Source organism: Microbacterium pumilum (genome assembly GCF_039530225.1).
GTDB lineage: Bacteria > Actinomycetota > Actinomycetes > Actinomycetales > Microbacteriaceae > Microbacterium > Microbacterium pumilum.
The window spans coordinates 1659095-1716765 of record NZ_BAAAOH010000001.1; the positions used below are offsets into that span (position 1 = coordinate 1659095).

Sequence of the window (57671 nt, forward strand, 5' to 3'; positions counted from 1 at the left end):
TCCTTGTCTCCTGTCCACGTGGTCTGGGTGATGGCCGCTCTTACCGTCGTCATCGTGTCTCCGTCCGCTTCGGCAGGCCCTCGGGCTCGGCCGACGGGGGTGGGGCCGCGGAAGCAGCCCTGCTCCACATCCTGTCGATGTGACGTTTCCCGCCGGTTTCGGCCTGTCACGCGACAGTAAAGCCTTCCGCGGGTGCGGTGCAATGGTCGGTTGAGCAGACCTTAAAAATCGTCGGTCCCGCCGAGAGGGATACATCGCATGGCGGATGCCGCGGCATCCGGTCTCACGTAGCGTGAAGCTGTGTTCCGCCCCCTCCAGCGCTACCAGATCGTCGTCGACGCGTCGGTCGCGGCGGTGTTCTTCCTGATCGCTGCGTCGGTCGAGCTCGACGTGATCAGGGGGACGATCGGCTCGACGACCGTGCTCGGGGCGCCGCTGGTGATTCTGCTGTCGGTGCTCATCGCCCTGATGTTCAGCGTCGCGCTCGCGATCCGGCGGTTGTCGCCAGGGCTGGCGCTCGCCCTCGCGTGGGCGGCGGCCGCGATGCAGATGTCGCTCGGCAGGCCGCCGTCCTTCGCGGACCTCGCGATCTTCGGGGTGCTCTACGCGACCGCCGCGTATGGCACAACGCGCGTCTACCGGGCGGGCCTGGCATCGGCGCTGGCCGGCGCGATCGTGATCACGCTGTACCTGTTCCTCGGCCCCACGTTCGCCGCCGGCGGGCTGACCTGGCGGTCACTGCCGATCGCGTTCGTCATGCTGATCGCGGCGGCATTCGCGCTGGGGCTCTCGTGGACGCTGGGAGCGCTCGTGCGCACGGCCGTCCGCGCACGCGAGAATCGGCGCGCTCAGCAGCGCGCCGAGCAGGAGGCCGCGGTCGAGCAGGAGCGCGTGCGCATCGCCCGCGACATGCACGACGTGGTCGCGCACTCGCTGGCGGTCGTGATCGCGCAGGCCGACGGTGCGCGCTACGCCGCCGCGTCGGATCCCGCGGTGGCCGCAGACGCCCTCACCACGATCTCGGCGACCGCTCGGTCGGCACTCGCGGACGTGCGACAGCTGCTGGGCCGGCTTCGTCACAGCCAGGACGACGCTCCGCAGCCGGGCCTCGCCGACCTCGAAGCGCTCTACGCGCAGGTGCGCCGGTCGGGCGTAGACCTGCGAGTGACGGTCGACCCGGCACCGTCGTCCCCTCCGGCCGCGGGTGCGCAGCTCGCCGTGTACCGGATCCTCCAGGAGGCGCTGACCAACGCCCTGCGCCACGGCGCCGGACCTGTCGAGGTGCAGCTCGCGTGGCATCCGGATCGCGTCGAACTGGCCGTGCGCAACGCGCTCCTCCCGTCGTCAGGCGTCGCTGCGCCGGGTCACGGCCTCATCGGGATGCGCGAACGCGCGCAGCTTGCCGGCGGAACGCTGACGGCCGAGGCACATGACGGAGTCTTCGTCGTCAGCGCGACTCTGCCCGTCGGAGACGCCCGGTGAGCGTCTCCGGCCCGATCCGGGTGGCTCTGGTCGACGACCAGGCGCTGTTCCGCGCCGGCATCCGCATGCTCGTCGACTCGCAGCCCGATCTTCAGGTGGTCGCCGAGGCGGCGGACGGGCGTGAGGCGCTCGCCGCCGTGCGCGAGTCGCGCCCCGACGTGGTGCTCATGGACATCCGGATGCCGGTGATGGATGGGCTCACGGCGACGGCCGAGCTGCTGCGCGACGAGCATCCGCCGCGCATCGTGATGCTGACCACGTTCGACCTCGACGAGGCCGCAGCGCGGGCGATCCGCCAGGGTGCGAGCGGGTTCCTCCTGAAGGACGCCGACCCGGAGTTCCTCCTCGCCGCCATCCGCACGGTGCATGCCGGGTCGGCCGTGATCGCGGCATCCGCCACCCGAGACCTGTTCGCCCACTTCGCGCAGGCGGCACCGGCGCCGGTCCCCGCGGCGTACGGCGACCTCACCGAGCGGGAGCGCGAGATCTTCGCGCTCGCCGCGCGTGGCCTCTCGAACGCCGAGATCGCCGCGCGGGAATTCTTGAGCGAGGCGACCGTGAAGACGCACATCAGTCGCATCCTCACGAAGCTCGCCCTGCGAGATCGGGTGCAACTGGTGGTCTTCGCCTTCGAGCACGGCCTGGCCTGACCGACTTCTACCGGTTACGGACGCGACACGCCGTCTGCGGCGGCCCGGACGCGGCGTGTCGCGTCCGTAAACGGTGGGGATGGGAGGGCGAGTGATCAGGCGCGCTCGAGAGCGGCGCGGTGCTTGGCGTACTTCGGCTTGCCGACCCAGCGCCACAGCAGACGTGCCGGTGCGGGCATGTGCTTGTGCAGCCACTCATCGCCGCCGTCCGGCTGCGATGCCAGGATCTCGCCCAGCTGCTGCCACGTCTGCCCCTTCGGGATGGATTTGCGGCCGTGCTCCGAGAACCAGTCCACCTCCGGCTTCGTGATGGTGTACTCCATCACCGGCACGATGTTCGTCTCCTCGTCGGGCAAGTGCACGGCGATCGCGGCGTTCACGCCGACGAGCGCCGCGAGGACCGGCGCAGCATCCGATTCCTTGGCCGATGCCCGCCATGCCGGAAGCGCGCGATCCATCGCCGCGAGGTGCACGAGCAGTTCGGCATGCTGCTGCTTCATGCGCTCCACGTGCGGGGTGCAGGACGGGGCGCGCTCTTCGAGGGCGCCCCACAGCCTCGCATCCTCGCCCTCGTGGTGGGCATGGAGTCCGAGCGACAGGGTCGCGAGCTGGGTCGCCACGGCTGCCGCATGCTCGCTGTCGCCTTCTCGGACGCGGTTCACCAGTTCTGGTGCCTCGCCGAATCCGCGACGGAAAACCCGGTGGATCTCGATCATCCCGCTGGCATCGCAGGTCTTCGGAGTACCGGCCGGGAAATCACCGCTGGCGGGGAGGGGGGTGGCGGGCATCTATCGGCTCCTCACTGCTCCGGCAGTTCTTCGACGGCGATCCGAACGTAGCCACTTCTCCGGGCATCGAGCAAGGCCCCGGCGGCGACTGGGTGCGCAGCTAGCCTCGGGAGCATGCGCCTGACCACCCCACGGCATTCGGCCTCCACGCGCCGGCGAGCACGGACGATGCCGCGATGGATGCGTCGCATCGATCGCGCCGCGAACCGGCGCATCAACGCGTCACGCTCCTGGCACGCCCACGATCGCGGCTACAGCGGCCTCAGCCGCGCCGCCGACCAGGGCGTGCTCTGGTACGCGATAGCGGCGCTGCTGTTCGTGCTCGGCCGCCGACGCGCAGCGCTGCGCGGAATCGGATCGATGATCATCGCGGGCGTCGTATCGGACGTCATCGTCAAGAGCCTGTTCGATGGGCGACGGCCCCCCTTCAGCGAGGTTCCCGTCGCCCGGCGGCTGCGCGCCTACCCGACCACGCCGTCGTTCCCGTCGGGCCACTCGGCGAGCGCGGCCGGTTTCGCAACCGGCGTCGCCCTCGAGTCCGGCGTCGCGGGGCTCGTCGTCGCCCCACTCGCCGCCGCAGTGGCCTACTCGCGGATGCACGTCGGTGCGCATTGGCTCTCGGACGTGATCGGCGGCGTCGGTGTCGGGGTCGGGGTCGCGGTGCTCGGCCGGCTCATCGCATCCGCGGCGGGGTTCGTTCGCGGCCTTGTCGCGGACCGCCGCGCGCATCCCTCCCCGGTACAGGTCGACCGCGACTAAGCTGCACACGGATCATCCTTGCGATGTACGCGGATGCCTCTCCCGGCCGACGCGGCAGGACTGCCGCCGTTCGTACCGTCGAAGCATGGAACTCACATCGACAGACCTGGGCCTCTCTGCCCGGGTGCAGCAACTCACCAAGACCTACGGCTCCGGCGGCAGCGAGGTGCGAGCGCTCGACGGCGTGAGCGTCGGCATCCGTCGCGGCGAGTTCACCGCGATCATGGGCCCGTCCGGGTCGGGCAAGTCGACGCTCATGCACATCATGGCGGGACTGGATGCTCCGACCTCCGGCAGGGCGTGGATCGGCGACACCGACATCACCGGACTCTCCGACCTCGAGCTCACGATCCTCCGGCGCCGTCGCGTCGGATTCGTCTTCCAGGCGTTCAACCTGGTGCCGACGCTCGACGCGGGCGGCAACATCCTGCTGCCGTTCGATCTCGACGGGCGGCGCCCGAGCGCTCTCGAGCGCGCACGTATCGACGGACTGATCGAGACGCTCGGACTCTCCGCGCGACTGCGGCACCGCCCCCACCAGCTCTCGGGTGGGCAGCAGCAGCGCGTCGCGATCGCCCGTGCCCTGGCGACCTCGCCCGACCTCGTCTTCGCCGACGAGCCGACCGGCAACCTCGATTCGCGCAGCGGCCGCGAAGTGCTGGGACTGCTCGCGGCCGCAAGCCGTGATCACGGCCAGTCCATCGCGATGGTCACGCACGACCCCATCGCGGCGAGCCACGCAGATCGCGTGATCTTCCTCGCCGACGGCAAGGTCGTCGCCGACAAGCCCCGCCAGAGCGCCGAGGAGATCTCGGCCTACATGCTCGCATCCGAGCTCGGCGCCCATGCGGGTCTCGGCGCCCACGCGGGTCTCGGCGCCCACGCGGGTGCCGGCGTCCACGCAGGTGCCGGCATCGGCGCGGAGGTGCGGTCATGACCGCGGCAGCGCTCGAAGCGCCGGCCGCTCCTCAACCACGACCGCTGAGCTCGGCATCCGCACGCCTGTCGTGGCTCCGCGAACGCGGCATGGGCGCGAGCGTGCTGGTCGCTGCGATCTCGACGGCATTCGGGGTGGTGCTCATCTCGGCCACCGCTTTCATCGGTGCGATGCTGAGCGCCGACCCCTACATCGGCAACAGCGGAACGCTCGGGTTCGTCCTGAGCTTCATGACCGTCCTGCTCGTCGGGGTCGCCGTGTACGTCGCTTCGATCGTGACGGCCAACACGTTCGCGACCGTTGTCGCCGGGCGCACGCACCGCATCGCCCTGCTGCGACTCATCGGTGCCTCGGCGCGCTCGCAGCGGTCCGAGATCGCCCGGCAAGGGCTCGGGGTCGGCGTGATCGGAGCCTTCCTGGGGCTCGTCGGCGGGACGGCGCTCGCCGCCGGCGGTGTCTGGCTTGCGGGCCGGATGCTGGGGCTCGATGACGTGCCCTTCACCCTCGTCCGCGCCGATCTGCTGCTGCCCGCAGCGATCGTCGCGCTCACCACGTGGGCTGCCGCATGGGCGGGATCGCGGCGGGTGCTCACCGTGACCCCCCTGCAGGCGCTCGGCGGATCGGTCGAGGCGTCGCATGAATCGGTCTCGCGACGCTCAGGTCGCAACATCACGGCGCTCGTGCTCTTCATCATCGGCGGTGCGCTGCTGGCACTCGGCGTGCTCGCGGGGCTCGTCAGTCCACTGGGCGTCGTCATCGCATTCGTCGGCGGCATCCTGTCATTCACGGGCCTTGCGCTCGGCGCCACGCTCGTGATGCCACCCGTGCTGCGCCTGGTCGGCCGGCTGTTCGGACGTTCGGCCACCGCTCGGCTCGCGGCCGAGAATGCACTGCGCTACCCGGAGCGCTCCAGCCGGATGGCGATCGGCGTCGTCATGGGCGTGACACTCGTGACGATGTTCGCGGTCGCGATCGAGTCGACGAAGGCGGTGATGACCGCGTCGGCCGGCGGCGAGCTGCCGAGCGAGCTCGGGGCCGTACTCGACTCGTTCGCTGCGATCATGATGGGCCTCGTCGCCGTCTCGGCGGTGATCGCCGGTGTCGGACTCGTCAACCTCCTGACGCTGGGGGTGGTGCAGCGCCGGCGCGAGCTGGGGCTGCTGCGGGCGCTCGGCGTCTCCAACGGGCAGGTGCGGCGGATGGTGCTGCTCGAGGCCGCGCACATCACGATCGCCGCGACGGCGAGCGGGCTCGTGCTGGGCGTCGTGTACGGCTGGGCCGGGCCGCAGTCGCTGCTCGGATCGGTGCCCACCAACCCCGATGCCCCGGTCACAGGAACGTTCGTGTGGCCGGCGGTGCCCCTCTGGCCGGTGGTGGCGATCGTCGTGGCAACCGCGGTGCTGACGCTCGTCGCAGCGGTCGTGCCGACGCGGCTTGCGACGCGTGTCGCGCCGGTGGAGGCGCTGGCGGAGTAGCCGACAGCTGCCGCGATCGGTCGCTTCGGCACACGGGAGCGGCCGATCGCGGTGCTCAGTCGGGGCTGCCCGAGCCCGACAGCTCCGGCTGCTCCGGCCGCACCATTCGCACTTCGCGCACCGGGTCGCCCCATTGGTCGTCGTCCTTCACGATGCCGTCGGGGCGGAAGCCGTTGCGGACGTAGAACGCCCGTGCTCGCGGGTTGTCCTCCAAGATCCAGAGGGTTGCCGCGGCCGTGCCGATCGCGGCATCCAGCAGCATCTGTCCGGCACCGGAGCCGTAGTGCTCGGCGAGGACGTAGAGCGCGTACAGGTGGGGCCGCCCTGCCACAGCGCCTTCGTCGGCCGACGGCCCGCTCGATGCGAACCCGCCTATCGCGCCGTCGACCTCGGCCACCCAGGTTTCGCCCTCATCGTACGGCGGGTCGCCGGCGATCACGGACCGCCAGAACTCCGTGGCTTGCTCGACATCCATGCCGTCCAGGATGGACTGCGGCATCCGGCCGGTGTACGCCTCGCGCCATGCCTCGACGCGCACGCGACCGATGCCCGACGCGTCGGCCGGCACCGCCCGGCGGACGACGACCTCGGGCATGGAATTACGCCGCCGCCGCCGGCTCGGGATCGTATGCCCACGACGGAGCGACGGCGCGGATGCGCGCGGCGCGCCACTGCCAGACCGTCCAGAGCAACGGCCACAGCGCGGGCGCGGTCGATCCGCCGATCACGAGCCGATCGCGCCAGAGCGTGCGCGACGGGTCGCCGGGCGCCGGCGAGATCGCCATCTGGTGGTCCCACACGTCGAGGCTCGAGAGCGGTCCGGTGAGCGGGATGCCGCTGTCGCGGAAGATCCGCACACGGCCGGCGGGCTCATCGGCGAACCGTTCGCTCGCGTGGATCAGCTGCCGGCCCATCGGCACCTTGCCGACGGCACTCAGCTGCACCGGGATGTCGTCACCCGCGGACCACGCAGTGGGGAGCCCGCCGGGGTCGAGCGGAGCCATGTCGAGCAGTGGACCGTACAGTTCTGCGACCGCGCGCGGCGAGTGCACGGCCCGCCACGCGGCATCCGCGTCGCAGTCGATGACGAGCTTGAGCAGGATGCGCATGCTCCAGTGTCGCACCAGATCCGGAGCAGGCTCGCGGGCCGGTCGCACCGGGACGCGCTCACCGGTCGGCCGCGCCGCTCCGTCGTACGCTGGACGGATGCCCGGACAGCAGCATCCGTTCGACCAGTCCACCTACCAGGTTCGCCTGGAATGCGGCCTCGAGGGACTCGCCAGACTGGCGCCGAGCGACGTCGTCGTCGTGGTCGACGTGCTCCGGTTCTCGACGACGGTGACGGATGCGGCCTCCCGCGGCGAGGCGGTTGCCCTCGACGCCGGTGCACACGCCGTGTCGATCAACGGCGCCCCGGTCGCGGTCGCGGCTGCCGCATCCGATGCCCTCGTCCTGCTCGGGTGCCTTCGGAACGCGGGAGCGGTCGCGGCGGCGATCCTCGCGGAGCAGGAGCGGCGGGCCAGGCGGACGAGCATCGCCGTCGTGGCGGCGGGGGAGCGGTCGGCCGATGGCGCGGTGCGAGCCGCCGTCGAAGATCAGCTTGGCGCAGGCGCCGTCATCGATGCGCTCGGCGCTCTCGGCATCGACCACACGTCGCCCGAGGCTGCGATGGCGGGCGAGGGCTTCCACGGACTCCGCCGCGCAGTGCGCCACCTGCTCACCGCGAGCGGGTCGGGTCGTGAGCTCATCGAGCGGGGTCTTCGCGACGAGGTGCTGAATGCCGCGGAGATCGACGCCTCGATCGCCGTGCCGGTGCTGCGGGACGGGGTCTTCCGCGCGCTCTGATGTCGCGCGCGGGGTGGGTGTCCTCGGACGCGGCTAGCGCGGTGGGCGCCCTTGGAAACCGCTAGCGCGGAGTCATGGCGGCCAGCCGCGTCGCGGGTGTGATGTCACGCCGTCGCCACGAGAACACGAACCGCTCATCGAAACGGGGAGCGCATTTCGCGCATGACGTCGGCCGGGTCACGCGCCGATGCCGGTACGCGACGTGTCCCGCGGGACACGTCCCGATCCACGGGGCGAGCTCGGTGGCCGTCTCGCCGCGATGCGTCGTTCCGCCGACATAGCCCAGCTCGCGTGCCACGGCCTTCCAGCGCGCTCCGTGGCCCGCAGCCGGACCGGCAAGGGCATGCGCGACCTCGTGCAGCAGGGTCTGGTGATTCGTGTCGTCGTCGTATCGCGCCGTGAGGTACCGCGAGACGCTGATCCGCTTGCGCGTGTAGTCGCAGAGGCCCGCGCGGCGCTTCGCGTTGTCGAACCCGAACGACCACGAGTCGTCGAGGTGAGTGGTGATGAGCGCCTCCGCCCAATGGCGCACGCGATGCAATTCGGTCATGAAGGGAAGTTAGAACGTACCTACGACAGTCAGCTGGCGACGGATGCCGCACGGCGCCGATCGACGGCGTCGATCGCGAGCAGCGTCGGTTCGAGCTGTTCGTCCGGTGTCCCGGATTCCTGGCGCAGGAAGAGGGCGCGCTTGAAGTCACGGCGGGCGTCGTCGAAGTCTCCGGCGTCGAAGTGCACCTTGCCACGGTGCTGGTAGGCGAACGCCGCGATTCCCGCCCACTCCTGGCCCTCGGCCTCGTCGGCGCACATCGTCAGCTCCTGCTCGGCCGCAGCGAACGCGCCGCGAACCTGCTGCACCGACGCATGCAGGATGCGCGCCCGGAGGAGGTCCTTCCGGGTGCCGGCCATGCGCGCGAGCCGGACCGACTGCTCCGAGAGCACGAGCGCGTCGTCGGGTCGGCCCAGCACCTTCAAGAGCCACACGCGCTCGAGCAGTGCGGGAAGACTGCGCTGCTCGCCGATCTCATCGAGGCGCTCCTTGCACTGTCGGGGATCGACCTTCTCCCGCAACGTCTCGGGGTCGTACCCGCGTATGTAGCTCATCAAGGACTCCCTTCGGCGCCGCCCGTCGGATCGCCTTTCAAGTGTGCATCGGGCGCGTCGTCGTCGAGGCGGGGCACGCCGGGTTATCGACTGCCCGTGTCGGGAATGCACGCGATATCGCGAACCTGTCTGCGTGCGCGCGTGGCTGTGCCGCGAGCGCGTGTGTCCCTCAGCGTGTCGAAGGGCGTGCGGGTCAGCGGTCGAAGACGGATGCCGCGGGCTTGGGCGACGGGGTGGCATCCGCATCCGTCGCGATCCGGGCGCTGCGGGCGAACTCGTCGATCTCGGCGCCCTGGGCGACTTTGGCCGGATGCGGCCCCGCCGCCATCAGCCGCGGCAGCCATGCGGTGGGGAGCGGTGAGGGGGACGCCGCGATCACGAGGTTGCCGAACCGCCGCCCCTTGAGCGTCTGCACCTCGGCGAGCACGATGACGTGCTCGAGCACAGCGCGCACCGTGGCGACCTGGCGACGCGCGAACGCGAGGCCCGCGCCGTCGGCGACATTGACCAGGATCACGCCCTCCGGGGCGAGGAGGCGCGCCGCCGCGGTGTAGAACTCCACCGTGGTCAGGTGCGCCGGAGTCTGCGCCCCCGAGTACACGTCCGACACGAGCAGATCCACGTTGCCGACGAGCCCGCCGGGCAGCCGGCCGAGCCCCTCGCGCGCATCGCCGATCCGCACGCGGAGGGATCCGCCGCGAGGGAGCGGCAGCCGCTCGCGGACGAGGTCCACGAGCGCGGGCTCGAGCTCGATCACCTGCTGGCGCGACCCAGGGCGGGTCGCCTCGACGTAGCGAGGGATCGTGAGAGCGCCGGCACCCAGGTGCACCGCGGTCAGCGGCTGCCCCGGCATCCGCAGCTGGTCGATCACCGCACCCATGCGCGCGACGTATTCGAAGTGCAGGTGGGTGGGATCGTCGAGGTCGACGTGGGACTGCGGCGTGCCGTCGACGACGAGCTCCCACCCGCCGCCGAAGGCCGAGGGCGTCACCTGGGCGAAGGTTCCGTCGGACAGCCGCACCGACGGCGAGGGCTCGTCGTTGCGCGCTCGGGCCATGCCTCAACCGTATCGCCCGACTTCCCCGCCCACCCCACCGCGGTTACGGACGCGACACGCCGAGCCCGCTCGGGGCCACACGGCGTGTCGCGTCCGTAACCGGTGGGATGGGGTGAGTGGGCGGGACGAGGCGGCCGGGCTAGCGTGGGGGCATGGTCGCCATCGATCTCAACGCCGACCTCGGCGAGACGGTCGACGGCGTGCCCACCGCCGACGACGAGGCGATGTTCGCGGTCATCTCCAGCGCCAGCATCGCCTGCGGGGGCCACGCCGGGGATGCCGCTTCGATGCGCGAGGCCGTCGCCCGCGCCGCCCGGTTCGGGGTGGCGGTGGGGGCGCATCCGTCGTTCCCGGATGCAGCGAACTTCGGGCGTCGGGAATGGACCGGGGACTCCAGCGAATTGCGACGGAGCCTCGAAGCGCAGCTGCGCGCCCTCGCCGACGCGGGCGCCGACATCCGGTACGTCAAGCCGCACGGTGCGCTCTACCACGTCGTCCGTCGCGATGCCGACACCGCCCGCGTCGTCGTGGCGGCGATCGCCGAGGTGATTGTGCGTCCGGTTCCCGTGCTCGGTCTCGAGGGCGCCATCACGTCCGCCGCCGCCACTGCCGGGCTGCCGTTCGTGCGTGAGGCGTTCCTCGATCGCGGGTACCTCGCCGACGGATCCCTCGTGCCCCGGGGCGATCCGGGTGCCCTCCTCCACGATCCGGCCGTGGTCGCGGCTCGCGCCGTGCGCCTCGCCCGCGACGGAGTGGTCGAAGCGGTCGACGGGTCGCTCGTCGATGCGGATGCGGCCTCGCTGTGCCTGCACGGAGACTCGGCCGCCGCGGTGGCCATGGCTCGCGCCGTCCGTGCGGCCCTGGACGCCGCGGCGATCGAGGTGCGCCCGCCGTGGTGAGGGCGCGCGTGCTGCCGATGGGCGACAGTGCGATCCTCGTCGAGGTCGACTCGCTCGACCACGTGCTGGCGCTGCACGCGCAGCTCGGCGCCTCGCTGCGGAACGGCGTGGTCGACATCGTGCCCGCCGCGCGCACGGTGCTGGTGCGCATCGACCCTCGGGAGCTGTCGCTCGCGGACGCCCGGGCCTGGGTGCAGACCGCGGCCGCTCAGGCGTCACCCGAAGCGCGTGTGGCTTCGGATGAGGTCGTGCTCGACATCGCGTACGACGGTCCTGATCTGGCCGAGACGGCGGACATGCTCGGCCTGTCGGCGGCGGAAGTGGCCGATCGGCACGCGAGCGCCCGCTGGACGGTGGCCTTCACCGGCTTCGCGCCCGGATTCGCGTATCTCGTGAGCCCCGACTGGCCGTTCGATGTGCCGCGGCTCGCATCGCCGCGCACACGGGTGCCGCCGGGTGCCGTCGGTCTCGCGGCGGGCTTCACCGGCGCCTACCCGCGCGAGACACCCGGCGGGTGGCGGCTGATCGGGACGACCCGGGCACGGCTTTTCGACCCGGATGCCGCATCCCCGGCGCTGCTGGTCCCCGGGGCGAGCGTGCGCTTCCGGCGCGTGCCCGACCCCATTCGTGCACCCGCCGACCCGATGGAGCCAGGGCCGGGGCCGGAGCCGGAGCCGCGCCGGCAGCCGAAGCCGCAGCCGGCGACCGAGCCGCAGCCGGCGCTCGGGCCGGACCCGTCAGGTGTCCGCATCGTCGAGCCCGGGCTGCTCGCGACGCTGCAGGATCTCGGCCGGCCGGGCGCGGCATCCCTCGGTGTCTCATCCTCGGGGGCGCTGGATCGCTCCGCCCTGCGCACCGCCAACCGCCTGCTCGGCAACCGCGAGGGAGCCGCGGCGATCGAGGTGACGATGGGCGGCCTCCGCGCGATCCCGGCGACGGACCAGTGGTTCGCGGTGACCGGCGCGTGGGGGAGGATCCTGCTGGCAGGCCGAGAGGTCGACCCGTACGAGGCCCACCGATGGGGAGCCGGAGAGGAGCTCCACGTCGACTGGGTCTCGCATGGCGCCCGCGTCTACCTCGCCGTTCGCGGCGGATTCGACGGCCGCGTGGTGCTGGGCTCGCGAGCGACCGATCGACTCGCCGGACTCGGACCCGTCGCGCTCACCGCGGGCGATGTCCTTCCCATCGCGGGTGACGCCGTCGCACCGATACCGGTCGCCGGCATCGCACCGTGGGGGGCGCCGCACGACGACGAGCTCGAGGTCGATCTCGCTCCCGGTCCGAGAGGCGACTGGTTCACGGCCTCCGCGCACCGGACGCTGTTCGAGACGCTGTGGACGGTCTCGAACGACGCCGACCGCATCGGCGTGCGACTGGACGGCCCGGCGCTGGAGCGGATGGCCCCGGGCGAACTGCCGAGCGAGGGCATGGTGCCGGGGGCGATCCAGGTGCCGCCGACCGGAAGGCCTACGATCCTGCTCGCCGACGGACCGGTGACGGGCGGCTACCCCGTCATCGCCGTGGTGACGGATGCCGCGCTCGACCTGCTCGCCCAGGCCCGGCCGGGCACCCGCATCCGGTTCCGGCACGCGCGCTGAGCGGATGTCGCTCCCCCACCCCCGGGTCGATCGCGGTTCAGCCGTGGCTGACGGCCACGTGCGCGAAGGCGAACTCGGCCGCCTCGGCCGCCGACATCTCGCGACCGCGTTCCGTCGCGCGGCGGACGTCGTCGATGTTCGCGGCCGTCGTCGCGGCGTCCAGAAACCGGGTGTGATAGACGAACTGCGGGGCGTCGTACATCGTGATCCGCTGCCTGGTCGTCTCCGCCGCCCCGGCGAGCGTGGCGGCGACCTCCGCGTCTCCTCGTGACGCGGCGACGGCGCACAGCCCCTCGATGGCGTACGCGATGCCCTCTTCGTGATCGAGGCTGAGAGACACGCGCATCGCCTCGGAGAATCCTCGGGCGGCGGTCTCCATGTCTCCGGAGAGCAGGCGCACGCGCGCCAGGTGGTGCCGCGCGACGGTCTGCGTGAACGGATCGCCACCCGCCTCGGCCGCCGCGAGAGCCGCGCCGAACTGCCGGTTCGCCTCATCCGTCTGCGAACGCGACCACGCGACGCGACCGAGCGCGATGTGCGCGAGCGTCTCGCCCCAGCGCAGCCCCTCGCGGTGGAAGCTCTCCGCACTCTTCTCGAGCAGCGGGAGAGTGTCGTCGTCGGGCTGTCCGAGCGTCACCTGCGCGAGTCCACGCGTCGCCTGAGCCATGGTCACGCCGAGGTCGTCGCCGCTCGCCGCGAACAGGTCTGCCGTCTCGTCGAAGGCGGCGATCACCTGTGCGCCTTCGTTCGTGGTCCACATCTCGGACCACAGGTGATAGAACTCTGCGACGGCTCGTGCGTGGTCGGACGCGTCGGGCACGCGCTCCATGAGTTCGTCCATCCAGCGGCGCACCTCGTAGAAGAGCCCCCGTAACCACCAGTAGAGGTACAGGCGCCAGGCGATGTCGGTCGCGAGATCCGCGTTTCCGATGTCGGCGAGATGGCGCACCGCGGTGCGGAGGTTGCCGCGCTCGAGGTCGAGTCGGCCGGCGGCCTCGCGTTGCGACGGACCGCCGAGTTCAGGGGCGACGCGTCGGGTCAGCGCGTCGATGTATGCGGCGTGAGCGTCTCGCATGACGCGTTCCTCGCCGAGCTCGCCCAACTGCTCGACGGCGTACTCCCGCACGGTCGCGAGCATGCCGAAGACCGGCTCGCCGCTCACGTCGGACTGCGACACGAGCGAACCGTCGACCAGTGCCTCGAGGCCCTCGATCATCCGCGGTTCCCACGGACGTCCGGCGCCGATCGACTCGAGCGCCTCGAAAGTGAAGCCCGCCGAGAAGACGCCGAGATCCCACAGCAGTCGCCGCTCGTCTTCGGCGAGGAGTCCCGTGGACCACTCGATCGTCGCGCGGAGCGTTCGCTGCCGCTGCGGGACGTCGCGGCTCGAATCGACGAGCAGGCGCAGTCGGGTGTCGAGCCGCTGGAGCACCGCGGCCGGGGTCAGCAGGCGCATCCGCGCCGCCGCGAGCTCGATCGCGAGCGGCAGGCCGTCCAGCGCTTGGCAGATCGCGACGACGGCAGGTGTGTTGAGCTGGGTGAGCGAGAAGTCCGGCTTCACCGCGCGGGCTCGTTCGACGAACAGCTCCACGGCCGGCGAGCCGGCGGCCCTCGTGACCGAGTCGGGGGCGGCGGAGTCCATCGCCGAGAGCGGCGGCACCTCGTACACGCGCTCGCCGCGGATCCGCAGCACGATCCGACTCGTGACGAGGAAGACGGCATCGGGAGCAAGGTCGTAGAGCCGGACGATCTCGGGTGCGGCATCCACCAACTGCTCGAAGTTGTCGAGGATGATGAGCACGCGCCGGCCGTGCAGCGCGAGCGCCAGTCTCTCCTCGAGGGGGCGCTCGCTCGAGTCCCGGATGCCGAGACCGTAGGCGATCGTCGGCAGCACCAGGTCGGGCTCGAGGACGTTCTCGAGGGCGATGAAGGCGGTGCCGTCGGGGAACCGCGACCCGGCGGCCGCCGCCGTCTCGATCGCCAGGCGGCTCTTGCCGATCCCTCCGGGGCCGAGGAGCGTGACCACCCGGTCGCGTCCGCTGCTGACGAGCTCCACCACCTCTGCCACCTCGCGGTCACGGCCGATGATCCGTGAGTAGGCCGCGGGAACGCGGGCAGCGTGGGCGGGCTCAGTCTGCGGAGCCGCAGGCGGCGTCGCGCTCGCGGCATCGAACCGCTCGGCGAGCAGCGTCGCGAGATCGCCGACGAGCTGCTCCTCGAGCTGTCCGGACGTCTCGAACGGCAGGTATGCCGCGGTGTCGTCGGAGCGGATGCGCGCGATCAGCTCGGTGAGGCGCTCATCACGACGCTCGGTGCTCTTGATGTAGATGAGCTTGGGCATCGTCGCCGGCGCCAGGTTGTACTCGTCCTCGAGCCCCGAGACCTCTTCGTCGGGAGCGACCCATCCGTAGCTCTCGGCGTAGATGCCCACGAAGACGTCGGACTGCGCGAGGTAGGAGCGATAGAGCGCGCGGGGAGGGTGGGGGCGGGCGCCCAGCTCGAACATCACGGGGGCGAGGTGGATGCGCTCGATCGCAGCGCGGGCTGCCCGCCGCTCGTCGGCGAGCTCGCGCAGGGTCGAACTCACGAAGACGCGCAACCGCTGATCCGGGGTGCGGATCCCTGGCCCCGGCAGCGCGCTCATCCGGCCCTCACCACTCGGTCAGGGACTGCTGCACGGCGGCGGCTTCGGCTTCCGGAAGCGCGAGCGCCACCGCTTCGGCGACCGTCAGCTCGGCACCGCGGCGTTCGCCGGCGGCGACGGAATCCGGAGCGACGGCACGGATCGCGTCGAGCTGCGGCGTGTGGACGCGGAAGGCCTCCGCGTCGAACACGCCGATGCGATGACGGATGGCGGCGGCCACCGCCGACAGTGTGCCGGCGCGTGCGCCCTCGCCGCGTGCGGCTGCGACGGCGCAGAGTCCCTCGAGTCCGTACGCGATGCCCTCCTCGTGGTGCAGCCGGATCGAGACGAGGAGCGTCCGGATGCAGCCGTCCTCGGCGGCATCCACCTCACCGCGAAGCAGCAGCAGCCGGGCTTGATGGTTGCCGGCGACCGACAGGGTGAACAGGTCGCCGCTCGCCTCTGCGATCTCGGTCGCGCGGTTGAAGCGGGCCAGCGCCTCGTCGGGCTGGCCGACCAGCCACGCGAGGCGCCCACGAGAGACCTCGGTGATGCCCTCCGCCCACGTGTTGCCGAGCGCGTGCAGTCGTTGCACGGCCTCGGTGAGCTCGAGGTCCGCCGTCTTCACATCGGGCATCGGCAGGGTCAGGCGTGCCGTCGCCCGCGCCGCCAGGGCCATCGTCGAGGCATCCTCGTCGCCGCTCTCGGCGAACAGTCGGACGCACTCGCCGATCCCGGCGACCACCCCGTCCGACGGGCGCTGCCACATCTCGCCCCACAGCGCGAAGAACCAGGCGACCGCCCTGGTGTGCTGCGTGATCGGGCGCTCCTTGCCGAGCAGCTCGAGCATCCACACCCGCACCTCGGCGAAGAACCCGGCGATCCACCAGTAGATCAGCAGGCTCCAGGCGAAGTCGCCCGCGTCATCGAGCCGGTCGGTGTAAACGAGGTGCCGCACCGCGGCCCGCAGGTTCGGCAGCTCGAGACCCAGCTGGGCGACGGCATCCGCCTGGCCGGCCCCTCTCAACCCGGGCGCGACGCGCGCCACGAAGCCGCGATAGTAGTCCGCATGCGCGGCGCGGACGACGTCGGCGTCGCCGCGGGCCCGAAGCCGTCCGATCGCGTACTCGCGCACGATCGCGAGCAGCGAGAACACCGACCTGCCGTCGATCTCGGCCTGCTTGACCAGCGAGGCATCGACGAGGGCGGCGAGGCTCTCGAGCCCTGTGCCGTCCCACGATCTGCCGACCCCGACGGCTTCGACCGCCTCGAGGGTGAAGCGGGTCGCGAAGACGCCCAGGTCGTCGAGCAGATCGCGATGGATGTCGGGGAGCAGGCTCACGCTCCAGTCGATCGCCGCCCGGATCGTCCGATGCCGCTCGGGCAGGTCGCGCGCGGCCGCCGTCAGCAGCGGCAGGGTCTGCTCGAGACGGTCGGCGATTCCGCGCGGGTTCAGCAGGCGCACTTTGGCCGCGGCGAGCTCGATCGCGAGCGGCAGTCCCTCGAGCCGCCGGCAGATGTCCGCGATGTCGGCGGCGTTCTCTTCGTTGATGGTGAAGCCGGGCTTCACCGCGCTGGCGCGATCGACGAACAGCATGCACGCCGACGACCGCAGGGTGCGGTCCAGACTCGGTGACGCGGTGGCATCGGGGGTCGGCAGACTCACGACGTCGTAGACCTGCTCGCCGCGGATCCGCAGCACGACCCGGCTCGTGACGAGGAACTTTGCGAGCGGCGCCGCGGTGGACAGGCGCACCAGGACGGGCGCCGATTCGACGATCTGCTCGAAGTTGTCGAGCACGACGAGCACGCGGCGCCCCGCGAGGGCATGCGCGATGCGCCCTTCGAGAGCGGCTTCTCCGTTGTCGCGGATGCCGAGCGTGTACGCGATCGTCGGCACGAGAAGGCCCGGCTCGAGCACGCCCTCCAGAAGCACGAAATACATCCCGTCGGGGAACAGATCCTTCGTGGCGCGGGTCGTCTCTATCGCGAGACGGCTTTTTCCCACCCCGCCGGGGCCGATGAGGCTCACGATCCGGGTCTGGTCGCGCTCGAGGATGGATCGGACGCGCGCGACATCGTCCTCGCGTCCGATCGTCGCGGTATACGGCACCGGGATGCGCTGCGGGGGCGATGCCGCGGACGCGGGCGACTCAGCGGAGTCCGTCCTTCGCGTCTCGTCGAAGCGCTCGGCGAGGAGCGTCGCGAGATCTCCGGCGACCTGCTCTTCGAGGCCCGCCGCCGTCTCGAACGGCAGGTAGGCGGCGGTGTCATCGGAGCGGATGCGCTCGATCAGGTCGAGCAGCCGCTCATCGCGGTGCTCGCTCGCCTTGATGTAGATGAGCTTCGGCATCGAGGCCGGCGCCAGGTTGTACTCGTCCTCGAGACCGGAGACCTCCTCGCCGGGAGCGACCCAGCCGTAGCTCTCGGCGTAGATGCCGACGAACACGTCGGACTGCGCGAGGTATGCCCGGTAGAGTGCGCGGGGCGGGTGGGGGCGGGCGCCGAGTTCGAACATGACCGGTGCGAGGCGGAGTCGCTCGATGGCCGTGCGCACCGCGCGCCGTTCGTCGGCGAGCTCGCGCAGCGTCGAGCTCACGAACACCCGGAGTCGCTGGTCCGGCGTCCGGATCACCGTTGCTTCCCTGCCCGTCATGCCTGGCCCCACGGCGATAGCGTCCTCCCTCTGAGCCCCCGGCGCCACCGGTCCAACTGCCCTCACGTCTCGTCCGGCTGCCCCGGTGGGTGCGCTTGATCGTCCTCGGGCAGCGCGATGGCGACCGCCTCTGCGATGTCGAGGTCGGCGCCCGCCCTCTCGCCGGCAGCGAGGCCCTCCGGATCGCGCTCTCGAAGAGCGGCGAGCGGCATCGGGTGCACCATGAACGCCTCGACGTCGAACACCCCGATCCGCTGGCGGATCGCCCCAGCCGCCACCGAGAGCGCACCGGCACGCCAGGACTCGCCGCGGATGGCGGCGACGGCGCACATGCCCTCGAGTCCGTACGCGATCCCCTCCTCGTAATGCAGCCGCGTCGAGAGGCGCAGCAGTTCGGCGAACTCGTCTTCGGCGTCGGCGACCTCGCCGCGGAGGAAGTTCAGCCGTGACCGCAGGACGCCGGCGACAACGACCGTGAAGAGGTCTTCGCCGGCCTGGGCGATCTCGGTGGCGCGATCGAAATGCGCGAGCGCCTCGTCTATCCGGGCCGTCGCCCAGGCGAGGCGGCCGAGGGATACCTCGGCGATGGCCTCGCCCCACGTGTTGCCGTGATCGTGCAGAGTCGCCACCGCGCCGTTCAGCTCCGCCACCGCGGCCGCGATGTCGGGATCGGGGAACTGCATGCGGGCGGTCGCGCGTCCCGCCGACGCCATCGCCGCGGCCTCGGCATCCCCGCTCTCGGTGAACAGCCGCACGCACTCTCCCAGACCCTCCACCATGTGAGGCGACGGATGCTGCCACAGCTCGCCCCAGAGCACGAAGAACGTTGCGGCGGCCCGGGTGCGCGCGGTGATGGGCTGCTCCTTGCCGAGCAGCTCCAGCATCCACAGCCGCACTTCGGCGAACGAACCAGAGAGCCACCAGTAGATGAGCAGGCTCCATGCGGCGTCGGCGGCATCGTCGAGCCGGTCGGTGTAGATGAGGTGCCGCACTGCGGCACGGATGTTCGGAAGCTCGAGTTCGAGCGCCATCACGGCATCGGTCTGTCCGCGCCCGCGCAGCTGGGGAGCGAGGCCCTTCACGAACTCTGCGAAGTAGTCCGCGTGCGCCGTGCGCATGCGATCGGCGTCGCCCCGGGCTTTGAGCCGCTCGATCACGTACTCCCGCACCACCGCGAGCAGTGAGAACGATACGTTGCCCGCGACCTCGGATTGCCTGACGAGTGAGCCGTCGACGAGCGAGCTGAGCGCCTCGAGCGCCTGCCCGTCCCACGATCGCCCCACGCCGATGGCCTCCACCGCCTCGAGGCTGAAGCGAGTGGCGAAGACCCCCAGACCCTCGAGCAGGTCGCGCTCGATGTCGGGGAGCAGACTCACGCTCCAGTCGATCGTCGCGCGCATCGTGCGATGCCGCTCGGGCACGTCGCGGGCGGTGGCAGTGAGCATCGGCAGGCTCTTCTCCAGCCGCTCGGCGATGCCGGCGGGGGTCAGCAGCCGGATCCTTGCCGCCGCGAGCTCGATCGCGAGCGGGAGGCCCTCGAGGCGCCGGCAGATGTCGGCGACATCCGCGGCGTTGGCGGGGGTGACGTCGAAGCCCTGTTTGACTGCCCGCGCCCGGCTTACGAAGAGCGCGACTGCGGATGATCGCGTGGCGCGATTGAGGCTCGCGGGAAGGTCGCCGGGAGGCGTCGTGAGCGGCTCGACCTCATAGACGCGCTCACCTCGGATCCGCAGCACGATCCGGCTCGTCACGAGGAAGCGAGCGTTCGGCGCGACCGAGAACACTCGCACCAGCGCGGGCGCCGCGTCGACGATCTGCTCGAAGTTGTCGAGCACGATGAGCACGCGCCGGTCTCCGAGTGCGCCGGACAGGCGCTCCAGGAGGGCTGACTCGCCGCTCTCGCGGATGCCCAGCGCGGCGGCGATCGTCGGCAGCAGCAGGTCGGGGTCGAGCACGGCCTCGAGGGCCACGAAGTAGGCGCCGTCGGGAAAGAGGTCCGCCGACGCGCGGCCCGCTTCGATCGCCAGCCTGCTCTTTCCGATCCCGCCCGGGCCGACCAGCGTGACCACACGATCGACGCCCCGCTCGAGCAGACTCCGCACGGCGGCGATGTCCCGCTCGCGACCGATCGTCGTGGTGCCGGGCTCCGGCAGGCGGGATGCGGGTGTCGCCGTCGGCTCGTCGGGCTCGGCATCGAGGCGGACACGCGACTGGTCGAAGCGTTCCGCGAACATCGTGGCCAGGTCGTCGCCGAGGCGGTCGTGCAGCTCCTCCGCGGTCTGGAAGGTGAAGTAGGCCGCCATATCGTCGTCGCGAATCCGGTCCAGCAGCACTTTGAGTCGTTCGTCGCGGTGGTCGCTCGCCTTGATGTAGATGAGCTTCGGCATCGATGGAGGCGCGAGGTTGTATTCGTCTTCGAGCCCCGAGACGTCCTCGTCGGGAGCGACCCAGCCGTAGCTCTCCCAGTAGATGCCGACGAACACGTCGCTCTGGTCGAGATACGAGCGGTACAGCTCGCGCGGTGGATGCGGGCGGGCGCCGAGCTCGAACATGACGGGGGCCAGCCGCATCCGCTCGATGGCGGCGCGCGCCGCACGTCGCTCGTCCGCGAGCTCGCGCAGTGTCGAGCTCACGAACACCCGGATCCGCTGATCGGGCGTGCGGATCACGGGGTGCTGAACCCCGCTCATGGGGACATCATGGCAATGAAAGCCCTCCCGCGCGACGCACCTGTCCGCGGCGGGTGTCGCCGGGGCGGATCACCACGGCGCCAGCGCCTGCTGGGCAGACACGTCGGCATCGGGCAGTGCCACGGCGTATGCCTCGGCGATGCTCATCTCGGCGCCTGCGCGCTCACCGGCGGCGACAGCCTCGGGGCTCGATTCGCGGAGCGCCGCGAGCGGCTGAGCGTTCGCCGCGAACCCATCGACGTCGAACACGCCGACCCGTTGCCGGACCGAGGTTGCGACGCCCGCGAGCGCGCCCGCGCGCCACGCGTCCCCCTGCATCGCGGCGATCGCGCTCAGTCCTTCGAGTGCGTACTGCGCGCCCTCGTCGTAGTGCAGCACGGCCGACAGCTGCATCGTGGTGCGGTATTCGGATGCGGCCGCACCGACGTCTCCGCCGAGCAGGTGCAGGCGGGCGAGGTTGTTCCCGGCCACGACGCGGGTGAACGTGTCGTCCTCCGCGACGCCGATGGCCGAGGCCCGCTCGAAGTGCGCGAGCGACTCAGGGAACGCCCCCCGTGCCATCGCCAGAAGTCCGAGGGCGACGTCGGCCAGCGCCTCCGCCCACCAGTCGCCGAGACGGTTCAGCGCTCCGCGGGCCGCCTGCAGGTCGGCCTCTGCCGCCGCCATGTCGAGATCGGGGAACCGCATCCGCGTGCTGCCCCGCGCGGCGAGGGCCATGGCCGCCGCATCCTCGTCGCCGCTCTCGGTGAACAGACGCGAGGCTTCGCCGAGACCATCGATGACCTGGTCCGACGGGCGCCGCCACATCTCGCCCCACATCGTGAAGAAGACCGCGATGGCGCGGGTGCGGGTCGAGATCGGATGCTGCTTCTCGAGCAGTTCGAGCATCCACAGTCGCACCTCGCTGAAGAACCCCGAGATCCACCAGTACACGATGAGGTTCCAGGCGTAGTCGCCGGCGTCGTCGAGCCGGTCGGTGTGGACCAGGTGGCGCACCGCCGCGCGGAGGTTCGAAAGCTCGAGCCCGAGCAGCCGGACGGCCTCGGGCTGCAGCGGGCCGCGCAGGTTCGGCGCTGTCCGGCTCACCAGGTCGGCGTAGAAGTCCGCGTGCGCCCGGCGCATGGCATCGGCCTCGCCGCGCGCTTCCAGGCGCCCGACGGCGTACTCGCGGACGATCGCGAGTAGCGAGAACGTCGACCTGCCGCCCAGATCGGTCTGCTTGACGAGCGACGCGTCGACGAGGTCGGCGAGGGCGTCGAGTACCTGCCCCTCCCACGTGCGGCCGGCGCTGACCGCTTCGACGGCGTCGAGCGAGAACCGCGTCGCGAACACGCCGAGGTCCTCGAGCATGTCGCGCCGCACATCGGGGAGCAGCCCTACGCTCCAGTCGATCGCGGCGCGCATCGTGCGGTGGCGCTCCGGCAGGTCACGCGACGCAGCGGTCAGCAGGGGCAGACTCTGCTGCAGGCGCTGGTCGATCGCCGCGGGATTGAGCGCCCGCGATTTCGCAGCGGCGAGCTCGATCGCGAGCGGGAGCCCTTCAAGCCGGCGGCAGATGCTCACGATGTCTGCGGCGTTGCGCTCGGTGAGCTCGAAGTCGGGTCGCACCGCCTGAGCCCGGTCGACGAACAGCGCCACGGCCGATGAGCGCAAGGCTCGGTGCACCGTCGCCGGCTCAGTCTCGGCGGGAGTCGACAGACCCTCCAGTTCGTACACCTGCTCGCCGCGGATGCGGAGCACGACGCGACTGGTGACGAGGAAGGTGGCGAGGGGTGCGGCGGTGTAGAGCCTGACGAGGACGGGTGCGGCATCCACGATCTGCTCGAAGTTGTCGAGGACGATCAGCACCCGCTTTCCGTCGAGGGCGCGGGCGATCCGGTCCTCGAGATCGACATCGCCGGCGTCGCGCACTCCGAGCGAGTAGGCGATGGTGGGCAGCAGCAGACCCGGCTCCAGCACGCCCTCGAGCAGCACGAAATGCACGCCGTCACGGAACAGGTCGGCGCTCGCCCGGGCGACCTCGATCGCGAGGCGGCTCTTGCCGATCCCGCCCGGGCCCACGAGGCTCACGAGGCGGTCGGCGCCCGCGGCGAGCAGATCGCGCACGCGACGGACATCCTCCTCGCGGCCGATCGTGAGGGTGTACGGGACGGGAACCCGGCCGGGGAGTGCGGCGGCGGGCACGGCGTCGGCATCGTCCGCGGCATCCTGCTGCGAAGCGTCGAACCGCTCCGCCAGCAGGGTCGCGAGATCGTCCGCGATCCGATCCTGCAGCTCGTCGGACGTGCTGAACGGCAGGTACGCCGCGTGATCGTCCGCCTGGATGCGAGCGATGAGGGTCTTGAGTCGCTCATCGCGGTGCTCGCTCGCCTTGATGTAGATGAGCTTCGGCATCGATGAGGGCGCGAGGTTGTATTCGTCTTCGAGCCCCGAGACGTCCTCGTCGGGGGCGACCCAGCCGTAGCTCTCCCAGTAGATGCCGACGAACACGTCGCTCTGCTCGAGGTACGAGCGGTAGAGCTCCCGTGGGGGATGCGGGCGGGCGCCGAGCTCGAACATCACCGGGGCGAGCCGCATCCGCTCGATGGCGGCGCGCGCCGCACGTCTCTCGTCCGCGAGTTCGTGCAGGGTCGAACTCACGAACACCCTGATCCGCTGGTCGGGCGTGCGGATCATGGGGTGCACCCCAGTCATGTGCAACATCATGAACCCATGCACCGTGATGCGTCTACGATCAGAGGCGGAAATCCGGTTGCGGTCGCGGTTATACCGCAGCATTCGCAACTCGTCAAGAATCCGACTGGACATACCGCGACATCCGCCGTATAGTAGGTAGTTGCGCTCTTGGATTCCCCCTGCCCTCATATGGTGGTCGGCTGTGCCTGCGTGCCCCCGCTTCTTCGCCGTGCGTGCGAAGCGGAGTGTGGCGCCAGGTTTCGGGGAACAACGAGCACTCCACCCTGACGACAAGGAATCGAGCCCCGCCCCGGGCCCACGGAGGTAATCCCCTTGGCTGCTGCGCGCAACGCAACCACCACCACCCCTAAGAACGGCCGCGGAGCTTCCCGCCTCTCGTTCGCCAAGATCTCCGACACGCTGACGGTCCCTGACCTGCTGGCGCTTCAGACGGAGTCCTTCGACTGGCTCGTCGGCAACGACGGCTGGAAGCAGCGCGTCGCAGACGCGAAGAAGGTCGGACGCACGGATGTGCCCGAGATCAGCGGCCTCGAGGAGATCTTCGAGGAGATCTCGCCGATCGAGGACCTGAGCGAGACGATGCAGCTCTCGTTCACGAACCCGTATCTCGAGCCCGAGAAGTACTCGATCGAGGAGTGCAAGGAGCGCGGCAAGACCTACGCCGCCCCGCTGTACGTCGAAGCCGAGTTCATGAACCACCAGACCGGTGAGATCAAGACCCAGACGGTCTTCATGGGCGACTTCCCGCTCCAGACCGGCAAGGGCACGTTCATCATCAACGGCACCGAGCGTGTCGTCGTCTCGCAGCTCGTCCGCTCGCCCGGCGTCTACTTCGACCGCACGGCCGACAAGACCAGCGACAAGGACATCGTCTCGGCACGCATCATCCCGAGCCGCGGCGCGTGGCTCGAGTTCGAGATCGACAAGCGCGACCAGGTCGGCGTTCGCATCGACCGCAAGCGCAAGCAGTCGGTCACCGTGTTCCTCAAGGCCCTCGGCCTCACGAGCGAGGACATCCTCGCCGAGTTCGCCGGCTTCGACTCGATCGAAGAGACGCTGTCGAAGGACACGATCCTCTCCAAGGAGGATGCGCTCCGCGACATCTACCGCAAGCTCCGTCCGGGCGAGCAGGTCGCCGCCGAGGCTGCCCGCGCGCTGCTGGACAACTTCTACTTCAACCCGAAGCGCTACGACCTCGCGAAGGTCGGCCGGTACAAGATCAACCAGAAGCTCGGTCTCGCCGGACCGCTGTCGGACTCCGTGCTGACCGTCGACGACATCGTCGCGACGATCAAGTACCTGGTCCGCCTGCACCGCGGCGACACGACGTTCGAGGGCCTCCGCGCCGGCAAGACGGCCGAGATCCGCCTCGACATCGATGACATCGACAACTTCGGCAACCGTCGCATCCGCGCGGTCGGCGAGCTGATCCAGAACCAGGTCCGCACCGGTCTGTCGCGTATGGAGCGCGTCGTCCGCGAGCGCATGACCACGCAGGACATCGAGGCGATCACGCCGCAGACCCTGATCAACGTGCGCCCCGTCGTCGCCGCGATCAAGGAGTTCTTCGGAACGTCGCAGCTGTCGCAGTTCATGGACCAGAACAACCCGCTCGCGGGTCTGACCCACAAGCGCCGTCTCTCGGCGCTCGGTCCCGGTGGTCTGTCGCGTGAGCGTGCCGGCGTCGAGGTCCGCGACGTCCACCCGTCGCACTATGGCCGCATGTGCCCCATCGAGACCCCGGAAGGCCCGAACATCGGCCTGATCGGCTCGCTCGCGTCGTTCGCGCGCATCAACGCGTTCGGCTTCATCGAGACGCCGTACCGCAAGGTCGTCAAGGGTCAGGTCACCGAGCAGATCGACTACCTCACCGCGAGCGAAGAGGACGACTTCATCGTCGCCCAGGCCAACGCGCCCCTCAAGGCCGACGGTCACTTCACCGAGGACCGCGTCCTCGCCCGCAAGAAGGGCGGCGAGGTCGACCTCTTCCACGCCGACGAGATCGGCTACATGGACGTCTCGCCGCGCCAGATGGTCTCGGTCGCGACATCCCTGATCCCCTTCCTCGAGCACGACGATGCGAACCGTGCCCTCATGGGTGCCAACATGCAGCGTCAGGCCGTCCCGCTGCTGCGCAGCGAGTCGCCGGTCGTCGGCACGGGCATGGAGGGCTTCGCGGCCATCGATGCCGGTGACGTCGTCACCGCTGAGAAGGCCGGTGTCGTCACCCAGGTCTCGGCCGACTACGTGACGGTCCAGCTCGACGAGGGCGGCACGCAGGACTACTTCCTGCGCAAGTTCGACCGCTCCAACCAGGGCACGAGCTACAACCAGCGCGTCGTGGTCAGCGAGGGCGAGCGGATCGAGGTCGGCGAGGTCATCGCGGACGGACCGGCGACGGAGAACGGCGAGCTCGCGCTCGGCAAGAACCTCCTCGTCGCGTTCATGACGTGGGAGGGCCACAACTTCGAAGACGCGATCATCCTCAGCCAGAACCTCGTGAAGGACGACACCCTATCCTCGATCCACATCGAGGAGTACGAGGTGGATGCCCGTGACACGAAGCTCGGCAAGGAGGAGATCACCCGCGATCTCCCGAACGTGAGCCCCGACCTGCTCAAGGACCTGGACGAGCGCGGCATCATCCGCATCGGCGCCGAGGTCCGCCCGGGCGACATCCTCGTGGGCAAGGTCACGCCGAAGGGCGAGACCGAGCTTTCGGCCGAGGAGCGCCTGCTCCGCGCGATCTTCAACGAGAAGAGCCGCGAGGTCCGCGACACGTCGCTGAAGGTTCCCCACGGCGAGCAGGGCACGATCATCGCCGTCAAGGAGTTCAACGCCGAGGACGGCGACGACGAGCTCGGCTCGGGTGTCAACCGCCGCGTCGTGGTCTACATCGCCCAGAAGCGCAAGATCACCGAGGGCGACAAGCTCGCCGGCCGCCACGGCAACAAGGGTGTCATCGCCAAGATCCTCCCGATCGAGGACATGCCGTTCCTCGCGGACGGCACGCCGGTCGACGTCATCCTGAACCCGCTCGGCATCCCCGGCCGAATGAACTTCGGCCAGGTGCTGGAGCTTCACCTCGGATGGATCGCCAAGCAGGGCTGGAAGGTCGAGGGCAACCCGAAGTGGGCTGCGCGCCTGCCCGACGAGGCCCGTCAGGCGGAGGCCGGCACCAAGGTCGCCACCCCGGTGTTCGACGGCGCCTTCGAGGAGGAGATCGCGGGTCTGCTCGACTCGACGACGCTCACCCGCGACGGCGATCGGCTCATCGGCTCCAGTGGAAAGACGCTGCTGTTCGACGGTCGCTCCGGCGAGCCGTTCCCGGCACCCGTGTCGGTCGGCTACATGTACATCCTGAAGCTGCACCACCTCGTCGACGACAAGATCCACGCACGCTCCACGGGTCCTTACTCGATGATCACGCAGCAGCCGCTGGGTGGTAAGGCGCAGTTCGGTGGACAGCGCTTCGGTGAGATGGAGGTGTGGGCCCTCGAGGCCTACGGCGCCGCATATGCGCTGCAGGAGCTCCTCACGATCAAGTCCGACGACATCCTCGGCCGCGTCAAGGTGTACGAGGCCATCGTCAAGGGCGAGAACATCCAGGAGCCCGGCATCCCCGAGTCCTTCAAGGTGCTCATGAAGGAGATGCAGTCGCTGTGCCTGAACGTCGAGGTCCTCTCGGCCGACGGCACGCCTGTGAACCTCCGCGACACCGACGACGACGCCTTCCGCGCTGCGGAAGAGCTCGGCATCAACATCTCCAGCCGCTTCGAGTCCTCGTCGATCGACGAGATCTGATACTTCGGCAAGCTCAGCAGCCGGCAAACAAGCAGAATTCCGACACAGGAGAACTGAGAACTAGTGCTCGAATCAACAACCTTCGATCAGCTTCGCATCGGCCTGGCTACCGCTGACGACATCCGTCGTTGGTCGTACGGCGAGGTCAAGAAGCCTGAGACCATCAACTACCGCACGCTGAAGCCCGAGAAGGACGGCCTCTTCGGAGAGCAGATCTTCGGACCTTCGCGTGACTGGGAGTGCGCCTGCGGCAAGTACAAGCGCGTGCGCTTCAAGGGCATCGTCTGCGAGCGCTGCGGCGTGGAGGTCACCAAGTCCTCCGTTCGTCGCGAGCGCATGGGCCACATCGAGCTCGCCGCACCCGTCACCCACATCTGGTACTTCAAGGGCGTGCCCTCGCGCCTCGGCTACCTGCTGGACATGGCGCCGAAGGACCTCGAGAAGGTCATCTACTTCGCCGCCTACATGGTGATCTCCGTCGACCAGGAGGCGCGTCAGCGCGACCTGCCGACGCAGGAGAACAACATCCGCCTCGAGCTGAAGACGCTCAGCGATCGCCGCGACTCGCGCATCGCCACGCGCCTCCAGAAGCTCGAAGAGGAACTCGCCGCTCTGGAAGAGGAGGGCGCCAAGGCAGACCAGAAGAAGAAGGTCAAGGATGCCGCTGAGAAGGACATGGCGGGCATCCGCAAGTCCTTCGACGACCAGATCATCCGTCTCGAGAAGGTGTGGGAGGACTTCCGCACCCTCGAGGTCGGCGCCCTGAAGGGCGAGGACGAGATCTTCCACGAGCTCCAGGACCGCTTCGGTCAGTACTTCGAGGCCTACATGGGCGCGGAGTCGATCAAGCGTCGCCTCGAGGCGTTCGACCTGGCCACCGAGTCCGAGAACCTGCACCTGCAGATCTCCGAGGGCAAGGGCCAGCGCAAGATCCGTGCGATCAAGCGCCTGAAGGTCGTCAACTCGTTCCTGCAGACCGGCATGAGCCCGGCAGCCATGGTGCTCGACGTCGTCCCGGTGATCCCGCCGGAGCTTCGCCCCATGGTGCAGCTCGACGGTGGTCGCTTCGCGACATCCGATCTCAACGATCTGTACCGCCGCGTGATCAACCGCAACAACCGCCTCCGTCGCCTGATCGACCTCGGTGCTCCCGAGATCATCGTGAACAACGAGAAGCGGATGCTGCAGGAGGCCGTCGACGCACTGTTCGACAACGGCCGCCGCGGTCGTCCCGTCACGGGCACCGGCAACCGCGCGCTGAAGTCGCTCTCCGACATGCTCAAGGGCAAGCAGGGCCGGTTCCGCCAGAACCTGCTCGGCAAGCGCGTGGACTACTCGGGCCGTTCGGTCATCGTCGTCGGTCCCCAGCTGAAGCTGCACCAGTGCGGTCTGCCCAAGCAGATGGCCCTCGAGCTGTTCAAGCCGTTCGTGATCAAGCGCCTGATCGACCTCGGTCACTCGCAGAACATCAAGGCCGCCAAGCGCGCCGTCGAGCGCACGCGTCCCGAGGTGTGGGACGTGCTCGAGGAGATCATCCGCGAGCGGCCCGTGCTGCTGAACCGCGCACCGACGCTTCACCGTCTCGGCATCCAGGCGTTCGAGCCTCAGCTCGTCGAGGGCAAGGCCATCCAGCTGCACCCGCTCGTCTGCGCCGCATTCAACGCGGACTTCGACGGCGACCAGATGGCCGTGCACCTGCCGCTGTCGGTCGAGGCTCAGGCCGAGGCCCGCGTGCTGATGCTCGCGTCGAACAACATCCTGAAGCCGTCCGACGGCCGTCCGGTCACCCTGCCCTCGCAGGACATGATCATCGGCCTGCACCACCTGACCACGGTCAAGGAGGGCGCCAAGGGTGAGGGTCGTGCGTTCGGCTCCGTCTCCGAGGCGATCATGGCCAAGGACGAGGGTTCCCTCGACCTGCAGGCGAAGGTCCGCATCCGCGTTCCCGGTCTCACGTTCCTCGAGGGCGAAGCGCCCGAGGGCTACAGCGACATCGTGAACGAGGACGGCAGCGTCGAGAAGAAGGGCCACGGCCTGCTGGACGCCTCGCTCGGCCAGGCGCTGTTCAACGACACGCTCCCCAAGGGCTACCCGTTCGTTCGCGAGCAGGCCGATAAGGGCAAGCTGTCGCAGATCGTGAACAAGCTCGCCGAGGAGTACCCGAAGGTGGAGGTCGCAGCGACGCTCGACCGCATCAAGGACGCCGGCTTCTACTGGGCCACCCGTTCGGGTGTGACCGTCGCTCTGAGCGACGTCCTCACGCCGCCGAACAAGGCCGAGATCGTCGGCCGCCACGAGAAGCGCGCCGCGAAGGTTCAGGGCCAGTTCGAGAAGGGTCTCACGACCGACTCCGAGCGTCGCCAGGAGCTCATCAAGATCTGGACCGAGGCAACCGACGAGGTTCAGGTCGCGATGCGGGCGAACTTCCCGGAGGACAACACCATCAACCGCATGGTGTCCTCAGGCGCTCGTGGCAACTGGCTGCAGATCCGGAACATCGCCGGTATGCGAGGCCTGGTGAACAACCCCAAGGGTGAGATCATCCCCCGTCCGATCATCTCCTCGTACCGCGAGGGTCTGTCGGTGGCGGAGTACTTCATCGCGACGCACGGTGCCCGCAAGGGTCTGGCCGACACGGCCCTCCGCACGGCTGACTCGGGCTACCTCACGCGTCGTCTCGTCGACGTCTCGCAGGATGTCATCATCCGCGAAGAGGACTGCGGCACCACCAAGGGACTCGAGCTGCCGATCGCGGCCATGGGTCCGGAGGGCAACCTCGTCAAGGACGCGAACGTCGAGAACTCCGTGTTCTCGCGCACCCTCGCATCCGAGGCGGTCGACGCTCAGGGCAACGTCCTGGCGCAGGCCGGCGAAGACGTGGGTGACGTGCTCATCGACAAGCTCATCGAGGCGGGCGTCGAGACCATCAAGGTGCGCTCGGTCCTGACCTGCGACTCCGCCGTCGGCGTGTGCGCGCAGTGCTACGGCCGTTCGCTCGCGACCGGAAAGCTCGTCGACATCGGCGAGGCCGTCGGCATCATCGCGGCCCAGTCGATCGGTGAGCCCGGTACGCAGCTGACGATGCGTACCTTCCACACGGGTGGTTCGGCCTCGGCCGACGACATCACGCAGGGTCTGCCCCGCGTGCAGGAGCTCTTCGAGGCTCGCACCCCGAAGGGCGCGTCGCCGATCGCCGAGTCCGACGGACGCATCTCGATCGACGAGACCGACCGTTCGAAGAAGGTCATCCTGACCCCCGACAACGGCGACGAGCCGCACGTCTACCCGGTGCTCAAGCGCGCGACGCTGCTGGTCGAGGACGGCCAGCACGTCACGGTCGGCCAGCCGATCCTGGTGGGCACGCTCGACCCCAAGGAGGTCATGCGAGTCATGGGCGCCCGCGAGGTGCAGCGTTACCTCGTGAACGGCGTCCAGGGCGTCTACCGCTCGCAGGGTGTGCCGATCCACGACAAGCACATCGAGGTCATCGTTCGTCAGATGCTCCGCAAGGTCACGGTCGTCGACCACGCCGACACGACTCTGCTTCCCGGTGAGCTCGTCGACTTCAAGCGCTACCAGGCGATCAACCGTGCCGCCGTCGGCGAGGGCAAGCGCCCCGCGTCGGGTCGTCCGGAGCTCATGGGAATCACCAAGGCGTCGCTTGCGACCGAGTCGTGGCTGTCGGCCGCCTCGTTCCAGGAGACGACCCGCGTGCTGACCCAGGCGGCCATGGAGGGCAAGAGCGACCCGCTGCTCGGTCTCAAGGAGAACGTCATCATCGGAAAGCTCATCCCCGCCGGAACCGGACTTGCGAAGTACCGCAACGTCGTGGTCGAGGCGACGGAAGAGGCCAAGAGCGAGCGGTACCCCAACCGCATCTTCGCCTCGGACGGCGCCTACAGCGACGCCGACCTGAGCTACGTCGACTTCGACAGCTTCTCGACGGACGACTTCACGCCCGGCACGTACAACTGAGTCACTGACTGAAACGAAGGGCCCCGGTTCGCCGGGGCCCTTCGTCGTTGTCTGAAGCCGGGCGGTCGGCGCCGCGCGCTGCGCTCGCGCCGTCGTCTTCCGGTAAGCGCTGTGCTGAGTTTCTGTCGCGGATGGCGGAAACGGCAAGCGGATGTGGGGGAGGGGCAGTCCGGATGCCGCCTCCAGCGGGCGGGATGCCACATCCCAGCGCGCCGAAGGGAGCGCCTCGCGCTCGCCGATCTACCGTTGAGGGGGGGGAGGCGGTCATGGCGCGGATCGGGGGTCGCAGCAGCTGGATCGCCGTGCCCGTGGGGCTCCTCTGCGCCGCGGTGGTGGCGGCGCTGATCTGGCTGGCGCTGCCGATGGTCCCGGTCGCCGTCAATTGGGTCGGCGACACGCTGCGTGCGGCATCCAGCCCCCCACCTCCAACCGCCGTGGAGGCGACGCCTGCCGAGCTCGCCATCGCATCCCGAACACTCGACTGCCGTGCGATCTATCCCGACAGCCTCTGGTCCGAACTCACCTGGCGCGCCGGCGTGCTGCTGAACCAGACCGCGGGACCGCCCGCGACCGCCGTCACGCCGCTCGCCGACGCGCTGCTGCCGAGCCCCCGCCTCACGTGCGCGTGGCGACTGGAGAGCGGGGGAGGGATCGTCACGACGCTCGCGGTCGTCGCTGACGATGCCGCGACGATCGCCGACGCGGCACTGCGCGGCCAGGGCTTCACCTGCTCGCTGCAGGAGGGAGTGCTGCGCTGCGTCCGCATCCTCGGCGACGTGATCGAAGAGCACACCGTCCGCGGAGACCTGTGGCTGTCGAGCATGGAGACGAAGTGGCATCCCGAGGACTACGGCCCGCGCATCGAGGCTCAGATCTGGGGCTGAGGGGACGCAACACGGGTGTGCGCTCCGAGGTCACCCGAAGACGCTCTCCACGATCGCCGCCGTGTAGCCACTGGGGGCGAGGCCGATGTACGCCGTATCGATCATGACGTCGTCGCGCCAGAACACGGTGCGGCCGTCCGTGACGGGGTAGTTCTCGTCCTCCCACGTCTTCTCGCACCGGGTGCCGCGGTCGGGGGTGTAGCAGGTGAAGCCCTCCTCGTCGGCGAGCTGGTTGAGGAGGTCCAGCGCGGGTCCGCGCGAGATCACCGAGATCGTCGTGGTGAGGCGGCCGGTATCCGTCTCGGGCGAGCCCCACAGGCACACCAGGCTCCCGTCGGCCTGAACCCCCACCTCGTCGCCGTAGGCAGGGTCGTTGAGGGGAACGCCGTCGAGCTCCGCGAGCACGTCTTCCGAGAGGATCGCACGGCAGTCGATCGGCAGCTGCACCTGGGCCGCGGGGGTGGCTCCGGGGCTGCGGGTTGCGATCGGCGTGGGCGTCGACGTCGCGGTGACTCTCGGAGTCACGGTGGGCCCCGCTTCGGGCTCGGGAGCGCATGCCACGAGGCTGAAAACGACAGCGGCGATGGATGCCGCGGCGGCGGCGTGACGGACACGTCGGTGTGACATGCGCCTACCTTAACCGCGGAGCGTGCCCGCATCCGTCCTCGCGCGCCGCGCAATCGACACGGCATGCCTCCGCGGTCGTGGACACCACGCGGGTTACCCTCGCAGTGCGGGGACGTGCCTCGCGTAAGGAGTGCATCCGATGAGTGACCCCAAGACGTCATACGGCGAGCCCGTCGAAGAGCCGCGCCCCGTGGACGACGTCGTCGGCCGCGCCGAGGAGGGCCTCGCGGATGCCGAAGCGGCCGGACGCGACGCGGTGGGCGAGGAGCCGGTGGTCGTCGAGCCGGTCGACACGACGCCGCCGGACGCAGCGCCGGTGGTCGACGCCGAGCCCGAGTACACGACCGCCGCCGACTACCAGGCTGCCTTCGGCTACGACGACGAGCCCGCAGCTGCTGCCCCGCCGGTCGCCACTGCCGCACCCGTCGCCGACGCGCCCACGGTGGTCGCCGCTCCGATCGTGGAAGCCGCCCCGGTCGTCGCCGCGGCGCCTGCGATGCAGCCGATCTTCGTCCAGGCCCCCGAAGCGCCCCGCCCGCGCGGCAACCGTGCCGCCGCCGGCGCGATCGGGGTCGTGGCCGCGCTCTGCTTCGCCGTCCTCTACGTGGCGGCATCCGTCGGGTTCGAGCTTCTCCGAGGTGACATCGCCATCGGGGACATCGTCGAAGCGTCGCTGCGCGCGCTGGGCACCTGGACGCTGTGGGTGACCGTCGCGGTCTTCTTCATCGCGTTCTGGCTGCTCGGCGCCATCGTCAACCGCGGTCGCTGGGGTGCGTGGGTGGTGTTCGGCCTGCTGGTCGGATTCGCCTCGTACGGCGGGCACCTGCTCGGAACGCTGTTCCAGGAGCAGTTCTGGATGATCACCGCGAGCGAAGGTGCGCGGATCATCGAGAATGAGCTGTACGCCCCGCTCGCGATCGCCGCGTTCATCATCGGCCGCGAGCTCACCATCTGGTTCGGCGCGTGGGCGGCCGCTCGTGGCAGGCGTGTCACCGAGCTCAACCTCGAGGCGCAGCACGAGTACGAGCGCACCCTCGAAGCGGGTCCGCAGCTCGTACGCCAGTAGGTGTCCGAGCGTCGGGAACCCGGCGGCAGTGTCCGTCCGCTCACGGCGCTCGGTTTCGCGACGGCGTCCTTCGTCGCGCTGCTGATCTTCGGTCTCGGCATGGTGAGCCTCGCGCTCAGCGAGGATGTCATCGCGACGCCGGGGCTCGGACAGGTGCCGGGGATCCTCGCGACCGTCTCGGCGACGGTCGGTTTCGCGGGGGCTCTGTGGGCGTCGATTCGGCGCAAGCGGCGTGACGAGACCTATCAGCCATCGTTCTGGGGAGCCGCCTGGACGGCGGCCACGAGCTACGTCGTCTACGTCGCGGCCATCTTCGTCGGCGCCGTGGCGACCGGAGCCGACCTCGCCGTGGCGGCGTCGGTGGCCGGTCGGATCGCGACGACCTGGTTCGGGGTGGTCGTCGCGGCGGCAGCACTCATCGCCGCGTGGGGCGGAATCGCCCTCGTTCGCACCCGGGCACAGCGGCCGCGCTGGCCGTGGGAAGACGAATTCGACGAGTAAGCCGCAGTGAGCGCGCACATCCCGGCCTCGCACCGGACCACGAGACCCCGCCCGAATGGCGAGCGCTGAATCCGGCCAGCGTACTTGTGCGGCACTACCGTTGTGGATGTGGAGCGGTCGCTCGAGACCCAGGTAAGCCAGGCGGTGGACGCCTGGCTCGCGTGGCTTCCCCGCTGGGAGCCCTCGACCCACCGTGGTCGCGTCGCTCCGTGCCGCCGATGCTTCGGCTCACCGGTGCTCTCGGCCGCCGGCCTCGGGGCCGATGTGCCGCACGGGGTGCAGCACGGGCTCTCCACACGCATCAAGACGATCGTCGATCGATCGGTCGCCGAGTACACCGCGCTGAACCTGCCGATGCTGCAGGCTGAGCTCGACCAGCAGGCGGCGCGCAACCGCGCCCGCAGCTATCGCCCGGCCGAGGGGCTCGAGCCCGAGTTCGAGGGCCTGCCCCTGGATCCCGATCCCGTTCCCGGCGCACCGTTCCTCTTCACGATCTCGGGACTGGCAGAAGAGGCGGATGCCGACATCCCGGCACTGCCGCCGCTCAGTGACGAGGCGAAGGCAGCCCTCCGGCAGGAGGTCGGCCTCGCCGACGACTACGCGAACATGGTCGGGCGTGAGGTGTGCACGATCCTCCTGCACCATCGCCTCCGCATCCAGAGCGCGATCGGAGAGTACGTCGAGCCGCAGATCGAGGCGATGCTCGAAGAGCTGACGCGGTCGCTCGACGCGCCATTCGATCCACGCGATCCACCGATCGGGTGACCGGGCCGAGACCGCCGCACCGCGCCACATCCGCCGATCGGCACACCGACCCTGAGACCGTCGATCCGGCTCTCCACACCTCAGGCGGCACACGGCAAGGTCAAAGGCTGGTTTGTTAGCATGGCCGAGTTTGCGGACGTCAACCGCGCGCACCGTCGGTCTCGGCGGATCAAACCTGGGGAGGGCTGGTGACAACGCGCCTTTCCTCGACGCCACCCATTCTTCCCGGTCTGGCGTACATCCGGCCGCTCGGCTCCGGAGGATTCGCAGACGTCTTCCTGTACGAGCAGGACATGCCCCGTCGCAACGTCGCCGTGAAGGTGATGCCGAGCGATGTGAGAGACCCTGATCTGCGGCGCATGTTCAACGCCGAAGCCGACGTGCTCGCCCATCTGTCGGCGCATCCGGCGATCGTCACGGTCTACCAGGCCGGAATCTCGGCCGACGGCCGGCCGTACATCGTCATGGAGTACTGCCCGGATTCGCTCGCGCAGCGGTACCGCATCGAGCGGATCCCCGTCGACGAAGTGCTCAGCGTCGGCGTGCGGATGGCGAGTGCGCTCGAGTCCGCGCACCGTGCGGGGCTGGTCCATCGCGACGTCAAGCCGAGCAACATCCTGATCACGACTTTCGGCACCCCCGTGCTCGCGGACTTCGGCATCTCGTCCTCGCTGCTGCGCGCCACGGCCGACGAGGTGCTGGCGATGTCCATTCCGTGGAGTGCGCCGGAGGTCGTCGCCGAAGAGACCGCGGGAACCATCGCCAGCGAGGTGTGGAGCCTCGGCGCGACGATCTACTCGCTGCTGGCAGGGCACAGTCCGTTCGAGCGGCACGAGCGCGGGCAGAACTCCAAGGAGCAGCTGCGCCGGCGCATCGCGCGCGCGAGCTACACGCCGATCCCTCGCACCGATGTGCCGGAGTCGCTGCAGACGGTGCTCGCCACCTCGATGAGCCGCGACCCGTCGCGACGCTGGGCGTCCGCGCGCGAGTTCGCGGAGGCGCTCCGCGGCGTTCAGGCCGAACTCGGGTTCGCGCCGACGCCCCTCGAGATCGCGGATGACGAGTGGGGCGGCGCATCCGGCGCCGTCGACTTCGGCGACACCGAGCTTCGCGGGCCGGTGCGGTCCCGGGTCGAGCGCGAGCAACGGCGCAAGACCCGCGACGCGGTCGACATCGCGGCGCTCGCTCGCGATGAAGAGACCGACTTCGCCGCGCCGACGCCGTCTCGGCGCTCCGCCCTGCCGTGGGTGTTGGGCGGCATCGCCGCCGTGGTCACCGCGATCGCCGCCGTCGTCGTCACGCTCTTCGCAACGGGCGTGCTCTGATGCGGCGCCCCACGGTCGCGGGCATCTGGGCCGCCGTCGTGGCAGTCGGCCTGGTGATCGGCGTGAGCGTCGTGTGGCCTGGGCTCGATGCGCAGGAGACTCCGGATGTCGACACTTCGGTGTGGGCGCTCCAGACGGGTGAGGGCCGCCGCTATGCGCGTGTGAACACCGCGGTCGGCGAGCTCGACACCGTGCGCAGCATCAGCAACCCCGACAAGGTCGTGCAGGCGGGCGACGACGTCTATCTGTTCAGCGACAGCTTCAGCAAGGTCACGAGGATCGATGAGGCCCGGCCCGTCGACCTCGACGATGAGGCGCTGCGTGCGTCGCAGTCGACACCCTCGGGCACCATCGATGTGGTCACCGCGGGCGACTTCGTGGCATACCGCACCGACTCGGGTGCCGTCTTCGCGGGGCTGCTCGACGCCGGACCCGCCGCCCAGCTCGATCCCTTCCCGTCGGATGACGAGGACGCGACGCAGTACACGGCGGATGCCATCGCGGTCGACGATCGCGGCATCCTGTTCAGCTATTCGAGCGCCGACGAGTCGGTGCTGCGCTACGACATCCGGGCCTCCGAGGTGCGTGGCCGCGATCCGCTCGCCGCCGACGACGTGGCGGTGCCGGCCATCACGGCGGCGGGCGACACGTGGGCGGTCGTCGACACCGAGGACGGCGACGTGTGGCTGCGCGGAGCGGATGCCGCGACTCCGACGCCGGCGACGGCGCCCATCGAGGTGGGGGAGCCCCATGCCGCTGGATCAGCGGTCTACCTGGCAGACCGGGCCGGGCTGGTGCGCGTCCCCGTCGACGGCTCGGGGAGCGAGAACATTGTCCGCCCGGGCGCGGATCTGGGCGCGCCCGCTCAGCCGATCGTGCACGACGGGGAGGTCTTCGCGGCGTGGCTCGGCGACGACGTGGGGACCCTGTGGCACTCGAACTCGACCCGTACATCCGAGCTCGAGTATGGCGCCGGGAGTCCGCAGGACGACCCTCGTCCGGCGTTCGTGGCGAGCGACGAGTCGATCATCCTCAACGAGACCCGGTCGGGGTGGGCCTGGACGATCCCCGACGGGACGCTCGTGCCGTCGAGCCAGGACTGGACGCTCGATGACCAGGTCAACCCCGATGCCGAGCCGAGCACCGAACAGCTCGCGGTCGTGATCGATCCGAAGCCGCCGATCGCCGAATCCGACGCCTTCGGGGTGCGCGCGGGGAGCCTCGTCAGCCTGCCGGTGCTCATGAACGACCATGACCCGAACGAAGACGTGCTGAGCATCACCCCCTCGTCGGTGACCGGACTCGATCCCGGGTTCGGGACGACCTCCATCACCGACGACGGTCAGCGCATCACGGTGCGGGTGGCACCGGGCGCCACCGGCTCCGCGACCTTCTCTTACGAGCTGTCGGACGGCACAGCCTCCGACGGACTGCGGTCGAACGCCACCACGGTGGATCTGACGGTCGCCCCCGACAGCGTCGATTCGGCCCCGCAGTGGTGCGGCGTGGAGCGCTGTCTGGTGCCCTGGCCGACGCCGGAGGTCGCGCCGGGGGGAACGGTGACAGTACCGGTGCTCCCGGGCTGGGTCGACCCCGAGGGCGATCCGCTGCTCCTACTCTCGGTCGACAATCCCTCCGGGGTCGGGACGGTCGCCGCGACCCCCGGGGGCGAGGTCGTGTACCAGCACAACAACGACGGCGACAGCGGCGAAGAGCTGGTCGAGCTCGAAGTGACCATCTCCGACACCACCGGTCAGGTCGCTCGCAAGACGCTCGTGGTGAAGGTGTCGCCGGAGCCGCAGCTCGAGGTGCAGTCGTTCGCGGTCGTCGACACGCTCGACGCCGGACTCTCGATCGACGTCGCGCCGCACGTCACCGGAACGAGCGGCACCATGTCGCTCGAATCGGCGCGCGTGCTCGACGACGCCGACGCCACCGTGACGATCGTGGACGGCACGACGGCGTTCGACTTCGCGGCGTCGTCGCAGGGCACCTACCGTGTCGACTTCACCGTCACCGACGGATCCTCCGACGCCACCGGAACAGCGCGAATCACCGTGCTGCCGTCCGATGCGCCACCGCAGCTCGCTACCGCGCCGGTCGTCGCCTTCGTGCATCCGCAGGAGGATGCCACGCTCGACGTCTTCGCCGTGGTCTCGAACCCCACGCGACGTGTTCTGCTGCTGAGCGATGTGGTGGGGCACGCGGAGGACGGAGCCGTCCTCTCGGTGGATGCGGTGGGTCAGCGTCATCTACGAGTGTCGGGGACGACGGCGGCGGGCGGATTCGGCAGGCTCGGCACCGTGAGCTATGTCGTGAGCGACGGCACGGCGGACAGCGGTGCGCGCGTCGAGGGCGAAGCGACCGTCTACCTTCTTCCACCGGCGCCCGAACTCGCCCCCATCGCGGTGGACGACACCGTCGTCGTGCGCGCCGGCGACCAGATCGACATCCCCGTGCTCGACAACGACCTGTCGCCGGCGGGCGGGCGGCCCACCCTCAATCCGGCCACTGTCGAATCGTCCAGCCCCGACGCCCTCGCGTTCGCATCGGGCGATCTGCTGCGCTACCTCGCACCGGACGAGCCGGGCGACTACGCGATCGATTACTCGGTGTTCACGACAGGCACCCCGTCGCTCGCCGACACCGCGATGGTACGTGTTCGCGTGCTGGACGACGATGCGAACCGCGCGCCCGCGCCAGAGACGCTCGAGGGGCGTGTGCTGAGCGGTCAGTCCACCACCATCGAGTTCGACGGGTTCGGCATGGACCCGGATGGCGACGTCGTCACCCTCGATCGGATCGTGACGCAGCCGGCGCGCGGATCGGCCACGATCTCGGCCGACGGGACCTCGATCGTCTATGCCAGCGTCCCCGGCGACCATGGCCAGGTCTCGTTCCGCTATCGCGTGGCGGATGCCTTCGGTGCGGCCGGCGAGGGCAGCGTCCGCATCGGCGTGCTCGACGGTGAGGCCAACCCGAGCCCCGTCACCTTCACCGACTACGTGCAGGTGCAGGCGGGCGACACCAACACGATCCGCGTCAGCCCGCTCTCCAACGATGTGGACCCCACCCGGGGCACACTCCGGCTGACCGACGTCCGGCCGGATGTGCCTCGGACGCTGTCCGACGGCAGCGTGAGCGATGAGTACACCCGGCTCGATGACCACATCCGCTCGACCGACGACACGACCATCGTCATCGAGGCCGGCGATGAGCCCGGCACGATGTCGTACCTGTACGACGTCGAGTCGAGCTCAGGCAACACCGGTCGAGGCCTCATCGTGGTCAAGGTCGTGCGTGAAAGCGTGCCCGACTACCCCGTCGTCGACGACACGGTGCTGACCGCAGAGACCCGCGAGGACTTCCCCTTCGGGGTCGATGTCGTCTCGGACAAGGCGACGTGGTCGGGCGGCGAGGTGTCGGAGCTTGAGGTGGCGCTGTGGGGCGACCAGGACGGTGTCGACGTCGAGGGCCGCGAGCTCAGCGGCGACCTTCCCTCACGGACCCGCATCATCCCGTTCGCCGTCACGGGCGAGGGCTCGTCGGGGCCGGTCACGACATATGCCTTCCTGCGCATCCCTGGCGATGACGATCTGTCACTGGCGATGAAGTCGGGCATCCGGCCGCAAGAGGTGACCGAACTCCAGTCCGTCTCGTTCGACCTCTCGGACCTCGTCGCGAAGCCGCGCGGGAGCCGCATCGAGGTGGGGGATGATGTGCGCGCCTCGGGCGCCCGCGAGGAGGCTTCCTGCACGGTGGAGTCCGGCACCGTCGTCCGATACGATTCCGGCGCCGGAGCGCCGTGGGTCGACGCGTGCCAGGTGCCGGTGCGACTCGAGGGCCAGGATGACTGGACCTACCTGTCGGTGCCGATCCTGGTGCGGGCACTCGACCCGCAGCCCGCACTGCGCGCCGGATCCATGACGGTCGGCCCGGGTGAGACGGCGACGTTCGACCTGCGCAACATGACGACCTGGCAGCTGCGCGAGGACTGGGAGGGCATCCGGTACAAGGTGGACTACTCGGGCAGCGCGTTCGACGTGTCGCTCGACGGCTCGGTCGTCACGGTCACCGGCGCCGATCGAGCCGTCACCGGCTCGGAAGAGGCCGCGATCGTCTCGGTCACCAGTCACAGCGCTGTCGCCCCGGTTCGCCTGATTCTGCGCGTGGGCTCGGCGCCGTCGACGCTCCCTCAGGGCGGGTCGCTCACCCAGCAGTGCTCGCAGGCGACCGGGATGTCGTGCTCGATCCCCGTCATCGGCGCCCTGGGCGAGGTGAACCCGCTTCCGCGGACCCCGCTCGAGGTCATCGATGTGCGCCCCGTCGGCGCATGCACGGGTGTGAGCTTCTCGGTGGAGTCCTCATCGTCGGTTCTCGCCACGTGGTCGGAGGACGCTCCCGGAGCATCCTGCTCCGCGACGTTCTCGGTGCGCGATGCTCAGGGCAGGCGCACCAACTCCGAGCGCGACGGCCGTCTGGTCCTCGACCTCCTCGGATATCCGCAGGCGCCTGCGAGCGTCTCGCAGACCGCATACGCGGACCGTACCCTGACGCTGCGTGTCGATCCAGGTCCGGCTGGGGTCGCGTACCCCGCCATCAGCGGATTCATCATCCGCTGGAACGCCGAGGTCGTGGCCGAGTGCGCGCCGGATGGCAGCTGCCCGGTCATCGCCGCGCCGAACGGCGAACCGCGCACCTACGAGGCTGTCGCCGTGAACTCCGTGGGCGAGTCGCGCGCCCTTGTCCGCACCGTCGCGTGGGCGTACGACCCGCCCCCCGCCCCGAAGAGCGTCACCGCGCGCCCCGTCGTCACCGAAGGCGAGGGCGGCGTCATCGCTCTCTCCATCAGCGGGATCGACCCGGATCAGACCGGCAGCGTCGAGATCACGAGTGCGACGGGTGAGACCGTTCAAGTTCCGGTGGGTGCGGGTCAGACGAACCTCGAGGTGCCGTCGTACCGTGTCGGGACCAACACCGCTACGCCGGTCACGATCAAGCCGCTCTCGCGATTCGAGATCCCGCCCGGCATCGGCGACGGTGCGACGGTCGAGGCCGTCACCGTCACGGCCAACGGCATCGGCGCCCCGCGCGACGTGACCCTTGCGCTGAGCTCGACCTCGAACGGAGACGGCACCTCCACCGTCTTCGCCCGCGCTGACGCGGCGTCCGGCGGAGACGGATCGTCGCTCCGGTTCGGAATCGTCCGCGAAGGCGCTCGCTGCACGACGGTCGCGGACGGGCGCGAAGCGACCTTCACCGACCTCGCCGATGGCGAGGAGTACCGGTTCACCACGTGCGTCGACTCGTGGTACGACAGCACATCGTTCGGGCGGTCGATGGTGACGGCGTCGGTCCGGGCCGTCCAGTCCGGCGCGCCCCCGACCGGATGGACGTTCGTCGTCGACTCGTCCCCGAACGTCTCGGACACGCACGCCGAGTGGGTCATCCGAGACAATCCGACGTCGAGCGAGCGACTGCCGAACCGCAACCACGCGCAGTTCTCGGGCTGGTCCCCCGGTACGACGGTGTTCGACCGCGATCCCGGGATGCAGGTACGCTACGTCCACGATGCGTGGGGAACCTCGACGCCGTGGGCAGCCGTGACACCGCGCGCGGGCAGTGCCCCCTATCAGGTGCAGGCGCGATGGTCGGTGCAGAGCTGCGTGGGCGGCTCGGACCTGGCTCTGCAGCAGTCTTCATCGAAGGATCCCGCCGGCGGCTCGGCACAGATCACCTTCGGCAACGCCCGGCTGCGCTTCCTGGACGAGCTGGGTGCCGAGCTTCCGGCGACGCGCGGCACGTGGGCGGTGCCGGTCGGCGCGGTCCGCGTCGAGGGCATCACCGTTTCCGTCGACTGGAGCGCTCAGGGATGGGGCCTCCGCCCCGCGAACGCCACCTTCGCTGCGGACTGCGATCCGAATCTTCCCATCCCGACCGAACCCGGCGAGCCGCAGCCATGATCGTGGCCGCGCTTCCGATGACGACCGCCGCGGCATCCGTCACGAAAGAGGAACAGCACTCATGACCATCACGCAGGAGCAGGCGGTCTGGTTCTCGCAGACGTTCGGGCAGATCGCCGACAACGTCGAGCGAGCGGTGCTCGGCAAGCGCCACGTCGTCGAGCTCGTGCTCATGGCGATGCTCAGCGACGGTCACGTGCTGCTCGAGGATGTGCCCGGCACCGGCAAGACCTCTCTCGCCCGCGCCATGGCGCAGTCGGTGAAGGGGACCAACACCCGCATCCAGTTCACTCCCGACCTTCTCCCGAGCGACATCACCGGCGTCAGCGTGTACGACCAGAAGGAGGGAGCCTTCGAGTTCCACTCGGGTCCGATCTTCGCGAACATCGTGCTCGCCGACGAGATCAACCGCGCCAGCCCCAAGACCCAGTCGGCGCTCCTCGAGGTGATGGAAGAAGGCAGCGTCACGATCGACGGGGTCACGCGACAGGTCGGCGTTCCGTTCCTCGTGCTTGCGACGCAGAACCCCATCGAGCAGGCCGGCACCTACCGCCTCCCCGAGGCGCAACTCGACCGCTTCATGATGCGCACGTCGCTCGGCTACCCCGATCACGCCGCCACCGTCCGCATCCTCGACGGCGCTGCCGTCCCCACCGCAGACCTCACGCCGATCATCACGCCGCAGGCTCTCGTCGGCATGGCGGACCTCGCCGCCCAGATCTACGTCGACGCGCTGGTGCTCGACTACGTCGCTCGGATCGTCGACAGCACCCGATCCGCGGACGAGGTGCGGCTCGGGGTGAGCATCCGCGGCGCGCTGGCGCTGACGCATGCCGCTCGCACGCGCGCCGCGTCGCAGGGACGCACCTACGCGACACCGGATGACGTGAAGTCACTCGCCATCGCCGTGCTCTCGCACCGGCTCATCCTGCACCCCGAGGCCGAGTTCGACGGCGTGAGCCAGGAGGCCGTCATCGGCCAGGTGCTGCTGGATGTCGCGCCCCCCAGTCGTCGTGAGGCCGTATGAGCACCACCGAGTCTCGCCGAGGCGGCGTGGGCACCGCCGACTCCCGCATCACCCGCACCACCGCCGCGACGGGTCCTGACGGGCTCACCCAGATCACCGAGACGGCCGTCACGACTCGGCGCCGCGGGCGCGCCCTCGTGCGCGCCGCCATGTGGTGGACGCGGACCTCGCGTGCGACAGGCGCAGCCCTGGCCGCGGCCGCCGAATGGAGCGCCCGCACGGTGCGCCCCGCGGGAGTGCTGGTCGCACTCGCCGCAACGATCGGGCTCGCGATGGGAATCGCGTTCGGCTGGGTCGAGTGGATGGTGGGAGGTGCGGTGGCGCTGCTCCTGCTGCTCGCGAGCGTGCCGTTCCTGTTCGGCACCCGCACCTACGATGTCGACGTGTCGCTCGCGCACGAGCGGGTCGTCGCGGGCGACGGCGTGGCAGGCGAGATCGTGGTGCGCAACCACGGTCGCCGGATCGCCCTCCCTGGTCGCATCGACCTGCCGGTAGGCGAGGGCCTCGTCGAGTTCGGCGTTCCGCTCCTCCGCCCGGGCCATACCGTGGCGCAGCCGCTCGACATCCCGGCCCTTCCGCGCGGCATCGTCACGGTGGGCCCCGCGACGACCGTGCGCAGCGATCCCATCGGCCTGCTCCGCCGCGAGCACGCGTTCGACGACGTCCACCAGCTGTACGTCCATCCACGTACGACCCCGCTGCCGTCCACCAGCGCTGGTTTGATCCGCGACCTCGAAGGCAGCCCGACGCGCCGCCTCGTCGACTCCGACATGTCGTTCCACGCCATCCGCGAGTACACCGCGGGCGACTCCCGTCGGCAGATCCACTGGAAGTCGACGGCGAAGACCGGGCGCCTCATGGTGCGGCAGTACGAGGAGTCGCGCCGGTCGCGCATGGCCATCGTCCTCGCGGTCGCCGAGGGCGAGTATGCGGATGCCGACGAGTTCGAGCTCGCCGTCGCCTGCGCGGCATCGCTCGGGCTGAAGGCCGTGCATGACGCGCGAGACATCATCATCGTCACGGGGTCGGAGATCCCTCGCGTGGTTCGCGGGCGGCTGCGAGCCATCAGCCACCTCCCCGCGGCGGCTCCACGGCCGATGCTCGACGCCTTCAGCGGCGTCGAACGCCTGGAGAACACGATGCGCGTCGCCGAGGTCTGCCGTCTCACCGCGGAGTCGGGCGACCGGCTGTCGATCGCATTCGTCGTCGTCGGCTCGCAGGTGCCGCTCGGACGCCTGCAGCAGGCCGCGCTCGCGTTCCCGGCCGACACCGCGGTCGTCGCCGTCATCTGCGACGAGCGCGCGCACCCCCGCATGCAGCAGCTTTCCTCGCTCACGGTCCTCACGGTCGGCACGCTCGATGATCTCTCGGGACTGCTCCTCAGAGGTGCGACGGCATGAGCGGGCGGGATGCCGGCATCCGGCGTGAACGAGGACCCGTGGTCGTGCCACGGGTGGTCGTGGGATCGGTCTTCGCGGCCGTCGTCGTCATCACTGCGGCCGTCGCGGCCTGGCCGATCTACCGCTCGTGGGCCTTCGTGCTGCTCGTCATCGTCGGCACGGTGGCCGCCGCAGCGATCGCGACCGCGGCGTGGCGACGCCGGTGGGGCGGGTGGCGGATCGCCGCCGCCCTCGCCGGTGCCTTCCTCGTGCTCGGTGTGCCACTCGCGGTGCCGTCACGGCTCGGCGCGCCCACGGATGTCGTGAGAGGACTCGGTGAGCTCGCGATGGGGACGGTCCTCGCCTGGAAGGATCTCGTGACGGTCGACCTGCCGATCGGCTCGTACCGCAATCTCCTCGTTCCCGCGCTGGTCGTGTTCCTCGTCGGGACGTGCGTCCTGCTCCTCCTGTCGTGGCGCGAGGACGGCATCGCCTACGCCGCGGCGCCCGTCGCCATCGGGATGGTGTCATTCGGGCTCTTCTTCGGTCGCACCACGGTGAGCTCGTCGTGGGGGATCGGGCCGCTCGCGCTGTACGCGCCGGTCGAGACCCTCCTCGGACTCGCGGCGCTGCTGGCGAGCCTGGTCTGGCTCGCCTGGCGCTCGCACGACGAGAGGTTCCGCGCATTGCGGCGGGCGGCCGCGTCCAGCGGGGTGCGCGTGTCTCGGCGGCGCTCGGCCGCAGACCGGCGCCGCGCCGCATTGGGCGCCGGGATGGTGGCGGTTGCGCTGGTCGTCGTGGTGGCGGTGGTGCCGGCTGCGGCCCGTGGCGCGCAGCGTGACGTCCTGCGCTCCGCGATCGGCCCCGAGATCGAACTCGCCGCAGCCGTGAGCCCGCTCGCGGAGTACCGCGCACTGTTCGCGAACGCACGCGCCGACCAGACACTGTTCACCGTGACGTCCGATGGGGTCCTTCCCGAGCGCGTGCGCCTGGCGACGCTCGACTCGTACGACGGCGAGGTGTATCGCAGCGGCGGATCGGGCGCCGTCGATGCCGGACGGTTCGTGCGGGTGCCGTCGGTGCTCGACACCGGCACCGGAACGCAGATCGAAGCCGACGTGACGGTTCAAGAGCTCGACGACATCTGGATGCCGACCGCCGGCCAGCTCGCGTCGATCGACTTCGCCGGGCCCCGCGCCGCGTCGCTCGCCGACCGCTTCTACTACAGCACTGCAGCGGCAGCGGGAGTGCAGACGGCGGGCGGCGGCCTCGAGCCGGGCGACTCGTACGTGGTCCGCGGCGTCGAGCGTCCTGCGCTCGACCTCTCCACCCTCGAGGCCCCGGGCGGGGTGAGTGAGGGTGTCGCGGCGCCCGACAGCCTGCGGGCGTGGGTCGACAAGCACGTCTCGGGTTCGGGGGGAGCGGCACTGGCCGGTCTCGTATCGCTGCTGCGCGAGCGGGGATATCTCAGCCACGGGCTCTCGGACGATTCGTCCCCCGAGTGGATGAAGTCGCTGCCGGACTACAGGTTCCAGCCCAGTGCCTCCGGTCACTCGCTCGCACGGATCGACTCGCTGTTCTCGCGTCTGCTGAAGCGCGAGTCCGATCCGCGGGCTGCGGCATCCGGCAACTACGTGGCGGCGATCGGTGACGATGAGCAGTTCGCCGTCGCCGTCGCGCTCATCGCTCGCGAGCTCGGATTCCCCTCGCGAGTCGTGATGGGGGCGCGGCTCGCATCGACGGAGCCGGACCTGCCCACGTGCGACGGCGGCGTCTGCCGCGCGCAGGACCTCGCGGTGTGGACCGAGGTGCAGTCCTCGGACGGCGAGTGGGTCGCCGTGGATGTCACGCCGCAGTACGAGCAGTCGCCCAGCCTCCAGGTGACAGAGCAGCGAGACCCCGAGAATGTCACCGAGGTGCGTCCCGACCCTGTCGAGGAGGTCGTCCCGCCCGACCCGGTCCAAGAGGACACGGCGGCCGACGACACCCCCCGGCAGACGTCGGGCCTGGATCTCGCGTGGCTCTGGCCGGTACTGCGGATCTCGGCGGCCGCGCTCCTCGTCGCTCTGCTCGTCTGCGGGCCGTTCCTGATCGTGATCGGCGCGAAGGCGGCACGGCGCCGAGCCCGCCGCCAGGAGGGGACCCCCGCCGCGCAGATCGCGGGTGGCTGGGATGAGTACGTGGATGCGGCCGCCGATGCCGGCCTCGATGCCCCGCGCGCATACACCCGTGGTGAGCTGGCACAGGCGTTCGCGACGCCCTCGGGCCCGGAGCTCGCCGTGACCGCCGATCGCGCCGTCTTCTCGGGGGCCGCGCCGGCCGCCGACGAGGCCGATGCGTACTGGAGTCTGGTCGACGCCGAGCGCCGCCGGTTCGCGCGCGCCAGCGGGGGATGGCACCGCTTCGCCGCGACCGTATCGTTGAGATCGTTCATTCGTCATCTGGCACCCGCAGCGGGTGCCCGCAAGCGCATAGCCGAGAGGGGGAAGCGCCAGGCTGCGGAGCCTGTGCGCCTCACACCATGACAGCCTTCGATGGTTCCACAACCCTCGCCCTCACGATGCTCGCACTGGCGCTGGTCGTCGTGCTCTACGTCTGGCTCGCACTGGGGCTCGCCGCGGTGTTCCAGAAGTCGGGAGAAGAGGGGTGGCGCGCATGGGTGCCGGTCCTCAACCTCATCGTGCTGCTGCGGCTCGGCGGACTGTCGGGCTGGCTGCTGCTGCTCTGGCTGATCCCGTTCGCCGGTCCCGTCGCGGTCTGGGTGATCGTGGTCATCGCCGCCCACCGCATCGGTGCGGCGTTCGGCTACGGGGCGGGGATGACGGTCCTCGCCGCTGTCCTCCTGCCCGCCTGGGCCACGGTGATCGGCTTCGGCTCGAGCCGATGGGTCGGCGACGAGTCGCAGCCGCGGGAACCCCGCGGCGCAGTGGCGAACTCGCGGGAGGCGGGTGCCCGCCGGACCGCGTCCGCGGTCGAGTACGACGACGGAGTCGAGTTCTTGTCGACGCTCTCCGATTCCGCTCCACCCGCCGCGGGCTTCGACGCGACCACTCCGCCGTCTGCCTACGGGCGCAGGACCGCGACGCCGGCCGCTGCCCCGCCGCTTCCGCCGCTGCCCGCAGCCCCGCCCGCCGGCTGGGTGCCGCCGCCGCTGCCCACTTCCTCCGCCGCACCGGCTCCGGCCACGCCGCCGGCTTCCGCTCCGGCCGTGCCGGCTCCGACTGTGCCCGGCCCACCGACCCCCGCGAAGCCCGCGACACCGGCGGCAGCCGTCCCGGCACCGGCCGCGGCATCCGATCTCCCACCGATCCCACCCATCCCGCAGACCTCGCAGGACCCGGTCTCCGGCGCGATGCGCGAGCGGATCTGGGAGGGGCTGGGCGACGCCGACGAGTTCACCGGAGAGGTGACCGGCGCAGTGTCGGGCGCCCCGGCGCCCATCTCGGCCGTCCCCGTCATGCGACGAGGCGACCAAGACGACGAAGTGCCCCCCGGCCCGATGCGCGGAGCCGGAACTGCTCGCTCGAGCGACCCGGCCGACGCTATGCCGCCGGTCACCCGCGTGCCTGCCGCGGCCTACGCGCCTCCGGTCGAGCCCTGGGCTCCGGCGCGATCGCCGATGAGCGATCCTGAGGCGTTCTCTGAGACGTCGGGAGAGGTGTCCGCCATCGCCGGGGCGCCGAGTGCGGGGACGCCCCGCTCCGCGCTCTCGTCGGTCTCGGCCGCGTACGCGTCTCCCGGGATCCCCGACGAATCGATCGAAGAGACGGTCATCACTCAGCGCCGTCGCGTCAACTGGTCGCTGGTCCCGCCCTCCGGCGCGCCGATCCCGCTCCGCTCCGAGACCGTGATCGTCGGGCGGCGTCCGGTCGCCGACGCCGCGTTCCCCGGTGCGCAGCTCGTGGCTATCCAGGACGGCACGGTCTCCAAGATCCATGCGCGCCTGGAGCTGCGGGACGAAGCCTGGTACATCACCGACCTCGACTCGACGAACGGCGTGCTGTTCGCAACGCTCATGGGCACCGAGGTCGAAGCGCCGCCAGGCGTCGAGGTCGAGGCCGGCGACAGGTTCCTGCTCGGAGACGCCGAGGTGCGGCTGATCCGGAGCGACGGATGACCGATCCCGCCGACGAGGACACCGCACGCGTGCCTCGCCCGGGCAGGAGGGACTCCGGCGACGACGGATCGACGGTGGTCGCACGGCGCGAGTCGCGTCGTCGTCAGGAGCGCGCCGGTGCGGATCGCACGCCTGAGCCGGATGACGACCGAGTCGGCGCCTCGTCGCAAGGCCGCGTCGCTCGCACGCCGGACTCGACCCCCGCGGTCTCGGCCGTTCGAGCGCCTGCCCCGGTCGTCGTGCCCCGCACCCCGCGCGAAGCTCGAGAGCCGCAGACCCCCGTCGACACGGTCGCCGCAGAGGCATCCCGCCGGCGCCGCACCCGCAGGATCACCGCGATCGTGGTGGCGTCGGCATCCGTCGTCGTCGTCCTCGCAGCGACGGCACTCTTCGTCCTGGTGATCGCGGGCTGAGGCGCGAAGGCGCGCGTTTGACCACCCCTCTGCCAGTCGCGTATCATTGACTGTGTGTGCGCTCGTGCGCGCCCTGCGACGTGCCTCGGCACCGGGCAGGGACACGAGAGCCACATCTCAGGGAACGACCTGCGAACAGGTCACCCCCACGGCATATCCACCACACGAACGCGTCAGCCATTCTGCCGCGCCGGTGGATGAATGTGAGCCCGCAGCGTCATGAATCGAAAGATCCGGATGCGCGGGGGAGACACGCAAGCTGTCACCGTGCAGCGCAACATAGGAGAGAACGTGCCAACCATTCAGCAGTTGGTTCGCAAGGGACGCTCGCCCAAGGTCACCAAGACCAAGGCGCCCGCGCTCAAGTCGAACCCCCAGCAGGCAGGCGTCTGCACCCGCGTGTACACGACCACGCCCAAGAAGCCGAACTCGGCGATGCGCAAGGTCGCCCGCGTCAAGCTCCGCAACGGCTCCGAGGTCACCGCGTACATCCCCGGTGAGGGCCACAACCTGCAGGAGCACTCGCTGGTGCTCGTCCGCGGCGGTCGCGTCAAGGACCTGCCCGGTGTCCGTTACAAGATCGTCCGCGGCGCCCTGGACACCCAGGCCGTCAAGAACCGTAAGCAGGCTCGCAGCCGCTACGGCGCGAAGAAGGGTTAAGCAACATGCCTCGCAAGGGACCAGCCCCGAAGCGCCCCGTCGTCAACGACCCGGTCTACGGCGCACCGATCGTCAGCCAGCTCGTCAACAAGATCCTCGTCGACGGCAAGAAGTCGCTCGCCGAGTCGATCGTCTACACCGCCCTCAAGGGTGTCGAGTCGAAGAACGGTCAGGACGCCGTCGTCACGCTCAAGAAGGCGCTCGACAACGTGCGCCCGACCCTCGAGGTCAAGAGCCGCCGCGTCGGCGGCTCGACCTACCAGGTGCCGGTCGAGGTCAAGCCTCACCGTGCCAACACGCTCGCACTCCGCTGGCTCGTGAGCTACGCGAAGGGCCGTCGTGAGAAGACCATGACCGAGCGCCTCCAGAACGAGATCCTGGATGCCTCGAACGGCCTGGGTGCCGCGGTCAAGCGCCGTGAAGACACCCACAAGATGGCCGAGTCGAACCGCGCGTTCGCGCACTACCGCTGGTAACAGCCGCCGAGATACCGGGGGCTGTTCCTGAGCTAGTCGAAGGACCAGCCCCCGTATCCCCCTGTCACAGATAAGGAAAACCCCGTGGCACAAGAAGTGCTCACCGACCTCACCAAGGTCCGCAACATCGGCATCATGGCGCACATCGATGCCGGCAAGACGACGACGACCGAGCGCATCCTGTTCTACACGGGAACCAACCACAAGATCGGTGAGACGCACGATGGTGCGTCGACGACCGACTGGATGGAGCAGGAGCAGGAGCGTGGCATCACGATCACCTCTGCGGCTGTGACGTGCTTCTGGGACAAGAACCAGATCAACATCATCGACACGCCCGGCCACGTCGACTTCACCGTCGAGGTGGAGCGCTCGCTCCGCGTCCTCGACGGCGCCGTCGCCGTCTTCGACGGCAAGGAGGGCGTCGAGCCCCAGTCCGAGACCGTGTGGCGTCAGGCCGACAAGTACAACGTCCCTCGCATCTGCTTCGTCAACAAGATGGACAAGCTCGGCGCCGACTTCTACTTCACGGTCGACACGATCATCAACAAGCTCAAGGCCAAGCCGCTGGTCATCCAGCTGCCCATCGGCGTCGAGAACGACTTCGTCGGCGTCGTCGACCTGGTCGAGATGCGCGCGCTGGTCTGGGCCGGCGATGCCAAGGGTGATGTCACCATGGGCGCCAAGTACGACGTCCAGGAGATCCCGGCCGACATGGCCGATGTCGTCGCCAAGTACCGCGAGCTGCTGCTCGAGACCGTCGCCGAGTCCGACGAGGTGCTCCTCGAGAAGCACTTCAGCGGCGAGGGCCTGACCGTCCCCGAGATCAAGGCCGCCATCCGCAAGATGACCGTCAACTCGGAGCTCTACCCGGTGCTCTGCGGCTCGGCGTTCAAGAACCGCGGCGTGCAGCCCATGCTCGACGCGGTCGTGGACTACCTCCCGTCGCCCCTCGACGTGCCCGCCATCGAGGCGCACGACCCGAAGAACGAAGAGATCGTCATCGAGCGCCACGCGGACCGTGACGAGCCCTTCACTGCTCTCGCGTTCAAGATCGTGACGCACCCCTTCTTCGGTCGCCTCACCTACATCCGCGTGTACTCCGGTCACCTGGACTCCGGTGGACAGATCGTCAACTCGACGAAGTCCAAGAAGGAGCGCATCGGGAAGATCTTCCAGATGTACGCCAACAAGGAGAACCCCGTCGACTCGGTCACCGCCGGTCACATCTACGCGGTCATCGGCCTCAAGGACACGACCACGGGTGACACGCTCTCCGATTCGCAGCACCAGGTCGTGCTCGAGTCGATGACGTTCCCCGAGCCGGTCATCGAGGTCGCGATCGAGCCCAAGACCAAGGCCGACCAGGAGAAGCTGGGTCTCGCGATCCAGAAGCTCGCGGAGGAGGACCCGACGTTCCGCGTCGAGCAGAACTCCGACACCGGTCAGACCGTCATCAAGGGCATGGGCGAGCTCCACCTCGACATCCTGGTCGACCGCATGAAGCGCGAGTTCCGCGTCGAGGCGAACGTCGGCAAGCCCCAGGTCGCGTACCGCGAGACGATCAAGAAGTCCGTCGACCGCCACGACTACACGCACAAGAAGCAGACCGGTGGTTCGGGTCAGTTCGCGAAGATCCAGTTCGCGATCGAGCCGCTCGAGGTCACGGCCGACAAGACCTACGAGTTCGAGAACAAGGTCACCGGTGGCCGCATCCCGCGCGAGTACATCGCGCCGGTCGACCAGGGCTTCCAGGACGCCATGAACGTCGGCGTGCTCGCCGGCTATCCCATGGTGGGCGTGAAGGCGATCCTCATGGACGGCGCGTCGCACGACGTCGACTCGTCCGAGATGGCGTTCAAGATCGCCGGCTCGATGGGCTTCAAGGAGGCCGTCCGCAAGGCGAACCCGGTCATCCTCGAACCCATCATGGGCGTCGAGGTCCGTACGCCCGAGGAGTACATGGGCGACGTCATCGGCGACCTGAACTCGCGTCGCGGTCAGATCCAGTCCATGGAGGATGCCGCCGGCGTCAAGGTCGTGCGCGCGCTCGTCCCGCTGTCCGAGATGTTCGGCTACATCGGCGACCTGCGCTCGAAGACCTCGGGTCGCGCGGTCTACTCGATGGAATTCGACAGCTACGCCGAGGTTCCTCGCGCCGTCGCTGACGAGATCGTCCAGAAGAACAAGGGCGAATAGTCCTTCGGGGTGCCCCGTTGCGGGGCACCCCGGATTTCCACAACTTCATACCTCTAAACTGAAAACATCCCCGTAGAGAACCGGTCGCAAACCAGCGCCCGGAACACCTACATGAACGTCCTGAGGAGGACCTAGTGGCTAAGGCCAAGTTCGAGCGGACCAAGCCGCACGTGAACATCGGAACGATCGGTCACGTCGACCACGGCAAGACCACGCTCACCGCAGCGATCTCGAAGGTGCTCGCCGACAAGTACCCGTCGGCCACCAACGTGCAGCGCGACTTCGCGTCGATCGACTCCGCTCCTGAAGAGCGTCAGCGCGGCATCACGATCAACATCTCGCACGTCGAGTACGAGACGCCCAAGCGTCACTACGCTCACGTCGACGCTCCTGGTCACGCTGACTACATCAAGAACATGATCACCGGTGCGGCTCAGATGGACGGCGCGATCCTCGTGGTCGCCGCCACCGACGGCCCGATGGCTCAGACCCGTGAGCACGTGCTGCTCGCCAAGCAGGTCGGCGTGCCCTACCTGCTCGTGGCGCTCAACAAGAGCGACATGGTCGACGACGAGGAGATCCTGGAGCTCGTCGAGCTCGAGGTCCGTGAGCTGCTCTCCAGCCAGGACTTCGACGGTGACAACGCTCCGGTCGTCCGCGTCTCGGGCCTCAAGGCGCTCGAGGGCGACGCCGAGTGGACCGAGAAGATCGTCGAGCTCATGGACGCCGTCGACGAGTCGATCCCCGACCCGATCCGCGACAAGGACAAGCCGTTCCTCATGCCGATCGAGGACGTCTTCACCATCACCGGCCGTGGCACGGTCGTGACGGGTCGCGCCGAGCGCGGCACCCTCGCGATCAACTCCGAGGTCGAGATCGTGGGTCTGCGCCCGACGCAGAAGACGATCGTCACCGGCATCGAGATGTTCCACAAGCAGCTCGACGAGGCGTGGGCCGGCGAGAACTGCGGTCTGCTCCTTCGTGGCACCAAGCGTGACGACGTCGAGCGCGGCCAGGTCGTCGTGAAGCCCGGTTCGGTCACCCCGCACACCAACTTCGAGGGCACGGCGTACATCCTGTCCAAGGAGGAGGGCGGCCGTCACAACCCGTTCTTCACGAACTACCGCCCGCAGTTCTACTTCCGCACCACCGACGTCACCGGCGTCATCACGCTGCCCGAGGGCACCGAGATGGTCATGCCCGGCGACACCACCGACATGACGGTCGAGCTGATCCAGCCCATCGCCATGGAAGAGGGCCTCGGCTTCGCGATCCGTGAGGGTGGCCGCACCGTCGGCGCCGGCACGGTGACCAGCATCATCAAGTAGGTCGAATTTCCTGAGCGGGATGCTGCGGCATCCTCTCACCGACAAGGGGTCGGGCCTTGAGGCCCGGCCCCTTCGTCGTGCCCGCACCTCCCGCGTCGTTCCCGGCATCCGTGCGAGAAATGCCTGGTCGCAGACATTTCGCCAAGACGTACTGCGCGCCGCGGCGCATCGGACCGACGCCGGATCGTTCCCGCGAGGGGTCTTGACCGCGCACGTGCGCACCGATAGCTTGCGGGAGGGGCAAGCGTGCCCATCGTCTGGGGGGACGATCCTCGCCGACATCGGACACGCGTCCTGGGACCGCTGCATCTGGGCGATCCGGGATGATCTACGGCGAGGCGGAACATGGGCACCAACGAGCGTTCACACATCTCGGATTCGCACGGTGGACGCCGTGGCGGAGGGCTCGGGGTCGAGCAGTCCCGCAGGCTCACGATCCGACACCGCTGGTACGCCGGCGGCATCGCGACGCTGATCTCGGCGGCACTCGTGTTCAGCGGCGTGTCCTCGCCCGCGCTCGCCGACACGACGCCGACGCCCACGCCGACCGAGACGACGGAGCCCACGCCTCCCGCCGAAGAGACCACCCCGCCCGCGGAGGAGACCACCCCGACGGACGACACGACGCCGACGCCGACGCCGGCACCGACCGAGACCACGCCCCCGGCCGAGCCGGAACCCACACCTGAGCCGACCGAGACCACCCCGCCGGCCGAGGATGTCGATGGCGCGACTCCGACGCCCACACCTACTGCGACCGACACCGCTAAGGACAAGAAGGCCAAGGCGCTTGCGGATGTCGGCGTGCTGACGGTCCCGGCTCCCGGCCCCACGACCGCCGTGATCACCGTGAAGGTCGGTTCCGACCGCACCGGCATCACCGGCGTGACCAACCTTGCCGGTGTGGTGCTGCTGCTCAACACCGGCGGCGCCGGTGGCCCGAGCGGCACCCGTCCGGACGGTGTCGCCGGCACCGGCCCTGGTTGGGCCATCTGCACCTCCGATGCCCAGGGCGACTGTTCGTTCACCGTTCCGAACACGCAAGCTGCCGGGGGTGGCAACCCAGCGGGCGCGAACCGCGACGCGCGTTACTGGGTCGTCCAGTCGAGCGTTCCGGCCGGCTACTACGGCAACCCCAGTCTTCGCACCGGTGGGTCCGGGGGACCCGGCACTGCGACCCCGTATCGGTTCCGCACCGGCACGCAGCTTCGGGCCAACACCGTCTACTCATCGCAGGACGCCAATGACTTCATGCTCACGTCGGGCGCCGTCCCCGAGGCGTCGGGTGGAATCTGGCAGCAGTCCCGCGTCAACCCGACCATCCCCGCACGCTGCGGGCTCGACGTCGCACTGATCCTCGACCTCTCGGGATCGGTCGAGCCCTCGCTTCCGGCCCTCAAGACCGCGGCGAGCACGTTCGTCGACGCCCTCCAGGGCACGCCGTCGCGGATGTCGCTCTTCTCCTTCTCGACCGTCAGCCCCGCAGACGGCGCCAACGCGAACTTCCCCAACCTGACCTCCGTGTCCACTGTGGCGCAGGCGAACGCCTTCAAGGCCCGGTATGCGGGATGGACCGCGACCGGAACCACGAACTGGGACCGCGGGCTCGGCACCGCCGCCGCTGCCAACAACGGGGCCAACAACTTCGATCTGGCGGTCGTGATCACCGACGGCAATCCGACTTCGTACAACCAGCCTGCGCAGGGCAATGGCACCATCAACCGCTTCCGCGAGACCGAGAACGGCATCTTCTCGGCGAACGCTCTGAAGCAGGGGCCCCTCGCGGCCCCCGCACCGACTCGCGTCATCGCGTTCGGCGTCGGCGATGGCGCCACCGGCGCGGCGACCGGCCTCAACCTTCGGGCCATCTCGGGAACGACCGCGTACAACGGCACGAACGGCAACGTCGCCGACTACTTCCAGACGGCCGACTACCCCGCGGCCGGTGCGGCGCTGCGCGCGCTCGCACTCGGCAACTGCCAGGGGACCCTGTCGGTCACCAAGCAGATCGTCCCGAGCACCGCGCCCCCCGGATCGATCACCGGCGCCGTCGCCGCCGGCGGGGGATGGCAGTTCACCAGTGTCATCGGCACCGCGGGCGTGACGACGCCGAACGCGGTGCTGACCACGCCGGCGGACGGCACCGGCACCGTGAACTACCCGCTGGACTTCCCGGGCGGAACGCCGAACGCCTCGATCACGGTGACCGAAGCGCAGCAGCCCGGCTTCACGCTGCAGCCGGTGGGTGGTCAGAACGCCGTCTGTACGAACCTCACCACCGACACGCCGGTGACCCTCACCGGCAATGTGACCGACGGGTTCACGGTCAACGTGCCGGGCACGCAAGCGGTCAGCTGCACCGTGTACAACCGAGCTCCCAACCCACCGGCCGACATCACGGTCCACAAGACCTGGGTCATCAACGGAGTGACGTACGAGAATGGCGCGCAGCCGAGCGACTTCTCCGCGCAGCTCCAGCTCACCGGACCCGATGGCGCGCCGGCCACGAACCAGGGCTGGGATGTGACGCGCACCGGATACGTCGTGGGCAACACGACGACGATCTCCGAATCAGTCACGTTGATCGACCCCACGATGTGTACTAACACGGCGGCTGTTACCAACGTCAACGGCGGCGCGGTAAATGTTCCGCTCGCCGGGGGGTTCCCTGCGACACTTTCACAGCCCAATAACACGGTCACGATCACGAACACGGTGATCTGTCGAAGCACGCTCACCCTGATCAAGGAGGTTCAGGGCGGCACGGCGGCGGCCGGCAGCTGGACACTGAACGCGTCGTTCCTCGCTATTCCACCAATCGGAACAGGCCTTCCGGGACCTTCGGGCGCTTCGGGAACCCCCGCTGTCACCCAGCAGGACGTTACCCCGAACGCGCGCTACCAGCTGTTCGAGACCGGTGGTGACCCGCGCTACGTCCAGACGGACAACCGCACGAACCTCCAGTCCAACCCGCTCTCCACCGGCTCGGCCACGTGTATCCGCGTCGATGCCAACGGAGCGCCGTGGCCGGGCAGCGGGTTCTCGGACGGCATCAACGGCGGCGTGAACGTGCCGACCGGCTACCGCGTGGCCTGCACGTTCGTGAACGAGACCGCATCCCTGACCCTGCTCAAGAACGTCGTCAACGACAACGGCGGTTCCACCCCGGCAAGTGCGTGGGATCTGACCGGAACCCCCGCGCCCCTGACGGGTCTCACCGCGACGACGGTCGACGGGTCCGAGACGTTGGTTCCCGCGAGCACCTTCCAGGTGCGTCCCGACCACGTCTACACGCTCACCGAGTCTGACGTTCCGGGCTACGAGTTCGTGAAGCTGCAGCAGTTCGTGGGCGGCGTCTGGGTGGATGTCGTCGCCAATCCCAACCCCGCGCTGTACCCCCGGCAGGATGGCTCTGGCAACTGGCAGGTCACCGTCGCCGGGCTCGACGCGCCCGTCTATCGCTTCGTGAACGACGACGTCGCCCCGATCCTCACCCTTGTGAAGACCGTGACCAACGACAACGGCGGTACCGCGACCCCCAGTCAATGGACGCTCACGGCGACGACGCCGGGCGGCCCCGACCTGTCGGGCGCGACCGGAACCGCGGCGGTCACCGCTCAGCCCGTGCAGGCCGGTGTGGTCTACACGATCGGCGAGTCCGGCCCCGCGGCCTACGAATGGGCAAGCCTGACATGCACCGGCTACCCGAACACCACTCGGGCGGCGCCGACGGTCACGCTGCAAGCGGGCGACAACGTCACGTGCACGCTGAACAACGACGACATCCTCGTGCCGGTAGCGGTCGAGAAGGCCGACGGCGTCGTGCAGCAGCTCGCCGACGGCACCTGGAGCATCGCCTACGAGGTCGTCGTGACCAACACCAGCGCGACGCTGCCGACCAG

Annotated in this window: 38 protein-coding genes (2 of these 38 running past the window's edge); 26 read left to right on the plus strand and 12 right to left on the minus strand. The window is 69.6% G+C overall.

The features are described from left to right. Nucleotides 1–53, minus strand: the 5' end (the start) of a protein-coding gene (locus ABD188_RS07335) for a nitrilase-related carbon-nitrogen hydrolase (RefSeq protein WP_344059996.1). It extends 796 nt beyond the left edge of the window; 53 of the gene's 849 nt are visible here — the first part of the coding sequence; the start codon lies at nt 51–53; its stop codon lies beyond the left edge, outside the window. Nucleotides 54–300: 247 nt separating this feature from the next. Here ABD188_RS07335 and ABD188_RS07340 point away from each other — a divergent pair, with 247 nt between their 5' ends. Next, nucleotides 301–1482 carry a sensor histidine kinase gene (locus tag ABD188_RS07340; protein WP_344059998.1) on the plus strand — a complete coding sequence of 394 codons (1182 nt, stop codon included), beginning with the start codon at nt 301–303 and terminating at the stop codon, nt 1480–1482. Then, nucleotides 1479–2132 carry a response regulator gene (locus ABD188_RS07345; RefSeq protein WP_344060000.1) on the plus strand — a complete coding sequence of 218 codons (654 nt, stop codon included), beginning with the start codon at nt 1479–1481 and terminating at the stop codon, nt 2130–2132. Before ABD188_RS07340 ends, ABD188_RS07345 begins: the two co-directional genes overlap by 4 nt. A gap of 95 nt (nt 2133–2227) precedes the next feature. Here the strand turns inward: ABD188_RS07345 and ABD188_RS07350 are convergent, their stop codons facing one another. Next, nucleotides 2228–2920, minus strand: coding sequence for a hemerythrin domain-containing protein (locus ABD188_RS07350; protein WP_344060002.1), 693 nt, complete (start codon nt 2918–2920; stop codon nt 2228–2230). 114 nt (nt 2921–3034) lie between these two features. Here ABD188_RS07350 and ABD188_RS07355 point away from each other — a divergent pair, with 114 nt between their 5' ends. From ABD188_RS07355 to ABD188_RS07365, 3 genes are all read left to right on the plus strand, one after another. After that, nucleotides 3035–3679, plus strand: coding sequence for a phosphatase PAP2 family protein (locus tag ABD188_RS07355; RefSeq protein ID WP_344060004.1), 645 nt, complete (start codon nt 3035–3037; stop codon nt 3677–3679). An 85-nt stretch (nt 3680–3764) separates the two neighbouring features. Next, nucleotides 3765–4616 carry an ABC transporter ATP-binding protein gene (locus ABD188_RS07360; RefSeq protein ID WP_344060006.1) on the plus strand — a complete coding sequence of 284 codons (852 nt, stop codon included), beginning with the start codon at nt 3765–3767 and terminating at the stop codon, nt 4614–4616. Next, nucleotides 4613–6091, plus strand: coding sequence for an ABC transporter permease (locus ABD188_RS07365; RefSeq protein ID WP_425561334.1), 1479 nt, complete (start codon nt 4613–4615; stop codon nt 6089–6091). Before ABD188_RS07360 ends, ABD188_RS07365 begins: the two co-directional genes overlap by 4 nt. 55 nt (nt 6092–6146) lie before the next feature. Here ABD188_RS07365 and ABD188_RS07370 read toward each other — a convergent pair whose 3' ends face one another. Beyond that, nucleotides 6147–6686: a GNAT family N-acetyltransferase gene (locus ABD188_RS07370; protein ID WP_344060008.1), complete on the minus strand. Its 540-nt coding sequence runs from the start codon at nt 6684–6686 to the stop codon at nt 6147–6149. Nucleotides 6687–6690: 4 nt separating this feature from the next. Next, nucleotides 6691–7200: a hypothetical protein gene (locus tag ABD188_RS07375; RefSeq protein ID WP_344060010.1), complete on the minus strand. Its 510-nt coding sequence runs from the start codon at nt 7198–7200 to the stop codon at nt 6691–6693. 97 nt (nt 7201–7297) lie between these two features. On the opposite strand from ABD188_RS07375, the gene ABD188_RS07380 reads away from it, so the two are divergent. Beyond that, nucleotides 7298–7936, plus strand: a complete 639-nt coding sequence (locus ABD188_RS07380; RefSeq protein WP_344060012.1) for a 2-phosphosulfolactate phosphatase — start codon at nt 7298–7300, stop codon at nt 7934–7936. A 61-nt stretch (nt 7937–7997) separates the two neighbouring features. Here ABD188_RS07380 and ABD188_RS07385 read toward each other — a convergent pair whose 3' ends face one another. From ABD188_RS07385 to ABD188_RS07395, 3 genes are all read right to left on the minus strand, one after another. Next, nucleotides 7998–8486 (minus strand): SprT-like domain-containing protein, encoded by a 489-nt coding sequence (locus tag ABD188_RS07385; protein ID WP_344060014.1) that lies wholly within the window; start codon nt 8484–8486, stop codon nt 7998–8000. 29 nt (nt 8487–8515) lie between these two features. Continuing rightward, nucleotides 8516–9040: a tetratricopeptide repeat protein gene (locus ABD188_RS07390; RefSeq protein WP_344060016.1), complete on the minus strand. Its 525-nt coding sequence runs from the start codon at nt 9038–9040 to the stop codon at nt 8516–8518. 193 nt (nt 9041–9233) lie between these two features. After that, nucleotides 9234–10097, minus strand: a complete 864-nt coding sequence (locus tag ABD188_RS07395; protein WP_344060018.1) for a spermidine synthase — start codon at nt 10095–10097, stop codon at nt 9234–9236. Nucleotides 10098–10249: 152 nt separating this feature from the next. Between ABD188_RS07395 and ABD188_RS07400 the strand changes: the two genes are divergently transcribed. Both ABD188_RS07400 and ABD188_RS07405 read left to right on the plus strand, forming a co-directional pair. Continuing rightward, nucleotides 10250–10996, plus strand: coding sequence for a 5-oxoprolinase subunit PxpA (locus ABD188_RS07400; protein WP_344060020.1), 747 nt, complete (start codon nt 10250–10252; stop codon nt 10994–10996). Continuing rightward, nucleotides 10990–12594, plus strand: coding sequence for a 5-oxoprolinase subunit B/C family protein (locus tag ABD188_RS07405; RefSeq protein ID WP_344060021.1), 1605 nt, complete (start codon nt 10990–10992; stop codon nt 12592–12594). The genes ABD188_RS07400 and ABD188_RS07405 overlap by 7 nt, the downstream gene beginning before the upstream one ends. A gap of 37 nt (nt 12595–12631) precedes the next feature. On the opposite strand, the gene ABD188_RS07410 is transcribed toward ABD188_RS07405, so the two are convergent. From ABD188_RS07410 to ABD188_RS07425, 4 genes are all read right to left on the minus strand, one after another. Beyond that, nucleotides 12632–15238 (minus strand): DUF4062 domain-containing protein, encoded by a 2607-nt coding sequence (locus ABD188_RS07410; protein ID WP_344060023.1) that lies wholly within the window; start codon nt 15236–15238, stop codon nt 12632–12634. 7 nt (nt 15239–15245) lie between these two features. Then, nucleotides 15246–17852, minus strand: a complete 2607-nt coding sequence (locus ABD188_RS07415) for an ATP-binding protein (RefSeq protein WP_344060025.1) — start codon at nt 17850–17852, stop codon at nt 15246–15248. An 83-nt stretch (nt 17853–17935) separates the two neighbouring features. Next, on the minus strand, nt 17936–20563 hold the full coding sequence (locus ABD188_RS07420; RefSeq protein ID WP_344060027.1) for a DUF4062 domain-containing protein: 2628 nt from the start codon (nt 20561–20563) through the stop codon (nt 17936–17938). Nucleotides 20564–20632: 69 nt separating this feature from the next. After that, entirely contained in the window at nt 20633–23257 is a 2625-nt protein-coding gene (locus ABD188_RS07425; RefSeq protein WP_344060029.1) for a DUF4062 domain-containing protein, read from the minus strand. Nucleotides 23258–23572: 315 nt separating this feature from the next. Here ABD188_RS07425 and rpoB point away from each other — a divergent pair, with 315 nt between their 5' ends. The 3 genes from rpoB to ABD188_RS07440 all read left to right on the plus strand — a co-directional run bounded on the left by rpoB (nt 23573) and on the right by ABD188_RS07440 (nt 31923). Continuing rightward, entirely contained in the window at nt 23573–27064 is a 3492-nt protein-coding gene (gene rpoB / locus ABD188_RS07430) for a DNA-directed RNA polymerase subunit beta (protein WP_344060030.1), read from the plus strand. A gap of 63 nt (nt 27065–27127) precedes the next feature. Then, on the plus strand, nt 27128–31039 hold the full coding sequence (locus ABD188_RS07435) for a DNA-directed RNA polymerase subunit beta' (protein ID WP_344060032.1): 3912 nt from the start codon (nt 27128–27130) through the stop codon (nt 31037–31039). A 266-nt stretch (nt 31040–31305) separates the two neighbouring features. Continuing rightward, entirely contained in the window at nt 31306–31923 is a 618-nt protein-coding gene (locus ABD188_RS07440) for a hypothetical protein (protein WP_344060034.1), read from the plus strand. Nucleotides 31924–31953: 30 nt separating this feature from the next. Here ABD188_RS07440 and ABD188_RS07445 read toward each other — a convergent pair whose 3' ends face one another. Beyond that, nucleotides 31954–32550, minus strand: coding sequence for a hypothetical protein (locus ABD188_RS07445; RefSeq protein WP_344060036.1), 597 nt, complete (start codon nt 32548–32550; stop codon nt 31954–31956). 139 nt (nt 32551–32689) lie between these two features. Here ABD188_RS07445 and ABD188_RS07450 point away from each other — a divergent pair, with 139 nt between their 5' ends. The 15 genes from ABD188_RS07450 to ABD188_RS07520 form a co-directional block, all read left to right on the plus strand. Continuing rightward, the gene (locus ABD188_RS07450) at nt 32690–33616 is read left to right on the plus strand and encodes an ABC transporter (protein WP_344060038.1); all 927 of its coding nucleotides are present in this window, start codon (nt 32690–32692) and stop codon (nt 33614–33616) included. After that, nucleotides 33617–34117 carry a hypothetical protein gene (locus ABD188_RS07455; RefSeq protein WP_344060040.1) on the plus strand — a complete coding sequence of 167 codons (501 nt, stop codon included), beginning with the start codon at nt 33617–33619 and terminating at the stop codon, nt 34115–34117. It begins immediately after the preceding gene. A 108-nt stretch (nt 34118–34225) separates the two neighbouring features. Beyond that, a complete protein-coding gene (locus ABD188_RS07460; RefSeq protein WP_344060042.1) occupies nt 34226–34882 on the plus strand; it encodes a spermidine/putrescine ABC transporter substrate-binding protein in 657 nt (218 codons plus the stop codon). Nucleotides 34883–35070: 188 nt separating this feature from the next. After that, nucleotides 35071–36207, plus strand: a complete 1137-nt coding sequence (locus tag ABD188_RS07465) for a serine/threonine-protein kinase (RefSeq protein WP_344060044.1) — start codon at nt 35071–35073, stop codon at nt 36205–36207. Continuing rightward, the gene (locus ABD188_RS07470) at nt 36207–42170 is read left to right on the plus strand and encodes an Ig-like domain-containing protein (protein ID WP_344060046.1); all 5964 of its coding nucleotides are present in this window, start codon (nt 36207–36209) and stop codon (nt 42168–42170) included. Before ABD188_RS07465 ends, ABD188_RS07470 begins: the two co-directional genes overlap by 1 nt. A gap of 61 nt (nt 42171–42231) precedes the next feature. Next, a complete protein-coding gene (locus ABD188_RS07475; RefSeq protein WP_344060048.1) occupies nt 42232–43197 on the plus strand; it encodes an AAA family ATPase in 966 nt (321 codons plus the stop codon). Next, complete coding sequence (locus ABD188_RS07480; protein WP_344060050.1) at nt 43194–44597, plus strand: DUF58 domain-containing protein; 1404 nt, start codon at nt 43194–43196, stop codon at nt 44595–44597. Before ABD188_RS07475 ends, ABD188_RS07480 begins: the two co-directional genes overlap by 4 nt. Then, entirely contained in the window at nt 44594–47101 is a 2508-nt protein-coding gene (locus tag ABD188_RS07485) for a transglutaminaseTgpA domain-containing protein (protein WP_344060052.1), read from the plus strand. Before ABD188_RS07480 ends, ABD188_RS07485 begins: the two co-directional genes overlap by 4 nt. After that, on the plus strand, nt 47098–48693 hold the full coding sequence (locus ABD188_RS07490) for a DUF5684 domain-containing protein (RefSeq protein WP_344060054.1): 1596 nt from the start codon (nt 47098–47100) through the stop codon (nt 48691–48693). The genes ABD188_RS07485 and ABD188_RS07490 overlap by 4 nt, the downstream gene beginning before the upstream one ends. Next, a complete protein-coding gene (locus ABD188_RS07495; protein WP_344060056.1) occupies nt 48690–49106 on the plus strand; it encodes a hypothetical protein in 417 nt (138 codons plus the stop codon). Before ABD188_RS07490 ends, ABD188_RS07495 begins: the two co-directional genes overlap by 4 nt. A gap of 291 nt (nt 49107–49397) precedes the next feature. Continuing rightward, nucleotides 49398–49766, plus strand: coding sequence for a 30S ribosomal protein S12 (rpsL, locus tag ABD188_RS07500; RefSeq protein ID WP_056223944.1), 369 nt, complete (start codon nt 49398–49400; stop codon nt 49764–49766). 5 nt (nt 49767–49771) lie between these two features. Then, on the plus strand, nt 49772–50242 hold the full coding sequence (gene rpsG / locus ABD188_RS07505) for a 30S ribosomal protein S7 (RefSeq protein WP_344060058.1): 471 nt from the start codon (nt 49772–49774) through the stop codon (nt 50240–50242). Nucleotides 50243–50326: 84 nt separating this feature from the next. Further along, nucleotides 50327–52441, plus strand: coding sequence for an elongation factor G (fusA, locus tag ABD188_RS07510; RefSeq protein ID WP_344060060.1), 2115 nt, complete (start codon nt 50327–50329; stop codon nt 52439–52441). A gap of 134 nt (nt 52442–52575) precedes the next feature. After that, nucleotides 52576–53769 carry an elongation factor Tu gene (gene tuf / locus ABD188_RS07515; RefSeq protein WP_344060062.1) on the plus strand — a complete coding sequence of 398 codons (1194 nt, stop codon included), beginning with the start codon at nt 52576–52578 and terminating at the stop codon, nt 53767–53769. 345 nt (nt 53770–54114) lie between these two features. Then, nucleotides 54115–57671: the 5' portion of a hypothetical protein gene (locus ABD188_RS07520; RefSeq protein ID WP_344060064.1), read on the plus strand. 4024 nt of this gene lie beyond the right edge of the window; only the first 3557 of its 7581 coding nucleotides appear in the window; its start codon is at nt 54115–54117; its stop codon lies beyond the right edge, outside the window.

Coding starts and splice junctions, on each gene's coding strand:
- ABD188_RS07350 (WP_344060002.1), bottom strand. CDS start 2,920: ATGCCCGCCACCCCCCTCCCCGCCAGCGGTGATTTCCCGGCCGGTACT.
- ABD188_RS07355 (WP_344060004.1), top strand. CDS start 3,035: ATGCGCCTGACCACCCCACGGCATTCGGCCTCCACGCGCCGGCGAGCA.
- ABD188_RS07475 (WP_344060048.1), top strand. CDS start 42,232: ATGACCATCACGCAGGAGCAGGCGGTCTGGTTCTCGCAGACGTTCGGG.
- ABD188_RS07445 (WP_344060036.1), bottom strand. CDS start 32,550: ATGTCACACCGACGTGTCCGTCACGCCGCCGCCGCGGCATCCATCGCC.
- ABD188_RS07420 (WP_344060027.1), bottom strand. CDS start 20,563: ATGAGCGGGGTTCAGCACCCCGTGATCCGCACGCCCGATCAGCGGATC.
- ABD188_RS07395 (WP_344060018.1), bottom strand. CDS start 10,097: ATGGCCCGAGCGCGCAACGACGAGCCCTCGCCGTCGGTGCGGCTGTCC.
- ABD188_RS07370 (WP_344060008.1), bottom strand. CDS start 6,686: ATGCCCGAGGTCGTCGTCCGCCGGGCGGTGCCGGCCGACGCGTCGGGC.
- ABD188_RS07385 (WP_344060014.1), bottom strand. CDS start 8,486: ATGACCGAATTGCATCGCGTGCGCCATTGGGCGGAGGCGCTCATCACC.
- ABD188_RS07365 (WP_425561334.1), top strand. CDS start 4,613: ATGACCGCGGCAGCGCTCGAAGCGCCGGCCGCTCCTCAACCACGACCG.
- ABD188_RS07400 (WP_344060020.1), top strand. CDS start 10,250: ATGGTCGCCATCGATCTCAACGCCGACCTCGGCGAGACGGTCGACGGC.
- ABD188_RS07410 (WP_344060023.1), bottom strand. CDS start 15,238: ATGAGCGCGCTGCCGGGGCCAGGGATCCGCACCCCGGATCAGCGGTTG.
- ABD188_RS07375 (WP_344060010.1), bottom strand. CDS start 7,200: ATGCGCATCCTGCTCAAGCTCGTCATCGACTGCGACGCGGATGCCGCG.
- ABD188_RS07425 (WP_344060029.1), bottom strand. CDS start 23,257: ATGACTGGGGTGCACCCCATGATCCGCACGCCCGACCAGCGGATCAGG.
- ABD188_RS07485 (WP_344060052.1), top strand. CDS start 44,594: ATGAGCGGGCGGGATGCCGGCATCCGGCGTGAACGAGGACCCGTGGTC.
- ABD188_RS07440 (WP_344060034.1), top strand. CDS start 31,306: ATGGCGCGGATCGGGGGTCGCAGCAGCTGGATCGCCGTGCCCGTGGGG.
- ABD188_RS07480 (WP_344060050.1), top strand. CDS start 43,194: ATGAGCACCACCGAGTCTCGCCGAGGCGGCGTGGGCACCGCCGACTCC.
- rpsG (WP_344060058.1), top strand. CDS start 49,772: ATGCCTCGCAAGGGACCAGCCCCGAAGCGCCCCGTCGTCAACGACCCG.
- ABD188_RS07470 (WP_344060046.1), top strand. CDS start 36,207: ATGCGGCGCCCCACGGTCGCGGGCATCTGGGCCGCCGTCGTGGCAGTC.
- ABD188_RS07380 (WP_344060012.1), top strand. CDS start 7,298: ATGCCCGGACAGCAGCATCCGTTCGACCAGTCCACCTACCAGGTTCGC.
- ABD188_RS07450 (WP_344060038.1), top strand. CDS start 32,690: ATGAGTGACCCCAAGACGTCATACGGCGAGCCCGTCGAAGAGCCGCGC.
- ABD188_RS07390 (WP_344060016.1), bottom strand. CDS start 9,040: ATGAGCTACATACGCGGGTACGACCCCGAGACGTTGCGGGAGAAGGTC.
- ABD188_RS07360 (WP_344060006.1), top strand. CDS start 3,765: ATGGAACTCACATCGACAGACCTGGGCCTCTCTGCCCGGGTGCAGCAA.
- ABD188_RS07495 (WP_344060056.1), top strand. CDS start 48,690: ATGACCGATCCCGCCGACGAGGACACCGCACGCGTGCCTCGCCCGGGC.
- ABD188_RS07490 (WP_344060054.1), top strand. CDS start 47,098: ATGACAGCCTTCGATGGTTCCACAACCCTCGCCCTCACGATGCTCGCA.